Source organism: Pseudomonas sp. Ors-4-3C (genome assembly GCF_055755035.1).
Genome location: NZ_CM146900.1, coordinates 463,475 through 521,145, shown reverse-complemented (window position 1 = coordinate 521,145; position 57,671 = coordinate 463,475). Strand labels below are relative to the sequence as shown.

Genomic DNA, 57,671 nt, shown 5'->3' with positions numbered 1-57,671 from the left:
ACGGCATCGTCCGCCAGTTCAGCCAGCAACTTGTCGAGATCGTCACGACTCAGGTTAGGTCGGGCCGCATCGTGGACCAGCACCCAGTCATCGTCATCGGCACCCTGCGCATGCAAATGCAGCAAGGCATTGAGCACCGACCCGGAACGCTCGGAGCCGCCCTCGACACGCTGAATTCGCGAGTCGCTGGCGCAGGCGAGGTTCGGCCAATAGGGATCATCAACAGCAAGACTGACCACCAGGCCTTTGAGGCTCGGGTGATCGAGGAAACAGCCGAGGCTGTGTTCAAGAATTGTGCGCCCGCCCAGTTGCAGGTATTGCTTGGGACGGTCCGCGGCCATTCGGGCACCGACGCCCGCGGCAGGAATCACGGCCCAGAAGGCCGGCAGAGAATCGATCATTGCGCGAGCTGGTAAAGGGTTTCACCGTCCTTGACCATGCCCAGCTCATGGCGAGCCCGCTCTTCAACGGTCTCCATGCCTTTTTTCAGCTCGCTGACCTCAGCGTCCATCACCCGGTTGCGCTCCAGCAGGGCTTCGTTCTCGGCGTGTTGATCAGCAATCTGCTGATTCAGCTCGGCGACCTGCGCCAGACTGCCATTGCCCACCCACAGGCGGTACTGCAGACCGGCCAGCAGCAAAAGCAAAACGAGAAACAACCAGTAAGGACTGCGCATCGAATATCAGGTATCCAGTGAAAAAAGACAGCCACGCGAAAACTTTGAAACGTCTGATAGCACGAAGCCTGGAAGATCCAGGCTTGTGCATATAAGGCATCAGATTAGTGGCAAATCCATCGCTGTCACGACTTTTCCGACACAATCCGGTGTCTTTTTAACATCTACTGCTTAACCGCGGAACTCGGAGCGACCGTTGTACTTGGCTTTGCCATTCAACTGCTCTTCGATACGCAGCAGTTGGTTGTACTTGGAAACGCGGTCGGAACGGCACAGCGAACCGGTCTTGATCTGGCCAGCCGAAGTGCCCACAGCCAGGTCGGCGATGGTCGAATCTTCGGTTTCGCCCGAACGGTGCGAGATCACAGCGGTGTAACCGGCAGCCTTGGCCATCTGGATGGCTTCCAGGGTTTCGGTCAGGGTGCCGATCTGGTTGAACTTGATCAGGATCGAGTTGGCGATCTTTTTATCGATGCCTTCCTTGAGGATCTTGGTGTTGGTCACGAACAGGTCGTCACCGACCAGTTGGGTCTTCTCGCCGATCTTGTCGGTGAGGATCTTCCAGCCAGCCCAGTCGGACTCGTCCAGACCGTCTTCGATCGAGATGATCGGATAACGTTCGGTCAGGCCTTTCAGATAATCGGCGAAACCTTCAGCAGTGAACACCTGGCCTTCGCCGGACAGGTTGTACTTGCCGTCTTCGTAGAATTCGCTGGCCGCGCAGTCCAGTGCCAGAGTCACGTCGGTGCCCAGCTTGTAACCGGCGTTGGCCACGGCTTCGGAGATCACTTTCAGCGCGTCTTCGTTGGACGCCAGGTTCGGTGCGAAACCTCCTTCGTCGCCAACGGCAGTGCTCAGGCCACGGGCCTTCAGCACAGCTTTGAGGTGATGGAAAATCTCGGTGCCCATGCGCAGACCTTCCGAGAAGGTCTTGGCGCCAACCGGCTGCACCATGAATTCCTGGATGTCGACGTTGTTATCGGCGTGCTCGCCACCGTTGATGATGTTCATCATCGGCACCGGCATCGAGTACACACCCGGGGTGCCGTTCAGGTTGGCGATGTGTGCGTACAGTGGCAGGTCCTGATCCTGTGCAGCCGCCTTGGCCGCAGCCAGGGATACGGCGAGGATGGCGTTGGCGCCCAGGGTTGCCTTGTTTTCGGTACCGTCGAGCTTGATCATCGCGTGGTCGAGGGCTTTCTGGTCGCTTGGGTCAGTGCCCAGCAGCAGATCGCGGATCGGACCGTTGATGTTGGCTACCGCCTTGAGCACGCCCTTGCCCAGGTAACGGCTCTTGTCGCCATCACGCAGCTCGAGCGCTTCACGCGAGCCAGTGGATGCACCGGACGGCGCGCACGCGCTGCCGATGATGCCGTTGTCGAGAAGCACGTCCGCTTCCACGGTGGGATTGCCACGGGAGTCGAGAACTTCACGACCTTTGATGTCGACGATTTTTGCCATTGTTGTAAACACTCCAAAGTTGACGAAAACGACGCAGCTAGAGGAAATCTTTTTACCGTCGGCAAGTGGTGTGCAGCGGGCAGCTTGCAGACGACAACGCACATGCCCGAGGGCATGTGCGACAAATCGTGCGGTACTTTACCGGAGAAATGAGGTTTACGCGGTTTCTACCGTCGGAAAACTCTTCACCAGTTCGTCCAAAGCTTTGAGCTGGGCCAGAAATGGCTCCAGTTTGTCCAGACGCAAGGCGCAAGGGCCGTCGCATTTGGCGTTGTCCGGATCCGGATGCGCTTCGAGGAACAGACCGGCCAGCGCCTGGCTCATGCCGGCCTTGGCCAGATCCAGAACCTGCGCACGGCGACCGCCGGCGGAGTCGGCACGACCGCCAGGCATTTGCAGCGCGTGGGTCACGTCGAAGAATACCGGGTACTCGAACTGCTTCATGATGCCGAAGCCGAGCATGTCGACCACGAGGTTGTTGTAGCCGAAGCTCGAACCACGCTCGCAGAGGATCAATTGATCGTTACCCGCTTCCACGCACTTGTTCAGGATGTGTTTCATCTCCTGAGGCGCGAGGAACTGGGCTTTCTTGATGTTGATCACAGCGTTGGTCTTGGCCATCGCCACGACCAGATCGGTCTGGCGCGACAGGAAGGCCGGCAGCTGGATGATGTCGCAGACTTCAGCGACGACCGCGGCCTGATCAGGCTCGTGGACGTCGGTGATGATCGGCACGCCGAAGGCTTGCTTGATGTCCTGGAAGATGCGCATGCCTTCTTCCAGGCCAGGACCGCGATACGAGGTCACAGAAGATCGGTTGGCCTTGTCGAAACTGGCCTTGAACACATAAGGGATACCGAGTTTCTCGGTGACCTTCACGTACTCTTCGCAAACCTGCATGGCCATGTCACGGCTTTCCAGCACGTTCATGCCGCCGAACAGCACCATGGGCTTGTCGTTGGCGATCTCGATGTTGCCAACGCGGATGATCTTCTGTGCCATCGGGTTACGCCTTCTTCTGGTGTTGTGCCAACGCAGCTTTCACGAAACCGCTGAACAGCGGGTGACCGTCACGTGGCGTCGAGGTGAACTCCGGGTGGAACTGGCAAGCGACGAACCATGGATGATCCGGTGCTTCGACCACTTCAACCAGCGCGGCATCAGCGGAGCGACCGGAGATTTTCAGGCCGGCTTCGATGATTTGTGGCAGCAGGTTGTTGTTCACTTCGTAGCGGTGACGGTGACGTTCAACGATCACGTCCTTGCCGTAGCAATCGTGCACCTTGGAGCCGGCTTCGAGCAGGCATTCCTGAGCGCCGAGGCGCATGGTGCCGCCCAGATCGGACGCTTCGGTACGCACTTCTACGGCGCCGGTGGCGTCTTCCCACTCGGTGATCAGACCCACGACCGGATGGCCGCTGGCGCGATCGAACTCGGTGGAGTTGGCGTCTTTCCAGCCCAGCACGTTACGGGCGAACTCGATGACTGCCACTTGCATGCCCAGGCAGATACCCAGGTATGGAACCTTGTTTTCACGAGCGTACTGAACGGCAGTGATCTTGCCTTCCACGCCGCGCAGACCGAAGCCGCCCGGAACGAGGATCGCGTCGACACCTTCGAGCAGCGCAGTGCCCTGGTTCTCGATGTCTTCGGAATCGATGTAACGCAGATTGACCTTGGTACGGTTGGTGATGCCGGCGTGACTCATCGCTTCGATCAGCGACTTGTAGGCGTCCAACAGCTCCATGTACTTGCCGACCATCGCGATGGTGACTTCGTGCTCTGGGTTGAGCTTGGCATCGACGACCTTTTCCCACTCGGACAGGTCGGCGCCATTGCATTGCAGGCCGAAACGCTCGACGACGAAATCGTCCAGACCCTGAGCGTGCAGCACGGCCGGGATCTTGTAGATGGTGTCGACGTCTTCCAGGGAGATCACCGCACGCTCTTCAACGTTGGTGAACAGCGCGATCTTGCGACGCGACGACACATCCACCGGATGGTCGGAGCGGCAGATCAGCACGTCTGGCTGCAGGCCGATCGAACGCAGTTCCTTAACGGAGTGCTGGGTTGGCTTGGTTTTGGTCTCGCCCGCGGTGGCGATGTACGGAACCAGCGTCAGGTGCATCAGCATCGCGCGCTTGGAACCGACTTCCACACGCAGTTGACGGATGGCTTCGAGGAACGGTTGCGATTCGATGTCGCCAACGGTACCGCCGATTTCCACCAGGGCCACGTCGGCATCGCCGGCACCCTTGATGATGCGACGCTTGATTTCGTCGGTGATGTGCGGAATCACCTGGATGGTTGCACCCAGGTAGTCACCACGGCGCTCTTTGCGCAGCACGTGCTCGTAGACACGACCGGTGGTGAAGTTGTTGTTCTGGGTCATGGTCGTGCGGATGAACCGCTCGTAGTGGCCCAGGTCCAGGTCGGTCTCGGCGCCGTCGTGGGTGACGAACACTTCACCGTGCTGGAACGGGCTCATGGTGCCCGGGTCGACGTTGATGTACGGATCCAGCTTAAGCATGGTGACCTTAAGCCCCCGCGCCTCCAGGATGGCCGCCAATGAAGCCGAGGCAATGCCTTTCCCCAATGAAGAAACAACACCGCCCGTGACGAATATGTAGCGCGTCATGAAAAACCCTAGAAGTCTGCGTTAAAGCGGTACGAGCCGCCGGGGAAAGCGAAGGAAGGCCGAAGCCCCCGATCACCTGCATTAATCACAGTGCACCTTTCAAAAAAACCGCCGCGTTGGGACAGACCGGCAGATGAAACACCGGTACGTTGCTCGCTACACATTTTTTGGAATCGCCCAGCAAAGACTGCTTGGTAATCGGCAACTCCTGCAATTCAGGCGAATCCACAGAAGTTGTATCAAGAAGGGAGCGTAGTCTACCGGAATGCCCCTTTCATCTCAAACCTTGATCTTCGTCTGTTGGCTGCCAATGCAATTTCCAGCCGTCCGGCCCCTGCCCGTCAAGGCCCGGCAGGTTCGCCACGGCGAGCAATTCTGCGCCGCGAAACAGCAGCGGCAATCTGCCACGGACGAAGCTCGGTACCGCGCGCTCATTGAGCAGGCGCTTGAGATCGCGGTGGCCACGCCCCGCCAGATGCATCAGCTCGCCGCCCTGCCGATAGCCAATCCGCAACGGCCCGACCGGAGTCTGCCCGCTGAACATGACACACCCGTTATTCGCCAAGCGTAGCGCTGTCGACGGGTCATGCCATTCACCGCTGACCGCTGGCGCGCGCAGCCAGTCGCCGCTCAGCCACCATAGCCGGCCGGCGCTGCGCTGCAATTCGCCATCGGCCAGACGCCAGACCGGCGATGCATCACTGGCAGCGCCGCAGAGGTTGTCCCAACCCGACCAATGGTCGGTGTCGGGCAGTCGGGTCAGGGGCTCGAGCCAATGGCTGAGCGCATTGCGTTGACGAGCGGCAGATAAACGCGCCAGCGGCGCCAGTTCCAGCGACGGCAGGCCCAGCCATGCAAACTCACTCGGCGTGGCGGCTTGTGCCAGATCGAGCTGCGCCAACTCATCGAGCAAACCTTGCGCCTCGCGCAGATGCGCCGCGCTGCGAGCCATGCTCGCCTGCGCCTGCGGCCAGCGCGCCGTGAGCAACGGCAGCACCTGATGGCGCAGATAGTTGCGCGAGAACTGCCGATCTTCGTTCGAAGGGTCTTCGATCCAGCGCAACTGGTGCGCGCGGGCGTAAGCCTCAAGCTCGGTGCGCGTCACGTCGAGCAATGGGCGCAGCAGCGTGCCCTGCCCCAACGGTCGCTGCGCCGGCATCGCCGACAGTCCGCGCACGCCAGCGCCGCGCATCAGGCGAAACAGCAAGGTCTCCGCCTGATCATCCTGATGCTGACCTGTCAGCAACAAATCCCCGGCCTCGGTCAGCGAAGTGAACGCCGCATACCGCGCCTCCCGCGCTGCTCGCTCCAGGCTGGCGCCGGGTTGCACCGTCACCCGCACCACTTGCAACGGGACGTCCAGTGCGTCGCAGACCGACTGACAATGCTCCGGCCACGCATCGGCCGCAGCCTGGAGGCCGTGGTGGACATGGATGGCGCTGAGCGCCGGCAAGGAGTGGCGTTGTGCGAGATGGGCCAGCAGATGCAGGAGGACGGTGGAATCCAGACCGCCGGAGAAAGCCACGCGCCAAGCCTTGGCATTGCGCCAAGCTGCAAGATTGCGCAGAAGCCGGGAAGGCAGATCATTCACGGACTGACCCATATCTTTCTCTTGGCCCAAATCAAATGTGGGAGCGGGCTTGCTCACGAAGGCGTTTCAACATTCAACACATCTGCCGAATGTTATACCGCTTTCGCGAGCAAGCCCGCTCCCACATTGGGTATTGCGAGACCTGTCAGAGACCGTAGCTCATCAGACGATCGTAACGACGCTTGAGCAGCGCTTCGTTGTCGAACTTCTTCAGCATCGCCAGTTGCGAGCTCAGCTCGGCACGGATCGATGCAGCGGCAGCCGCAGGATCACGGTGGGCGCCGCCCAGTGGCTCGCCGATCACCTTGTCAACGATACCCAGACCTTTCAGGCGCTCGGCAGTGATGCCCATCGCCTCTGCGGCGTCCGGCGCTTTTTCGGCGGTTTTCCACAGAATCGAAGCGCAACCTTCCGGCGAGATCACCGCGTAGGTCGAGTATTGCAGCATGTTCAGCTGATCGCAGACACCGATCGCCAGCGCACCGCCGGAACCACCTTCACCGATAACGGTGGCGATGATCGGGGTCTTCAGGCGCGACATCACGCGCAGGTTCCAGGCGATGGCTTCGCTCTGGTTGCGCTCTTCAGCGTCGATCCCAGGGTAAGCACCCGGGGTGTCGATGAAGGTCAGGATCGGCATCTTGAAGCGCTCGGCCATTTCCATCAGACGGCAGGCCTTGCGGTAGCCTTCCGGACGCGGCATGCCGAAGTTGCGGCGTACCTTCTCGCGCACTTCACGGCCCTTCTGGTGACCGATGATCATCACCGGCTGGTCTTCCAGACGTGCCACGCCACCCACAATGGCGGCGTCGTCGGAGAAGTGACGGTCACCGTGCAGTTCGTCGAACTCGGTGAAGATGTGCTCGATGTAGTCGAGGGTGTACGGGCGTTTCGGGTGACGCGCCAGGCGTGCGATCTGCCAGCTGGTCAGCTTGCCGAAGATGTCTTCGGTCAGCGTCTTGCTCTTGTCCTGCAGGCGGGAGATCTCATCGCCGATATTCAGCGAATTGTCATTACCGACCAAGCGCAACTCTTCGATCTTGGCTTGCAGGTCGGCGATCGGCTGTTCGAAATCTAGAAAATTCGGGTTCATAGGCGTCCGTCTTGGGTCGTGTCCCAAATGAGCTTGGGCCGGCCGGTTGTCTATTCGCGCCTACCTTAAGGGAGAGGCGCGCTGAGGTCGAGATTAAAAATTCAGGTTGTGGGCAAGCGCAATGATGGCACTTGCCGGTCAACGGTATTGGAGGAAGACGTTGTCTCGCCCGAACTGGTCACGCAGGGCTTGAATCAACGCATCCGCCGGGTCGATTCGCCAGGTCTCGCCGAACTGCAGCAAGGTCTTCGCATCGGGACTGGTGTACTCCATGGTGATCGGGCACGCCCCGCGGTGACGCTTGAGCAGTTCACCCAACCAGCGTAGCTGATCGCCTTTCAAGTCCTGAGTGTGCAGCTTCAGGCGCAGGCTCTCGGCCAGATTGGTGCGTGCATCTTCCATGCTCATCACCCGCTTGACCCGCAGACGCAAGCCGCCGGAGAAGTCATCGTTGCTGACTTCACCTTCGACCACCACCATCGCGTCGGTCTGCAACAGCGACTGCGCAGAGTGGAACGCATCGGCGAACAGCGACGCTTCGATCCGCCCCGAACGGTCATCGAGGGTGATGAAGCCCATCTTGTCGCCCTTCTTGTTCTTCATCACCCGCAGGGCAATGATCATCCCGGCCACGGTTTGCGTGTCGCGGGCCGGCTTCAGGTCGATGATGCGCTGCCGGGCGAAACGGCGAATTTCGCCCTCGTACTCGTCGATCGGGTGACCGGTGAGGTACAGGCCCAGAGTGTCTTTCTCACCCTTGAGGCGTTCCTTGAGGGTCAGTTCCTTGGCCTTGCGATGGGTCGCGTAAACGTCGGCATCTTCCTCGACGAACAGCCCGCCGAACAGGTCGGCGTGGCCACTGTCGTGGGTGCGTGCGGTCTGTTCGGCAGACTTGATCGCCTCTTCCATCGCCGCCAGCAGCACGGCGCGGTTGCGGTCGATGTTGGCCTGATAAGCCTTTTGCTCGTCGTGGAAATAAGGCCCGAGACGATCCAGTGCGCCGCTACGGATCAAGCCGTCCAGCGTACGCTTGTTGATGCGCTTGAGGTCGACCCGGGCGCAGAAGTCGAACAGATCCTTGAACGGGCCGGCCTGACGCGCTTCGGTGATCGCTTCCACCGGGCCTTCGCCGACGCCTTTGATCGCGCCCAGGCCATAGACGATGCGGCCGTCGTCGTTCACCGTGAACTTGAACTCGGAAGTGTTCACGTCCGGCGCGTCGAGGCGCAGCTTCATCGTGCGCACTTCCTCGATCAAGGTCACGACCTTGTCGGTGTTGTGCATATCCGCCGAGAGTACCGCGGCCATGAACGGCGCCGGGTAGTGCGCCTTCAACCATGCGGTCTGGTACGACACCAGGCCATAGGCGGCGGAGTGGGATTTGTTGAAGCCGTAACCGGCGAATTTTTCCACCAGGTCGAAAATGTTACCGGCCAGGTCGGCATCGATATTGTTGGTCGCGCAACCCTCAATGAAACCGCCACGTTGCTTGGCCATTTCCTCGGGCTTTTTCTTACCCATGGCTCGCCGCAGCATGTCCGCACCACCGAGGGTGTAACCGGCCATGACCTGGGCGATCTGCATCACCTGTTCCTGATACAGGATGATGCCGTAAGTCGGCGCCAATACCGGCTTGAGGCCTTCGTACTGGTAGTCCGAGTGCGGGTACGCCAGTTCGGCGCGACCGTGCTTACGGTTGATGAAGTCGTCCACCATGCCGGACTGCAGCGGGCCCGGACGGAACAGGGCTACCAGTGCGATCAAGTCTTCCAGGCAGTCGGGCTTGAGCTTTTTGATCAGCTCTTTCATGCCGCGCGATTCAAGCTGGAACACCGCGGTGGTTTCGGCTTTCTGCAACAGGCTGTACGTCGGCTTGTCGTCGAGCGGGATGAACGCGATGTCCAGCGGCTCTTCGCCGACCTTGGCGCGGTCGCGGTTGATCGTTTTCAGTGCCCAGTCGATGATCGTCAGGGTTCGCAGGCCGAGGAAGTCGAACTTCACCAGACCGGCCGCCTCCACGTCGTCCTTGTCGAACTGGGTTACCAGACCGTCACCGGCCTCGTCGCAATAGATCGGCGAGAAGTCGGTCAGCTTGGTCGGGGCGATTACCACACCACCGGCGTGCTTGCCGACGTTACGCACCACGCCCTCGAGCTTGCGCGCCATCTCCCAGATTTCCGCCGCTTCTTCATCGACCTTGATGAAGTCACGCAGGATCTCTTCCTGTTCGTAGGCTTTTTCCAGGGTCATGCCGACTTCGAACGGAATCATCTTCGACAGACGATCCGCCAGACCATAGGACTTGCCCTGCACCCGCGCCACGTCACGCACCACAGCCTTCGCGGCCATGGAACCGAAAGTGATGATCTGGCTCACCGCGTTGCGACCGTACTTCTCGGCCACGTAGTCGATCACCCGGTCACGACCGTCCATGCAGAAGTCGACGTCGAAGTCGGGCATCGAGACCCGTTCCGGGTTAAGGAAACGTTCGAACAGCAGGTCGTATTCCAGCGGGTCGAGGTCAGTAATCTTCTGCACGTAAGCCACCAGCGAGCCGGCACCCGACCCCCGGCCAGGACCTACCGGCACGCCGTTGTTCTTGGCCCACTGGATAAAGTCCATCACGATCAGGAAGTAACCGGGGAAGCCCATCTGGATGATGATATCCAGCTCGAAATTCAAGCGATCGACGTAGACCTGACGCTTGGCTTCGTAGTCTTCGGTGGTGTCCTTGGGCAACAGCACCGCGAGGCGTTCTTCGAGACCTTCGAAGGACACCTTGCGGAAATATTCGTCGATGGTCATGCCATCGGGAATCGGGAAGTTGGGCAGGAAGTGCGTGCCCAGTTTCACTTCGATATTGCAGCGCTTGGCGATTTCGACGGTGTTTTCGATGGCGTCGGGAATGTCGCTGAACAGCTCGGCCATTTCCTCGGCGCTTTTGAGGTATTGCTGGTCGCTGTAATTCTTCGAGCGCCGCGGATCGTCGAGCGCGCGGCCCTCGCCGATGCACACGCGGGTTTCGTGAGCGGCGAAGTCTTCCTGCTTGATGAAGCGCACATCGTTGGTCGCTACCAGCGGCGCGCCGAGCTTGTCGGCCAGGGCCACCGCACCGTGCAGTTGTTCTTCGTCGTTGGGACGGTTGGTGCGCTGGATTTCCAGATAGAAACGATCCGGGAACACCGCCATCCATTCACGCGCCAGCGCTTCGGCCTCGGCCGGGTTGCCGCCGATCAGCGCCATGCCGATCTCGCCTTCTTTGGCGGCGGACAACATGATCAGGCCTTCGTTGGCCTCGGCGACCCATTCGCGCTCGATGATGATCATGCCGTTACGCTGGCCCTCGATGAAACCACGCGAGATCAGCTCGGTGAGATTGCGATAGCCCTTGGCGTTCATCACCAACAGGCTGATCCGGCTCAATGGCGCGTCCGGATCCTTGTTCGACAGCCACAGGTCGGCGCCGCAGATCGGCTTGATGCCCGCGCCCATGGCGTTTTTATAGAATTTGACCAGGGAACACATGTTGTTCTGATCGGTGACTGCCACCGCCGGCATGTTCATGCCGGTCAGCGCCTTGACCAGTGGCTTGATCCGCACCAGCCCGTCGACCAGGGAGTATTCAGTGTGCAGGCGTAGATGAACGAATGAAGCCGGCATAGTGATCCTGTCCAGTTACATAGAGACAACAAGGCCCGGATTGTACCGGGCCTCGAACAAAACATCAGCCTTGCGCCTAAACCTGCGTCAGACCTTCCAGCGCCTCGTAAGCCTGACGCACCGGGGCGAACGAGCGCCGGTGAATCGGCGTCGGGCCAAGCCGCACCAACGCTTCCAGATGAACGGGCGTCGGATAGCCTTTATGACCGCCGATGCCGTAACCCGGGTAGATCAATTCGAACGCCGACATCTCCCGGTCGCGACTGACTTTGGCCAGAATCGATGCGGCGGCAATCGCCGGCACCTTGCTGTCGCCCTTCACCACCGCTTCGGCGCGCATCGGCAGTTTCGGGCAGCGGTTACCGTCGATCATCGCCAGTTTCGGCTGAATATGCAGCCCGGCCACCGCACGCTGCATGGCGAGCATGGTCGCGTGCAGGATGTTCAGCTCGTCGATTTCTTCGACTTCGGCGCGGGCGATGCACCAGCTCAGGGATTTCTCGATGATCTCGTCGTAAAGCTTCTCGCGCCGGGCTTCGGTGAGTTTCTTCGAGTCGTTGAGACCGAGAATCGGCCGGTTCGGATCGAGAATCACCGCCGCCGTCACCACTGCCCCGCACAACGGGCCGCGACCGACCTCGTCGACACCGGCCACCAGTTCTTCGACTTCGGCGACCAGAGTGAAATCCAGGCCCATCTGCATCGTCTTGCTCATTGTTTCTGACCGATCAGGTTGAGGACGGCATCCGCCGCCTGATTGGAAGCGTCCAGCCGCAAGGTGCGGTGGATCTCGTCGAAGCCACGGGTCTGTTCTTCGCCGCCTTCGATCAGCGGCGCCAGGGTCTGGGCCAATGCCTCGACTGTCGCATCATCCTGCAACAATTCCGGTACAAGCAGACGCTGGGCCAGCAGGTTCGGCAGCGACACGTAGGGGCTCTTGACCATGCGCTTGAGAATCCAGAAGGTCAGCGGCGCCAGGCGATAAGCAACGACCATTGGCCGCTTGTACAGCAAGGCTTCAAGTGTCGCCGTGCCGGAGGCGATCAACACCGCGTTGCACGCCGCCAGGGCCAGATGCGATTTGCCGTCGAGCAGGGTTACCGGCAAGTCGCGGCCAACCAGCAACTCTTCGAGCTGAGCGCGGCGCTCGGCATTCGCGCACGGGATGACGAAGCGCAACCCCGGGCGCATGGCCCGCAGACGCTCGGCCGTATCCAGGAACAGCGCACCGAGACGACCGACTTCACCACCGCGACTGCCGGGCATCAACGCCACCAGCGGCCCGTCGGGCAAGCCGAGTTCGGCACGCGCTGCGGCGCGATCGGCTTGCAGCGGAATGGTATCGGCCAGCGTATGACCGACGAACCGCACCGGCACGCCTTTCTCTTCGTAGAATTTTGCTTCGAACGGCAACAGGGTGAGCATCAGATCGCAACCTTCGCGAATCTTCAGCACACGCTTCTGGCGCCACGCCCACACCGAAGGGCTGACGTAATGCACGGTTTTGATCCCGGCCTGACGCAGCTTGAGTTCGATGTTGAGGTTGAAATCGGGAGCGTCGATGCCGATGAACACATCCGGTTTCTCGGCAATCAACGTGGCGATCAGGTCCTTGCGGCGCTTGAGCAACTCGCGCAGCCGCCCAAGGACTTCCACCAGGCCCATGACCGACAGACGCTCCATGGGGAAATAAGACGTCAGACCCTCGGCCTGCATCAACGGACCGCCGACACCGATGAACTCGACTGCCGGGTGTTGAGCCTTGAGGGCGCGCATGAGCCCGGCGCCCAAAATATCACCGGAAGCCTCTCCCGCCACCAGCGCAATACGCAGACTGGCCATGATCAGCGGGTGATGCCGCGAGTCGACGACTGGATCGAGTCACGAAACACCGCGACTTCCGGGAACTGCGCAGCAGGCTCGGCCAACTCGGCCAACGCTTGCTCCACGGTCAGGCCCTGGCGATACACCGTTTTATAGGCGCGGCGCAGCGCATGGATCGCGTCTTCGCTGAAACCACGACGGCGCATGCCTTCGAAGTTCATGCTGCGTGCTTCGGCCGGGTTGCCGAACACAGTCACAAACGCCGGAACGTCCTTGCCGATGGCAGTGCCCATGCCGGAAAAGCTGTGGGCGCCGATGTGGCAGTACTGATGCACCAGGGTGAACCCGGAAAGGATCGCCCAATCGTCGACATGTACATGCCCGGCCAAAGCCGTGTTGTTGACCAGAATGCAGTGGTTACCGATGACGCTGTCATGTCCGATGTGGGCATAGGCCATGATCAGGTTGTGATCGCCAAGGGTGGTTTCCGAACGATCCTGAACGGTGCCACGGTGAATCGTCACGCCTTCGCGAATGACGTTGTGATCACCGATCACCAGACGGGTTTCTTCACCCTTGTACTTCAGGTCGGGAGTGTCCTCACCGACCGAGGAAAACTGGTAGATGCGATTGTGCTTGCCGATGCGGGTCGGGCCTTTGAGGACCACGTGCGGCCCGATCACAGTACCCTCGCCGATTTCCACACCTGCGCCGATGATCGACCACGGGCCGACCTCGACGCCGTCAGCCAGAACGGCCGACGGATCGATGATTGCGCGAGGGTCAATCAAACTCATAGCTTGCGTTCCGCACAGATGATTTCAGCCGAGCAGACCGGTTTGCCGTCGACCGAAGCCTGGCATTCGAATTTCCAGATCTGACGCTTGCAGCTGATGAACTTGGCTTCAAGGATCAATTGATCGCCCGGCAGCACTGGCTGACGGAAACGCAGCTTGTCGGAACCGACGAAGTAGTAAAGCGTGCCATCGGCCGGTTTCACGTCGAGCATTTTAAAACCGAGGATCCCGGCAGCCTGGGCCATCGCCTCGATGATCAGCACGCCTGGCATGATTGGATGCGCAGGGAAGTGACCATTGAAGAATGGCTCATTGATGCTGACATTCTTGTAGGCGCGAATGCGCTTGCCTTCAGTGTCCAGTTCCACCACCCGGTCCACCAGCAGGAACGGGTAACGGTGAGGCAGGTATTCGCGAATCTCGTTGATGTCCATCATTTCGGGGGGAAGCCTATGTAAAGATTGGGAGCGCGACTGACGCGCACTCCTCTAGCAAATCAAGGAGGCAGTCTAGAGGCTGTGCACACTTGATATGGAAATGGTATCAGCCATCAGATGAAGCATTACTGCCGGGGGTCACTTCCCCAACGCGCTTTTCCAACTGCTTCAAACGTCGCGCGATGTCATCGAGCTGACGGATGCGGGCCGCGCTTTTGCGCCATTCGGCCGCCGGCTGCATGGCTGTGCCGGAAGAATAGGCGCCTGGCTCGGTAATCGAGTGGGTCACCATGGTCATCCCGGTCAGGAAAACGTTGTCGCAAATATCGATGTGCCCCACCAGACCGACGCCACCGGCGAGCATGCAGTGCTTACCGATCTTGGTGCTGCCGGAGATACCGACACACGCGGCCATGGCGGTGTGATCACCGACCTGGACGTTGTGCGCGATCTGGATCTGGTTGTCGAGCTTCACGCCATTGCCGATCACGGTATCGGCCAGCGCACCACGGTCGATGGCTGTGTTCACACCGATCTCGACATCATCACCGATGGTCACGCCGCCGATCTGCGCGATCTTCTGCCAGACACCTTTCTCGTTGGCAAAACCGAAGCCTTCGCCACCGAGCACGGCACCGGACTGGATCACCACCCGCTTGCCGATGCGCACGTCGTGATAAAGCGTTACCCGCGGAGCGAGCCAGCCGCCCTCGCCGATTTCACTGCGGGCACCGATGACGCAATGAGCGCCCAGGGTGACCTGTGCACCGATGCGCGCACCGGCCTCGATCACCACGAACGGACCGATGCTGGCGCTTGGATCAACCACCGCATCCGGCGCAATCACCGCCGTGGGATGAACACCCGCAGTGGCTTTCGGTTTGGGATCGAACAGGTGAGAGATACGCGCATAAGCCAGATAAGGATCCGGCACCACCAGCGCATTGCCGGCAAAACCTTCGACATCGGCTTCCTTGAGCAATAGCGCAGCCGCCTGGGAACTTGCCAGGTATTTGCGATATTGAGGATTTGCCAGAAAGCTCAACTGAGCTGGGCCAGCCTCCTGCAAGGTGGCTAGCCCAGTAATTTGCGTCTCGGGGTCGCCACGCAGGGTGGCGCCGAGGAACTCGGCCAACTGGCCGAGCTTGATAGTCACGGTCATGGGTTACTTCAGCTGATTCATGCGCTCGATAACCTGGCGCGTGATGTCGTACTGCGGTTTGACATCGATGACTGCGCCACGCTCGAACACCAGGTCAAAACCACCTTTCTTGATGACTTCTTCCACTGCGCTATCCAGTTTCGGCTTCAGTTGCTTGAGCATTTCGCGGTCGGCAACTGCCTTGGCTTCGTTCAGCTCCTTGGACTGGAACTGGAAGTCACGGGCCTTTTGCTTGAATTCAAGTTCCAGACGCTCACGCTCGCCCTGCTGCATCTTGTCGCCACCGGCCATCAGGCGATCCTGAATGCCCTTGGCGCTGCTTTCCAGCGTCTTGAGCTTGGTCAGTTGCGGACCGAATTTCTTCTCGGCATCCACGGCGTATTTCTTGGCCGCGTCGGATTCCAGCAGTGCCATCTGATAGTTCAGAACGGCGATTTTCATGTCGGCGAACGCCGGGCCTGCCACCAGTACGGAGGCCAGGAGAACCAATTGAGTCAACTTACGCACGATGCACTCCTACAAAATCCATTGTCGTTATCTTGGGTCAGACGCTTAGAACGTCTGGCCGAGGGAGAATTGGAACACTTGAGTTTCAGCGTTATCCGGTTTCTTGACCGGCATCGCCAGAGCAAAACTCAGAGGACCCAGTGCGGTGACCCAGGTCACACCCACACCAACGGAACTGGCCATGTTGGTCAGGCTGATGTCATTGCACTTGGTGTTGGACTTCGAACCGTCGGCGTTCACAGTATCTTTGCACTGCGAGTCAAACACGTTACCCACATCCCAGAATACCGAGGTACGCAGGGAGCGCTGATCCTTGACGAATGGCAGCGGGAACAGAACTTCCACACCGCCCTGGATCAGGACGTTACCACCGAACGGCAGCGGATCCTGGTCCGGGTCTGCCAACGTCCCCGGGTTGGTACCCTTACTCGGAGTACTGCGTGGGCCGAGGGTACTGTCCTTGAAGCCGCGAACCGAGTTGAAACCACCAGCATAGTAGTTTTCATAGAAAGGCAAGCCATCGGTCGAACCGTAACCGTCGCCATAACCCAGTTCGGTGTGCAGACGCAGGGTGTAGTTCTCGGTAATCGGCTGGAACAACTGGCCACGGTAGTCGAGCTTGTAGAACGACAGGTCGCTGCCTGGAATGGTGGTTTCCAGGGTCAGGCTCTGCGAGCGACCACGGGTCGGCAACACGCCTTTGTTCAGGGTCGATTCGGACCAGCCGGCCGACGCCTTGAAGTTCAGGTACTGATCGCCTTCCTTTTTAACGAAGTCGAAAATCTCGTCGACGGTGTAGGTACCGGTCTTGATCTTGTCCTGTTGAGCGGACAGACCGAAGGTCAGACGCGAAGTCTCGCTGATCGGGTAGCCAACGTTGACGCCGGCACCCAGGCTGTCTACCGCATAGCTTGCTACGTCGACGTCGAGGTCTTTGTAGTCGGTGGTGCGATAGAACGCGTTGTAACCCAGGCTCACGCCGTCGGCGGTCCAGTAGGGGTCAACGTAGCCGAAGTTGTAGCGGCTCTGGTATTCGCTGCGGGTCAGGCCCACGCTCACACGGTTACCGGTACCCAGGAAGTTGTTCTGGGTGATCGAACCACCGAGGATCAAACCGGCGCTCTGGGCGAAACCGACGCTGGCGGTGATCGAGCCGGAGGCTTGTTCTTCAACGGCGTAGTTCACGTCAACCTGGTCGTCGACACCCGGAACAGCCGGTGTCTCGACGTTCACTTCCTTAAAGAAGCCCAGACGCTCAAGACGGGTCTTGGACTGGTCGATCAGGTAGGTCGAAGCCCAGCCACCCTCCATCTGACGCATTTCGCGACGCAGCACTTCGTCCTCGGACTTGGTGTTGCCACGGAAGTTGATGCGGTTGACGTAGGCGCGCTTGCCCGGATCGACGGCGAACAGGATGTCCACGGTGTGATCGTCGTCATGCGGCTGAGGTATGCCGTTGACGTTGGCGAAGGTGTAACCCTCGTTACCCAGACGGCGAGTGATCAGTTCGGAGGTGGTGGTCATCAGCTTGCGCGAGAACACCTGGCCTTTCTGCACCAGCAACAACGACTTGACCTGGTCTTCAGGCACCTTCAGGTCACCGCTGAGCTTGACGTCACGAACGGTGTACTTCTCGCCTTCGGTGATGTTGACGGTGATGTAGACGTGCTTCTTGTCCGGGGTGATGGACACCTGGGTCGAAGCGATATCCATGTTGATATAGCCGCGGTCCAGGTAGTAGGAACGCAGACGCTCCAGGTCACCGGAGAGCTTTTCACGGGCGTACTTGTCGTCGTTCTTGAAGAACGACAGCCAGTTGGTGGTTTTCAGCTCGAACAGGTCGATCAGGTCGTCGTCAGGGAAAACCGTGTTGCCCACCACGTTGATGTGCTGGATGGCAGCCACAGTGCCTTCGTTGATCTTCACTTTCAGGGCTACGCGGTTACGCGGCTGCGAGACCACTTCGGTATCAACCGTGGCCGAATAGCGGCCCTGCGCAACGTACTGGCGCTGCAGCTCGTTACGCACACCTTCGAGGGTGGCGCGCTGGAAGATCTCGCCTTCCGAGAGTCCGGACTGCTTGAGGCCTTTCATCAGGTCTTCGGTAGAGATCGCCTTGTTACCTTCGATCTCGATACTCGCGACCGACGGGCGCTCGACGACCGTGATCACCAGAACGTTGCCTTCGCGGCCCAGCTGGATATCTTGAAAGAAACCGGTTTTGAACAACGCACGAGTGGATTCCACCAGGCGACGATCATCCGCCTGCTCGCCGACGTTCAACGGCAAGGCACCAAAGACGCTACCCGCGGAGACCCGCTGGAGGCCATTGACGCGAATATCAGAGATAGTGAAGGACTCGGCGTGAACTTCGGCGATCATCAATACGGTGAGAACCGCAGTTAGCAGCAGACGTTTCATGAAGTCCTTTCTTATTCCAACTGGCAATAAACAAACTGCCGCAAAATGCGGCAGATTCGCAATTCAGCGAAGCTTTACAGACGGCCCAGATCATTGACCAGAGCAAGCAACATCACTCCGACCACCAAACTGATACCGATCTGCACCCCCCAACCTTGCACCCGATCCGACAAGGGGCGACCACGCACCCACTCAATCAGATAAAACAACAAATGCCCCCCATCCAGTACAGGGATGGGCAGCAAATTCAGAACTCCCAGGCTAATACTCAGATAAGCAAGGAAATTCAGGAAATCAGCAACGCCCGACTGGGCAGAAGCGCCCGCCACTTTAGCAATGGTTATCGGCCCACTCAAGTTTTTTACCGAGAGCTCGCCAAACAGCATTTTCTTCAGTGAGTCCAGCGTCAGGATGCTCATGGTCCAGGTACGTCGGGCACCCTCGCCAATCGCGGCCAACGGGCCATAACTGACCTCGCGGATCATTTCCGGCGGCCAGTCCACGGCTTTTACGCCGGCCCCGAGATAACCACTCGGCGCTTTGCTTTCGCCGCGCGCCGCCAGGGTCACCGGGACGTCGATTTGAGCACCGTCACGCTCGACGCGCAGCAAGATTTTGGTATCAGGACGCGTACGAACGGTATCGACCACTTGCTGCCAGTCACCCAGCGCCTGACCATCGAGCGACAGCAGACGGTCGCCGGTTTTCAGACCAGCGGCCTGCGCCGGACCTTTTGGATCGAGCTCGGCCAGCACTGGCGGCAGGGCCGGGCGCCATGGACGAATCCCCAGCGAGCGAATCGGATCGGGCTCGTCCGCCCCTTTAAGCCAATGATCGAGCGCCAGTTCGCGCGGCGTATCCGCTGTAGAGCCCTGCTCACGCACGAGCAATTGCAGGGCCCCGCTTTCCCCAAGACGACGGACCAACTGCAAATTGACCGCCGCCCAGCCAGAAGTGGGCTCGCCATCAATGGCGACGATTTCCTGACCGGCACTCAAGCCAGCCCTGGCCGCAATGCTCCCGGACTCGACAGCACCGATGACCGGACGGATCTGCTCGCTGCCGAGCATGGCCAGCACCCAGAAAAACACCAGGGCCAACAGGAAGTTGGCGATCGGCCCCGCTGCAACAATAGCGATACGCTGGCGAACCGATTTGCGATTGAAGGATTGATGAAGCTGATCGGCCGGGACTTCGCCCTCACGCTCATCGAGCATTTTGACGTAGCCACCCAGCGGAATCGCGGCGACGACAAACTCGGTACCCTGCTTGTCGTGCCAGCGCAGCAAGGGCATGCCGAAGCCCACGGAGAAACGCAAAACCTTGACGCCACAGCGACGCGCGACCCAGAAATGGCCGAATTCGTGAAAGGTGACCAGCACACCCAAAGCGATCAGGGTGCCGGCAATCATATAGAGCGCGCTCATCTACTTTCTCCGCAATCCTGTTCAGTGCCGCGTGAAGCCATGGTCCTGCAACGGCTATCGGCCGTGACGATCAAGCCATTGTTCGGCCAGAATCCGCGCTTTCGCGTCAGCGGTAAACACCGCGTCCAGATCCTCAAGCGCAACCACTGGCTCGAGATTCAGCACATCCTCGATGATACTCGCGATTTCCAGATAACCAACGCGTCCGTCGAGAAACGCCGCGACCGCCACTTCGTTGGCCGCATTGAGCATGGCCGGCGCGCTGTTGCCAGCCTCTGCCGCCTGTCGCGCCAGGCGCAGGCAAGGGAAGCGCTGCTCGTCCGGTGCTTCGAAATCCAGGCGGGCAATGGCAAACAGGTCCAGCGGCGCCACACCCGAGTCGATCCGCTCAGGCCAGGCCAATGCGTTGGCAATCGGCGTGCGCATGTCAGGGTTGCCCAACTGCGCCAATACCGAGCCATCCACATAGTCGACCAGCGAGTGAATCACACTCTGCGGATGAATCACCACCTCGACCTGCGACGGCTTGGCGTCGAACAGCCAGCAAGCCTCGATCAACTCCAGGCCCTTGTTCATCATGCTGGCCGAATCCACCGAGATCTTGCGACCCATGGACCAGTTCGGGTGAGCACATGCCTGATCAGGCGAAACATGCGCCAGTTCGCTCATCGGCGTCTGACGGAAAGGACCGCCCGAAGCCGTCAGCAAAATCCGCCGCACGCCAACAGCGCCCAGACCACGGGAAAAATCCTGCGGCATGCACTGGAAGATCGCGTTGTGTTCGCTGTCGATCGGCAGCAACACCGAACCGCTCTTGTGCACGGCCTGCATGAACAGCGCGCCGGACATCACCAACGCTTCTTTGTTGGCCAGAAGGATTTTCTTCCCGGCCTGCACCGCTGCCAGGGTCGGGCGCAGACCCGCGGCGCCAACGATGGCAGCCATCACGGCATCGACTTCAGGTGCGGAGGCGACCTGGCACAGGCCCTCCTCCCCGACCAATACGCGAGTGGATAAACCGGCAGCACGCAAGTCGTCCTGCAAACCACGCGCCGCCGCCACTTCCGGCACGACTGCGAATTGCGGCACATGGCGCACGCACAAGGCCAGCAACTCGCTCAGGCGCGTGAAGCCGCTCAGTGCGAAAACCTGATAACGCTCAGGATGACGAGCGATGACGTCGAGGGTGCTCAGACCGATCGAGCCGGTAGCCCCCAGAACGGTAATCTGTTGAGGGCGGCTCACGGTGCAGCCATCCACAGCAATACAGCGAAAATCGGGATCGCGGCGGTCAGACTGTCGATGCGATCAAGCACACCGCCATGACCGGGCAGCAGGTTGCTGCTGTCCTTGATGCCGGATTGACGCTTGAACATGCTCTCGGTGAGGTCGCCCACCACCGAAATGAATACGATCAACGCAGCGCCGATCAGGCCCTTGAGCAGCTCGCCAACGGTCCAGTCACGTACCAGGCCGACGATCGCGGTAATCACCAGGCTCAGCGCCAGACCACCGTAAACGCCTTCCCAGCTTTTGCCAGGGCTGACTTGCGGCGCCAGTTTGCGCTTGCCAAAGGCACGGCCGGAGAAATAGGCACCGATATCGGCCCCCCAGACCAGCACCATCACCGCCATGATCAACCAGTTACCCAGCGGGTACTGCTTGATCTGAACCAGCCCTTGCCAGGCCGGCAGCAAGATCAGCAAGCCGATCACCAGTTTGGTGGCCGCCGTGGACCAGTGCTCGCTCGAACGCGGATAGGTCAGCACCAGATAGGTCGCCACCGCCCACCACAACACCGAGGCGCCCAACACCCAAGGGGCAAGGCCCGGCAGGACGTACATGACGAACAGCATCAGCGCGACGACAGCGGCAAAGCCGACACGGAACGACTGCGCGGTAAAGCCAGCCAGACGCGCCCATTCCCAGGCGCCCAGGCTCACGACCAGACCGATGAACAGCGCAAAACCAGACCCTTCGAGCAGGAAAAACCCGCACAGAGCGATCGGCAGCAGGATCAGCGCAGTGATGATTCGTTGTTTAAGCATTAAACCCGGGCTCCAGCTTCGACCTGTTCGCTCGTTTTACCGAAGCGACGCTGGCGCGAAGCGAAATCGGCCAGCGCGGTGCGCATGGCTTCGTGTTTGAAGTCCGGCCAGAACAGGTCGGAGAAGTACAACTCGGCGTACGCCAGTTGCCACAGCAGGAAGTTGCTGATGCGGTGTTCGCCACCGGTGCGGATGCACAGATCCGGCAACGGCAGGTCGCCGGTGGCCAGACAGGTCTGCAGCAGATCCGGAGTGATATCTTCCGGACGCAGATGCCCGGCCTGGACTTCACGCGCCAGACGCTGCGCCGCTTGGGCGATATCCCACTGACCGCCGTAGTTGGCGGCGATCTGCAGGATAAAGCGGTTGGCACCGGCCGTCATGGCTTCCGCCTCGCGCATTGCCGCCTGAAGCTCAGGGTGGAAGCGCGAGCGATCACCGATGATGCGCAAGCTGATGTTGTTGTCGTTGAGGCGCTTGGCCTCACGACGCAACGCCTTGAAGAACAGATCCATCAAGGCACTGACTTCATCGGCCGGGCGCTGCCAGTTTTCACTGGAAAAGGCGAACAGGGTGAGCACTTCGACCTTGGCCTCGGCGCACACCTCGATTACCGCCCGCACAGCATCCACGCCGGCTTTATGCCCGGCAACACCCGGCATAAAGCGTTTTTTCGCCCAGCGATTGTTGCCATCCATGATGATCGCGACATGGCGCGGCACCGCGGACGGCGCAGACTGCTTGGTCTTGTCCATTTGAAACTCGACCCTTATACGGCCATCAGGTCTTTTTCTTTCTCGTCCGTGGCCTTGGTGATCTGGGCCTCGAAGTCTTTGGTCAGCTTGTCGATTTCAGCGGTGGCACGACGCTCTTCGTCTTCGCTGATTTCTTTATCCTTGACCAGTTTTTTCAGCTCACCCAGCGCATCACGGCGGATATTGCGCACAGCAACACGTGCATCTTCAGCGGCAGCACGCGCCTGCTTGGTGAAGCCCTTACGGGTTTCTTCGGTCAGGGCCGGCATGGAGATCAGCAGCAGTTCACCCAGGTTGGTCGGGTTCAGGTTCAGACCGGCGCTCTGGATCGCTTTGTCGACGGCCGCCAGCATGTTGCGCTCGAAAGCGACGACTTGCAGGGTGCGGGAGTCTTTTACAGTGATGTTGGCCACTTGAGTGATGGAAGTGTCTGCGCCGTAGTACGGCACCATCACGCTGCCCAGGATGCTTGGGTGAGCCTTGCCGGTACGAATCTGGCCGAATGCATGGGCCAGAGAGTCCAGGGATTTCTGCATGCGCTCTTGAGCGTCTTTCTTGATTTCGTTGATCATTGTTGACCTTCCTCGATCAGAGTGCCTTCAGCGCCGCCATGCACGATGTTCAGCAGGGCGCCGGGCTTGTTCATGTTGAATACGCGCAGCGGCATTTTGTGGTCGCGGCACAGGCAAATCGCTGTCAGATCCATTACACCCAGCTTGCGATCCAGCACTTCATCATAAGTCAGATGATCGAACTTCTCGGCATGCGGGTCTTTGAACGGGTCAGCGGTATAGACGCCATCGACCTTGGTCGCCTTCAGCACGACGTCAGCGTCGATCTCGATGGCGCGCAGGCAGGCTGCCGAATCCGTGGTGAAGAACGGATTACCGGTACCGGCGGCAAAAATCACCACGTCCTTGGAGTTCAGGTGGCGCATGGCTTTGCGGCGATCATAGTGATCGGTCACGCCAACCATGGAAATGGCCGACATCACGATGGCCGAGATATTGGCACGTTCCAGCGCATCACGCATGGCCAGGGCGTTCATCACAGTGGCCAGCATGCCCATGTGGTCGCCTGTCACCCGATCCATGCCAGCCTTGCTCAAGGCCTCGCCACGGAACAGGTTGCCACCGCCGATCACCAGACCGACCTGTACGCCGATGCCGACCAGTTGGCCGACTTCCAGCGCCATCCGATCCAGCACTTTTGGATCGATCCCGAACTCTTCCGAGCCCATCAGGGCCTCGCCGCTAAGCTTGAGTAGAATGCGTTTATAGCGAGCCTGATAACCACTGCCCTGCTGAGCCATTGCGAATCTCTCCTGCGGCGTATTTAAAAAATTCTGTGCAAGCTGTTTTACAGCTGGCGTTCACTCTAGCTTGGCGCTGCTTCAGCGCCATCGGAACCTGGCTTTGTAAGTCAGTTCCCAGTGGAAACCAATAAAAAATTGGTAACCCCATCTGAAAAGAGGCTGCGCGCGTGAGCGGGCAGCCTCTTTCGGGCGACAGTTGAAAAACCGTCTTATTGCTTGGCGGCAGCCAGCTGGGCAGCAACTTCTTCAGCGAAGTTGTCGACCGGCTTCTCGATGCCTTCGCCTACTTTGAAGTAGGTGAAGGAAACGATTTCTGCGCCGCCTTTCTTGGCCAGCTCGCCAACCTTGATTTCAGGGTTCTTGACGAACGCCTGCTCAACCAGGCTCGCTTCTGCCAGGAACTTGCTGATACGGCCTTTGACCATGTTCTCAACAATGTTTTCTGGCTTGCCTTTGATCTTCTCTTCGTTCAGCTGCAGGAACACAGCTTTTTCACGCTCGATCGCTTCAGCCGAAACTTGCGAAGGCAGCAGGAACTCAGGGTTGCTCGCAGCGACGTGCATCGCGATGTCTTTGGCCAGCTCGACGTCACCGCCTTTCAGAGCCACAACAACACCGATCTTGTTGCCGTGCAGGTAAGAACCTACAACGTCACCTTCGATACGGGCCAGACGACGGATGTTGACGTTCTCGCCTACTTTGGCAACCAGTGCTTCGCGAGCAGCTTCTTGCGAAGCGATCAGCGGAGCAGCGTCGGTCAGCTTGTCAGCGAAAGCTTTTTCAACGCTGGCAGCGACGAAGTTCTTGAAGTCGTCTTGCAGAGCCAGGAAGTCGGTCTGCGAGTTCACTTCCAGGATAACGGCAGCTTTACCGTCGTCCTTGATTGCGATTGCGCCTTCAGCGGCAACGTTGCCAGCCTTTTTCGCAGCCTTGATCGCGCCCGAAGCACGCATGTCATCAATGGCTTTTTCGATGTCGCCGTCAGCCTTTTCCAGGGCTTTCTTGCAGTCCATCATGCCTTCGCCGGTACGCTCGCGCAGTTCTTTAACCAACGCTGCAGTAATTGCTGCCATTTTCAAATTCCTCTTGGATAGGTTTTCAACCATTCCACCCGATCGAACGGGCGTTCAATTCTTCCCGAATCACCTTGTACCCGCCGCACGTTACAGATGCAGGGGCTGCGCCACCAGACACGGGCGCCAACAAACGGTTTTCGAGGTGGCAAAAAGGGGGCCAAGCCCCCTTTTTGCTTACTGAGTCAACGCCAGGGCGTCAATTACTCAGCTGCAGCCTGAGTTTCTTCAGCTGCGAACTCAACAGTGCCGCCAGCAACATTGTTGCGACCACGGATCACTGCGTCAGCCATCGAACCCATGTACAGCTGGATAGCGCGGATTGCGTCATCGTTGCCTGGGATGATGTAGTCAACGCCTTCCGGGCTGCTGTTGGTATCGACAACGCCGATGACCGGGATGCCCAGCTTGTTGGCTTCGGTGATCGCGATGCGCTCGTGGTCAACGTCGATCACGAACAGTGCGTCTGGCAGACCGCCCATGTCCTTGATGCCGCCCAGGGAGCGATCCAGCTTTTCCAGGTCACGGGAGCGCATCAGCGCTTCTTTCTTGGTCAGCTTGGCGAAAGTACCGTCTTCGGCTTGAACTTCAAGGTCACGCAGACGCTTGATGGAAGCACGAATGGTTTTGAAGTTGGTCAGCATGCCGCCCAACCAGCGGTGATCGACGTACGGCGAACCGCAACGTGCTGCTTCTTCAGCAACGATCTTGCCAGCGGAACGCTTGGTGCCGACGAACAGAATCTTGTTTTTGCCCTGGGCCAGACGCTCTACGAAAGTCAGAGCTTCGTTGAACATTGGCAGGGTTTTTTCAAGGTTGATGATGTGAATCTTGTTACGCGCGCCGAAAATGTACTTACCCATTTTCGGATTCCAGTAACGGGTTTGGTGACCGAAGTGCACACCGGCCTTCAGCATATCGCGCATGTTGACTTGGGACATGATAGTTCCTTAATAAGTCGGGTTTGGCCTCCACGTATCCCAATGACCAACCAGTGGCATAAAGCCAAAAGCACCCAGGTCATCGTGTCGACACGTGTGTGGATTTAAGCTTTTCGGGGTATCCCCGGAAAGCGGCGCATTTTATACCACAGGGTGCGCAGAAACGGAACCCGGAATCTGTAATCGCACCAAGGACATGGGCGCAGCCCCCTTGGAATCGCCTTCAGGCGCACCATTGTATAGACAGACGCGATGCACGCAGGCGCGGATTTGCTCCTTCCGTCTGATAGAATCGCGTTTTTCAGGGTCGCAAATCCAACACTTGCCACCCTCTCCGTATCAGTAAGCGCCGCCGAGCGCAGAGAGAGCCTGTATGACCGTCAACCTCAAAACCCCCGAGGACATCGCTGGCATGCGTGTCGCCGGCAAACTGGCCGCCGATGTGCTGGAAATGATTGCCGAACATGTCAAACCGGGTGTTACCACCGATCAACTGAACCAGATCTGCCACGACTACATCGTCAACGTGCAGCAGGCCATCCCTGCCCCGCTCAACTACAAGGGTTTTCCGAAGTCGATCTGCACCTCGATCAATCACGTGGTCTGCCACGGCATCCCGAATGACAAGCCGCTGAAAAATGGCGACACCCTGAACATCGACGTCACCGTGATCAAGGACGGCTACCACGGCGACACCAGCCGCATGTTCCACGTCGGCGAAGTGCCGGTCTGGGCCGAGCGTCTGTCGCAGGTCACCCAGGAATGCATGTACAAGGCCATTGAAATCGTCAAACCTGGCTGCCGCCTTGGCGACATCGGTGAAATCATCCAGAAGCACGCGGAAAAGAACGGCTTCTCGGTGGTTCGCGAGTTCTGCGGCCACGGCATCGGCAAGGTGTTCCACGAAGAACCGCAGATCCTGCACTACGGCCGCGCCGGTACCGGCATGGAACTGAAGGCTGGCATGACCTTCACCATCGAGCCGATGATCAACCAGGGCAAGGCCGACACCAAGGTGCTGGGTGACGGCTGGACCGCGATCACCAAAGACCGCAAGCTCTCGGCACAGTGGGAACACACCCTGCTGGTGACCGACACTGGCTACGAGATCTTCACCCTGCGCGCCGACGACACGATTCCGCGCGTCTCGGCCTGATCCCAAGAACGCTCCCAGCCTTATAGAAGGAAAGCCAATCGATGCCGCAGGTGGATCCCGAACTGTTCGACCGCGGCCAGTTCCAGGCTGAACTGGCCCTGAAAGCGAGTCCCATTGCGGCGTTCAAGAAGGCGATCCGCCAGGCTCGCGAGGTCCTCGACACGCGTTTTCGCAGCGGCCGCGACATCCGCCGGCTGATCGAAGACCGTGCCTGGTTCGTCGACAACATCCTGCAAAAAGCCTGGGAGCAGTTCAACTGGAGCGAAGACGCCGACATCGCGCTGGTCGCGGTCGGCGGCTACGGCCGTGGTGAGTTGCACCCGTATTCCGACATCGACCTGCTGATCCTGCTGGACAGCGCCGACCACGAAGTTTTCCGCGATTCCATCGAGCGTTTTCTGACCCTGCTGTGGGACATCGGTCTGGAGGTCGGGCAGAGCGTGCGTTCGGTCGACGAATGCGCCGAAGAAGCCCGCGCCGACCTGACCGTGGTCACCAACCTCATGGAAAGCCGCACCATTTGCGGCCCCGAGCGTCTGCGCCAGCGCATGCTCGATGTCACCAGCACCGCACACATGTGGCCGGCCAAGGAGTTCTTCCTGGCCAAGCGCGCCGAGCAGAAGGCCCGCCACCACAAGTACAACGACACCGAATACAACCTGGAACCCAACGTCAAAGGTTCGCCCGGCGGCCTGCGGGATATCCAGACGATTCTGTGGGTGGCCCGGCGTCAGTACGGCACCCTGAACCTGCGCGCCCTCGCCGGCGAGGGTTTCCTGGTCGAGAGCGAAAACGCGCTGCTGGCCTCCTCCCAGGAATTCCTCTGGAAAGTCCGTTACGCCCTGCACATGCTCGCCGGCCGTTCGGAAGACCGCCTGCTGTTCGACCATCAACGAACCATTGCCGGCCTGTTGGGCTTTGAAGGTGACGACGCCAAACAGGCCGTCGAAAATTTCATGCAGCAGTACTTCCGCGTGGTCATGAGCATCGCTCAGCTCAGCGACCTGATCATCCAGCACTTCGAGGAAGTGATCCTCGCCCCGGAAGACGAAGCACCGCCGCAGCCGATCAACTCGCGTTTCCAGTTGCACGACGGCTACATCGAAGCACGTAACGACAACGTGTTCCGCCGCACGCCGTTCGCCATGCTCGAGATCTTCGTGCTGATGGCCCAGCAGCCGGAAATCAAAGGCGTGCGCGCCGACACCATTCGTCTGCTGCGGGAAAACCGGCATCTGATCGACGACAATTTCCGCAACGACATCCGCAATACCAGCCTGTTCATCGAGCTGTTCAAGTGCAAGATCGGCATCCATCGCAACCTGCGGCGGATGAACCGTTACGGCATTCTCGGGCGTTACCTGCCGGAGTTCGGCTTTATCGTCGGACAGATGCAGCATGACCTGTTCCACATCTATACGGTCGATGCGCACACCCTGAACCTGATCAAACACCTGCGTAAGTTGCAGTACAGCCAGGTGTCGGAAAAATTCCCGCTGGCGGCCAAACTCATGGCCAAACTGCCCAAGCCCGAACTCATCTACATGGCCGGTCTGTACCACGACATCGGCAAGGGCCGGCATGGCGATCATTCGGACATCGGCGCGGTCGATGCCGAAGCGTTCTGTCAGCGCCATCAGTTGCCGGTGTGGGACAGCCGCCTGATCGTCTGGCTGGTGCAGAACCACCTGGTGATGTCGACCACCGCACAGCGCAAGGATCTGTCCGATCCGCAGGTGATCCACGATTTCGCCCAGATCGTCAGCGACGAAACCCGTCTGGACTATCTGTATGTGCTGACCGTGGCCGACATCAACGCGACCAACCCGACCCTGTGGAACTCATGGCGCGCGAGCCTGTTGCGCCAGCTCTACACCGAGACCAAACGCGCCCTGCGCCGTGGCCTGGAAAACCCGGTGGATCGCGAAGAGCAGATCCGCCAGACCCAGAGCGCGGCACTGGACATTCTGGTGCGCGGCGGCACCGACCCGGACGACGTCGAGCAGTTGTGGGCGCAGTTGGGCGATGACTATTTCCTCCGTCATACCGCCGGCGACGTGGCCTGGCACAGTGACGCGATCCTGCAGCAGCCGGCCGATGGCGGTCCGCTGGTGCTGATCAAGGAAACCACCCAACGCGAATTCGAGGGCGGCACGCAGATCTTCATCTATGCCCCGGATCAGCACGATTTCTTCGCCGTGACCGTGGCCGCGATGGACCAGCTCAACCTGAACATTCACGACGCCCGGGTCATCACCTCGAGCAGCCAGTTCACCCTCGACACCTACATCGTGCTCGACACCGACGGCGACTCGATCGGCGACAACCCGGCGCGGGTCAAACAGATTCGCGACGGTCTGACCGAAGCCCTGCGCAACCCCGACGACTACCCGACGATCATCCAGCGCCGGGTGCCGCGCCAGCTCAAGCACTTCGCCTTCGCGCCGCAGGTGACGATCCACAACGACGCCCAGCGTCCGGTGACGGTGCTGGAACTCACCGCTCCTGACCGCCCGGGCCTGCTGGCGCGGATCGGCGGGATCTTCCTCGAGTTCGACCTGTCGCTGCAGAACGCCAAGATTGCGACCCTGGGCGAACGCGTGGAAGACGTGTTCTTCATCACCGACGCCCACAACCAGCCGCTCTCCGACCCGCTGCTGTGCAGCCGCTTGCAGGACGCAATCGTCGAGCAACTGAGCGTCAATCACGAACCGGATATCAAGCTTTCGCGCATCAGTATTTGATCCAGCAACTTCCCCCCTGTGGGAGCGGGCTTGCTCGCGAAAGCGGTGTGTCAGGCAACACATCATTCAATGACACACCGCTTTCGCGAGCAAGCCCGCTCCCACATTGAACGAGGCCCCCATGAACAAAGCTCTGAACCAGCTCCAGCCCTACCCGTTCGAAAAGCTCCGCGCCCTGCTTGGCACGGTCACGCCGAACCCGGACAAACGCCCGATCGCCCTGTCGATCGGCGAGCCGAAACACCGCTCGCCAAGCTTTGTCGCCGAAGCGCTGGCGAACAATCTGGATCAGATGGCAGTGTATCCGACCACCCTTGGCATCCCGGCCCTGCGCGAAGCCATCGCCGGCTGGTGCGAACGTCGCTTCGGCGTGCCAAGCGGCTGGATTGATCCGGCGCGCAATGTGCTGCCGGTCAACGGTACCCGCGAAGCGCTGTTCGCCTTCACCCAGACCGTGGTCAACCGTGGCGACGATGCGCTGGTGGTCAGCCCGAACCCGTTCTATCAGATCTACGAAGGCGCAGCGTTCCTCGCCGGGGCCAAGCCGCACTACCTGCCATGCCTGGACGAAAACGGCTTCAACCCGGATTTCGATGCGGTCTCGCCGGACATCTGGAAACGCTGCCAGATCCTGTTCCTGTGCTCGCCGGGCAACCCGACCGGCGCACTGATCCCGGTCGACGTGCTGAAAAAACTCATCGCCCTGGCCGACGAATACGACTTCGTGATCGCCGCCGACGAGTGCTACAGCGAACTGTACTTCGACGAACAGACCCCGCCGCCAGGCCTGCTCAGCGCCTGCGTCGAACTGGGCCGCAAGGACTTCAAGCGTTGCGTGGTGTTCCACAGCCTGTCCAAGCGTTCCAACCTGCCGGGCCTGCGCTCCGGTTTCGTCGCCGGTGACGCCGATATCCTCAAGGGCTTCCTGCTGTACCGCACCTACCACGGCTGCGCGATGCCGGTGCAAACCCAACTGGCCAGCGTTGCCGCGTGGAATGATGAAGTGCATGTACGCGCCAACCGTGCGCTGTACCGCGAGAAGTTTGACGCAGTCCTGGCAATTCTCAGCCCGGTGATGGATGTGCAGCGTCCGGACGGCAGCTTCTACCTGTGGCCGAACGTGGCCGGCGACGATGCCGCCTTCTGCCGCGACCTGTTCGAACAGGAACACGTGACCGTGGTGCCGGGCTCGTATTTGTCGCGAGATGTGGACGGCGTCAATCCGGGTGCCGGGCGTGTGCGCATGGCGCTCGTCGCGCCACTGGCCGAGTGTGTCGAGGCCGCAGAGCGGATTCGCGCGTTCGTCGCTCGCCAGTCATAAGCACCTTTACCGTGCCAGTTCTGCTGGCACGGTAACCCGTCATAAAACCGCACACATATTCAATTTACCCACTCAAGTTCAGTCACTAGCATCCCTCATTCAAAGCGACTTGCCGGGAACACCAAGCAACCCGACAAGTTAAACCTGAAGAATGAAAACATGGATGTTCAGTTATGCACTCAACATGGCTTCACCCACGCAGAAAATCTGAAAGCACGCAGATATCCCGGCCTCTGAAACACGCTCGGGAGTTTCAGAAACATGTGGGCTAAAAACAATCCGGCGAAATTCTGGACACCCGGCTGCACACTTCGCATCGCCTTCCTCAATGGCACGCAAGAATTCAAGGACGCAACCATCGCCGCCGCCAGCAACTGGTTGCCGCACATTAACTTGAAGTTTGATTTCGTCGAAGGTGAAGCGGGCGATATCCGCATACTCAGCCAGGAAGGAACGTTTTCTTCATTTATTGGTACCGATGCCCGGTTATTCCCCGATGAGCCGACCATGAGACTCTGGCCCCACCCAGCCGACAGCGCACGTTACTTCGCAGCCAATGTAATGCACGAGTTCGGCCACATGCTTGGCGCAGAGCATGAGCAAACCAACCCCACGGCAAACATCCCCTGGGACATGCCAGCCATTTATGAGGAACATGAATTAACTGCCAACCCGGAAGAAGACGACTACCGGGCCAGCGTGACACGCAAACGCCTGCACGACTGGTACTTTGATCGCGGCAATCCCGACGAAAGCATCTATTCGGCGTACGATCGAACGTCGATCATGCACTACCGCATCAAGCAGTCCTGGACCCTCGGGGACTTCCAGCTCTTCATTAATCTGGATCTCAGCGAACAGGACAAAATCTTCATGTCGAACGCTTATCCTTACCCGGTGTGTGAGTGAACTTACCCCCTCAGGCTATTTGACCTGCCCCAGATTCGCCTCGCTCAAATCAAGTTCGCCCAATACTTCTCTGAGCACGTCATCACCAATCTGGTGATGACGGCTCAGGCTATACAACTCCAGGCGCTGCGCGCGCAGTGCCTTCAAGCGCAAACGGCGTTCCAGCAGATCCATCTGGAACGCCAGCGCCTGGGCTTCAGCCGAATCGTTGAACACCTCAAGCTGATGCCGATATTCGGACATGATCCGCGCCTTGAGTTCAGCCGAGAGCGCCGCCTGCGCGGCATCCTGCGGCGCAACTTCTTCGGTTTCCAACGCATGGATCGCTGCTTCGGCGGTCTTGCGCCAGGCATCGCGCACTTCCTGACGACGCTTGTCGTCCGGACTTTTTTCGATACCGCGCAACAGCAACGGCAAGGCGATGCACGCCACAATCAGCGACAACAGGATCACCCCGGCGGCAATAAAGATCAGCAGATCACGCTCGGGAAACGCCTCAGCCCCCATCAACATCGGCACCGACATCACACCGGCCAGCGTCACCGCGCCGCGCACACCGCCAACGGTCAGCAACCAGCAGGAGCGCGCCGTGGGTACTTGCGTCAGGTCACCCTTGCCGCGCAACCGCCGCAGCAGCACCGACAAACGCCAGATGCTCTGCACCCAGATAAAGCGCAGCAGCACCAGCGCGAGGAAAATCGCCACCACGTCGAGGCCGCGATACAGCAGGGTCGGCCACAACGTCGGTTCGTGGCTGACCACGGCTTTGATGATGTCCGGCAATTGCAGGCCCAGCAGCAGGAAGATCAGACCGTTGAAGGCGAACTCCAGCAATGACCAGACGCTACGGTTGAGCAGACGGGTGCTGGTCTGCCGTGGCAACAGATCGAGCCAGCTCTGCATCATCCCCGCCGCGACGGCCGAAAGAATCCCCGATGCACCCAGTCGCTCGGCCAGTACATAAGCGGCGAACGGCAATAGCAACATGAACACCACATGGGTGGCCGGATCGTCCCAGCCACGGGCAATCATCCATGCGCGCAAACGCCCGACCAGCCAGCTCAGCGCGACACCGACCGCCAGCCCGCCGACCGCCACCAGCACGAAGGTCAGGCTGGCGTTGGCCAGCGAGAACACCCCGGTCACTGCCGCGACGAGGGCAAACTTGAACGTCACCAGACCCGAGGCGTCATTCATCAGCGCCTCGCCCTGCAACATGTGCATCAGCGGCGTCGGCAAACGATTCTGCGAGATCGCCGAGACGGCCACGGCGTCGGTCGGCGACAGCACGGCGGCCAGCGCGAAGGCTACCGGCAGCGGAATGCTCGGCAACAGCCAGTGAATGAAGTACCCGGCGCCGACCACGGTGAACAGCACCAGGCCCACCGCCAGCGTCAGGATCGGCCCACGCAAATGCCAGAATTCGCGTTTGGGCATGCGCCAGCCGTCGGAAAACAGCAGCGGCGGCAGGAACAGAAACAGGAACAGTTCCGGATCCAGCGCCACGTGCAGGCCCAGTGTCGGCCAGGCCAGCAAGGCACCGGCGGCGATTTGCACGAGGGGTAGCGGCAGCGGGATGACCCGTCCGACCAGCCGGGAGACGCTGACCAGCATCAGCAGGATCAGGACGGTATAAGCGGTTTGCATAAAGCGGAAATCTCAGACAATCGACAGCGTTGAACTGCCATATTAGCCGCTTAGGATGCGTCTGACCGTTGCACCTATGTCGCACGCCCGCAACGCCATTCCAATGTGGGAGCGAGCTTGCTCGCGAATACGGTGTGTCATTAACAGAGATTTTGACTGACACGGCCCCTTCGCGAGCAAGCTCGCTCCCACAGGGTTTTGCATTGCCCAATGAAGCCGGGCGCCGCGAAACCGTTTGGTCATGGCATAATCCGACACCATTTTTTTCCAGCACCTGTAAAGGGGGCGATTCCTTGACCGTTTCAAGTAAAACGTTGCACCTTTTCGGCATCAAAGCCTGCGACACCATGAAGAAGGCGCGCACCTGGCTCGATGAACACGCTGTCAGCTACGACTTCCACGATTACAAAACCGCCGGTATCGACCGTGAGCACCTGACCCAATGGTGTGACGAGCACGGCTGGCAAACGGTGTTGAACCGTGCAGGCACGACCTTTCGCAAACTCGACGACGAACGTAAAGCCGATCTCGACCAGTCGAAAGCCATCGAACTGATGCTCGCTCAACCCTCGATGATCAAGCGCCCGGTGCTCGATCTCGGTGACCGAACCCTGATTGGCTTCAAGCCAGACATCTACGCGGCCGCACTCAAGTAAGCAGCCCGTCACTTATTGCTAGAGGTATTCACATGTCCAACTCTCTGTTCAGCATCGCCTTTGGTGTCGGCACTCAGAACCGTCAAGGCGCGTGGCTGGAAGTGTTCTACGCTCAGCCACTGCTCAATCCGTCGGCCGAACTGGTCGCCGCCGTGGCGCCGATTCTCGGTTACACCGAAGGCAACCAGGCCATCACCTTCACCACCGCGCAAGCTGCGCAACTGGCTGAAGCGGTCAAAGGCATCGACGCCGTTCAAGGCAAACTGCTGACCCGTCTGGCCGAGAGCCACAAGCCGCTGGTCGCCACCCTGCTGGCCGAAGACGCACAACTGACCTCGACGCCTGAGGCCTACCTCAAGCTGCACCTGCTGTCGCATCGTCTGGCCAAGCCGCACGGCGTAAGCCTGGCCGGGATTTTCCCGCTGCTGCCGAACGTGGCATGGACCAGCCAGGGCGCAATCGACCTGAGCGAACTGGCCGAAATGCAACTCGAAGCGCGTCTGCGCGGCGAGCTGCTGGAAGTGTTCTCGGTGGACAAGTTCCCGAAAATGACCGACTACGTGGTGCCGGCCGGCGTGCGTATCGCTGACGCGGCACGTCTGCGTCTGGGCGCTTACGTGGGCGAAGGCACCACCGTGATGCACGAAGGCTTCATCAACTTCAACGCCGGCACCGAAGGCCCGGGCATGATCGAAGGCCGCGTGTCCGCTGGCGTGTTCGTCGGCAAGGGTTCGGACCTGGGCGGCGGCTGCTCGACCATGGGCACCCTGTCGGGTGGCGGCAACATCGTGATCAAGGTCGGCGAAGGCTGCCTGATCGGCGCCAACGCCGGTATCGGTATTCCGTTGGGCGACCGCAACACCGTCGAGTCGGGCCTGTACGTGACCGCCGGCACCAAGGTGGCGCTGCTGGACGAGCACAACAACCTGGTCAAGGTGGTGAAGGCGCGTGAACTGGCCGGTCAGACCGACCTGTTGTTCCGTCGCAACTCGGAAACCGGTGCCGTGGAGTGCAAAACCCACAAATCGGCGATCGAGCTGAACGAAGCGCTGCACGCTCACAACTAAGCAGCCACCCAATCCCCCTGTGGGAGCGGGCTTGCTCGCGAAGGCGGTGCGTCAGTCACCATTGATTTCGACTGACACGCCGCTTTCGCGAGCAAGCCCGCTCCCACAAGGTTCGGTGTACACCCCGCCCAAGTTCACAGGGCTGAACCTATGATGATTCCCTCCCCCTGGCGCGCCGATTTTCCGGCCATCGCCGCCCTGCAACGGCAAGACCAGACCTATCTGGACAACGCCGCCACCACGCAAAAACCCCAGGCCCTGCTCGACGCGCTAGCGCACTACTACGCCAACGGCGCAGCCAATGTGCATCGTGCGCAGCATCTGCCCGGCGCCCACGCGACGCAGGCGTTCGAAGACAGTCGGCTGAAAGTTGCCCAGTGGCTGAATGCCGGTGACAGCGGGCAGATCATCTTCACCCACGGCGCCACCAGCGCGCTGAATCTCCTGGCCTATGGCCTTGAGCATCTTTTCCAACCGGGCGATGAAATTGTCATCAGCGCCCTGGAGCATCACGCCAACCTGCTGCCGTGGCAGCAACTGGCACAACGGCGGAACCTGAAACTGGTGATCCTGCCGCTGGACGCCGACGGCGTGATCGACCTCGGCGCCGCTGTGCGTCTGATCAACCCACGTACCCGTTTGCTGGCGGTCAGTCAGCTGTCCAACGTGCTCGGCGTCTGGCAACCGCTGCCGGCGCTGCTGGCGATGGCCAAGGCGCAGAACGCGCTGACCGTGGTCGATGGCGCCCAAGGTGTGGTGCATGGTCGCCACGACGTGCAGGCACTGGGTTGCGACTTCTACGTGTTTTCCAGCCACAAACTGTACGGCCCCGATGGTCTCGGTGTGCTGTTCGGGCGCAACAAGGCGCTTGAGCAACTGCAGCCGTGGCAGTTCGGCGGCGAAATGGTGCTGGAAGCCAATTATCACGATGCGCGCTTCCGCCCTGCCCCGTTGGGTTTCGAGGCTGGTACGCCGCCGATTGCCAGCGTAATCGGCCTCGGCGCAACTCTCGATTATCTGGCAGGGCTGGATCAGGACGCGATGTCGGCCCACGAAGCGGCGCTGCACGCCTATCTGCTGCAAGGCCTGGCCGCGCGCAACGGCATTCGTCTGCTCGGCAAGCCGCAACTGGCGCTGGCGAGTTTTGTCGTCGAGGGTGTGCACAACGCCGATCTGGCGCATCTGCTGACCGAGCAAGGCATCGCCGTGCGCGCCGGGCATCACTGCGCCATGCCGTTGCTGAAAAACTTTGAGCTGGCCGGGGCGATCCGCGTGTCGCTGGCGCTGTACAACGACTCCGAGGATCTGGAGCGTTTCTTCGAAGCGCTGGATCAGGCCCTGGAGTTGCTGCGATGAACCTGCCGCTCGCCGCTGCCGAAGCGCTGCAGACCTTTCAGAATGCTGCCGGCTGGGAACAGCGCGCACGGTTGCTGATGCAGTTTGGCGATCGTCTGCCGCCGCTGGATGACGCGGACAAATGCGAGGCCAACCGCGTGCATGGCTGTGAAAGTCAGATGTGGCTGGTGGGGGAATTGCAGGACGGCCACTGGCAATTCAGCGCTGCCAGCGATGCGCGGATGATTCGCGGGTTGGTGGCGTTGCTGCTGTTGCGGGTCAACGGTTTGAGCGCTGCCGAGTTGCAGCAGGTGGATTTGCCCGACTGGTTCAATCAACTGGGGCTGTCGCGGCAATTGTCGCCGTCGCGCAGTAATGGCTTGAATGCCGTGCTCAAGCGCATGAATGAGTTGGCAGGCTGATCGCCTTCGCGAGCAAGCCCGCTCCCACAGGGGATTTGTGAACGCCACAGATCCAACGTGGGAGCGGGCTTGCTCGCGAAGAGGCCATCACTGACAACCTCAGACCTGAGGTTTGATGCGATCCGCCGGCCGCCGCACACCCGCCACAATCTTGTCCACAGCCTTGGTCGCCGCGACCATGCCGAACGTCGCCGTGACCATCATCACCGCGCCAAACCCGCCGGCGCAGTCGAGCTTCACGCCGTCGCCGACAAAACTCTTCTGCAAGCAGATGCTGCCGTCCGGTTTCGGATAGCGCAGCTGTTCAGTGGAGAACACGCACGGCACGCTGTAATGGCGGGTCACGGTGCGCGAGAAACCGTAGTCGCGGCGCAGGGTCGAGCGCACTTTCGAAGCCAGCGGATCGTTGAAGGTCCGGTTGAGGTCGCAGACCTGAATCAGCGTCGGATCGATCTGCCCACCCGCACCGCCCGTGGTGATGATCTGAATCTTGCGGCGTTTGCACCAGGCGATCAGTGCAGCCTTGGCGTTGACCGCGTCGATGCAGTCGATCACGCAGTCGATGTTCGGCGTGATGTACTCGGCCATGGTGTCGCGCGTCACGAAGTCCGCCACCGCATGCACCGTACAATCCGGATTGATCCCGCGCAGGCGCTCGGCCATCACTTCGACCTTGGGTTTGCCGACGGTGCTGTCCAGCGCATGCAACTGGCGGTTGGCGTTGCTGACGCAGACGTCGTCGAGGTCGAACAGCGAAATCTCACCGACGCCACAGCGGGCCATGGCTTCCGCCGCCCAGGAACCGACGCCACCGACGCCGACAATCGCCACATGGGCCGCACGCAGGCGCTCAAGGCCCTCGATGCCATACAAACGGGCGATGCCTGCAAACCGCGGATCTTCTGTACTCATGACCATTACCCCAAAAACCGGCGCGCATTATAGGGCCGTCGGCGGCCAAGAGCATCTTTGACGCTATGAACGGTGAAAACAGCCGTTTGGCCCAACTCTTGTGGCGAGGGAGCTTGCTCCCGCTGGACTGCGAAGCAGGCCGCTTTTTGAAGGGCCGCTTCGCGACCCAGCGGGAGCAAGCTCCCTCGCCACGGGAATTGCTATAACTGAATAACAAAGTTTTCTCTTACAAGCTGTTACTAAAGAACTTAAATCAGGTTGGACTGCCCAATGTCGGGCATTTTCCTGCCCGGTGTACGAGCAGTGAACTGCCGGTGTAGGATTCGCGCCCTTTTGGCGTAAGCCGATCCGTTCCTTCGTTCCACAGCCTTTGGAACCCGAAATAGCTATGTCATCGCGTAAATTTGGTCTCAACCTGGTGGTGGTTCTGGCAATCGCCGCCCTGTTCACCGGTTTCTGGGCGCTGATCAACCGCCCGGTCTCCGCGCCCAACTGGCCGGAACAGATCTCCGGTTTTTCCTATTCGCCATTCCAGCAGGGCCAATTCCCGCAGAAGGATCAGTATCCGACTGACGACGAAATGCGCCGCGACCTGGAGATCATGAGCAAGCTGACGGACAACATCCGCATCTACTCGGTCGACGGTTCGTTGCAGGACATCCCGAAACTGGCGGAAGAGTTCGGTCTGCGCGTGACCCTCGGGATCTGGATCAGCCCCGATCAGGAACGCAACGAGCGGGAAATCCAGCGCGCCATCGAACTGGCCAACACCTCGCGCAGCGTGGTTCGTGTGGTGGTCGGTAACGAGGCGATTTTCCGCAAGGAAATCACTGCCGAGCAACTGAGCGTGCTGCTGGATCGGGTGCGCGCGGCGGTGAAAGTGCCGGTGACCACCTCCGAGCAGTGGCACGTCTGGGAAGAACACCCGGAACTGGCCAAGCACGTCGACCTGATCGCTGCGCACGTCCTGCCGTACTGGGAATTCATCCCGGTCGACAAGGCCGGGCAGTTCGTCTTCGACCGTGCCCGTGACCTGAAAAAGCTGTTCCCGAAAAAGCCGCTGCTGCTGTCCGAAGTCGGCTGGCCGAGCAACGGTCGCATGCGCGGTGGCGCCGACGCGTCGCCGGCGGATCAGGCGATCTACCTGCGCACGCTGGTCAACAAGCTCAACCGCCAAGGCTTCAACTACTTCGTGATCGAAGCGTTCGACCAGCCGTGGAAGGCCAGTGACGAAGGTTCGGTGGGCGCCTACTGGGGCGTGTTCAACGCCGCGCGCCAGCAGAAATTCAACTTCGAAGGCCCGGTCGTCGCCATCCCGCAATGGCGCGTGCTGGCCATCGGTTCGGTGGTGCTGGCACTGCTGTCGCTGACCCTGCTGATGATCGACGGCTCGGCCCTGCGCCAGCGTGGCCGCACCTTCCTGACCTTTATCGCGTTCCTTTGCGGTTCGGTGCTGGTGTGGATCGGTTACGACTACAGCCAGCAATACAGCACGTGGTTCAGCCTGACGGTGGGTTTCCTGCTGGCGCTGGGTGCGCTCGGGGTGTTTACCGTGTTGCTGACCGAGGCGCATGAACTGGCCGAGGCGGTCTGGACCCACAAGCGCCGGCGTGAATTCCTGCCGGTGGTGGGCGACTCGGACTACAGACCGAAAGTCTCGATCCACGTACCGTGCTACAACGAGCCGCCGGAGATGGTCAAACAGACCCTCGACGCCCTGGCCGCCCTCGATTACCCGGACTATGAAGTCCTGATCATCGACAACAACACCAAAGACCCAGCCGTGTGGGAACCGGTGCGCGACTACTGCGCAACCCTCGGCCCGCGTTTCAAGTTCTTCCACGTTTCGCCCCTGGCCGGTTTCAAGGGCGGCGCGCTGAACTACCTGATTCCGCATACCGCCAAGGACGCCGAAGTGATCGCGGTGATCGACTCCGACTACTGCGTGCATCCGAACTGGCTCAAGCACATGGTGCCGCACTTCGCCGATCCGAAAATCGCCGTGGTGCAGTCGCCGCAGGACTATCGCGACCAGAACGAAAGCACCTTCAAGAAGCTCTGCTACGCCGAATACAAAGGTTTCTTCCACATCGGCATGGTCACCCGCAACGATCGCGACGCGATCATCCAGCACGGCACCATGACCATGACCCGCCGTTCGGTTCTGGAAGAGCTGGGCTGGGCCGACTGGTGCATCTGTGAAGACGCCGAGCTGGGTCTGCGCGTGTTCGAGAAAGGCCTGTCGGCGGCGTATTACCACGACAGTTACGGCAAGGGTCTGATGCCGGACACCTTCATCGACTTCAAGAAGCAGCGTTTCCGCTGGGCCTACGGCGCGATCCAGATCATCAAGCGCCACACCCGCAGCCTGCTGCGCGGCAAGGACACCGAGCTGACCCGTGGCCAGCGTTACCACTTCCTCGCGGGCTGGTTGCCATGGGTCGCGGACGGCATGAACATCTTCTTCACCGTCGGCGCCCTGCTGTGGTCGGCGGCGATGATCATCGTGCCGCAACGGGTCGATCCGCCGCTGCTGATCTTCGCAATCCCGCCACTGGCGCTGTTCGTGTTCAAGGTCGGCAAGATCATCTTCCTCTACCGTCGCGCCGTGGGCGTGAACCTCAAGGATGCGTTCTGCGCCGCACTGGCTGGCCTGGCGTTGTCGCACACCATCGCCAAAGCGGTGCTGTACGGTTTCTTCACCAGCAGCATCCCGTTCTTCCGCACGCCGAAAAATGCCGACAACCATGGCTTCTGGGTGGCGATTTCCGAAGCGCGCGAAGAGCTGTTCATCATGCTGCTGTTGTGGGGCGCGGCGCTGGGGATCTACCTGGTGCAGGGCATTCCGAGCAACGACATGCGCTTCTGGGTGGCGATGCTGCTGGTGCAGTCGCTGCCATACCTGGCCGCGCTGATCATGGCGTTCCTCTCGTCGCTGCCAAAACCTGCGACAGCGCCTGAACCGGCGCCTGTCGTCTAATTCCTCTTTGATCCACTAAACGGCGGCCAATGGTCGCCGTTTTGCTTTAAGATAACCGCCATTTTGCAGGGCTTGGCGGGATACGCGGTGTAACCGACCGAACCCAATCCCTGTGGGAGCGAGCTTGCTCGCGAAGGCTTTGTAACATTCAACCCTTAAGTTGCCTGATACACCGCTTTCGCGAGCAAGCTCGCTCCCACAGTGGCCCCAGCCCACATTCATGACTCCGGAGTTTTCCATGACGGCCCACGCCGACCTTTCGCCGACCCTCCAACTCGCCATCGACCTGATCCGCCGTCCGTCCGTGACGCCGGTCGACGCCGATTGCCAGAAGCAGATGATGCAGCGCCTGGGCGATGCCGGTTTCACCCTGGAGCCGATGCGCATCGAGGACGTGGACAACTTCTGGGCCACCCACGGCAACGACGACGGCCCGGTGCTGTGCTTCGCCGGCCACACCGACGTGGTGCCGACCGGTCCGGTGACTGCCTGGCAGATCGAACCGTTCAACGCCGTGATCGATGAACACGGCATGCTCTGCGGTCGCGGCGCGGCCGACATGAAAGGCAGCCTGGCGTCGATGACCGTCGCCGCCGAGCGCTTTGTCGCCGACTACCCGAACCACAAGGGCAAGGTCGCGTTCCTGATCACCAGCGACGAAGAAGGCCCGGCGCACCACGGCACCAAAGCGGTGGTGGAACGTCTGGTGGCGCGCAAGGAGCGTCTGGACTGGTGCATCGTCGGCGAACCGTCGAGCACCACGCTGGTCGGTGACGTGGTGAAAAACGGCCGTCGCGGCTCGCTCGGCGCCAAGCTCACCGTGCGCGGCGTGCAGGGCCACGTGGCCTACCCGCATCTGGCGAAGAACCCGATCCACCTCGCCGCCCCGGCGCTGGCCGAACTGGCCGCCGAGCACTGGGATCACGGCAACGATTTCTTCCCGCCGACCAGTTTCCAGATTTCCAACCTCAACTCCGGCACCGGCGCGACCAACGTGATCCCGGGTGATCTGGTGGCGGTGTTCAACTTCCGCTTCTCCACCGAATCCACCGTCGAAGGCCTGCAGAAACGCGTGGCCGACATCCTCGACAAACACAACCTGGATTGGCACATCGACTGGGCGCTGTCCGGCCTGCCGTTCCTCACCGAGCCGGGCGCGCTGCTCGACGCGGTGTCGTCGAGCATCAAGGACATCACCGGCCGCGAGACCAAGGCGTCGACCAGCGGCGGTACCTCCGATGGCCGTTTCATCGCGACCATGGGCACGCAAGTGGTTGAGCTGGGCCCGGTCAACGCGACCATTCACCAGGTCAACGAGCGTGTGCTGGCGGCCGATCTCGACGTGCTGACCGAGATCTACTACCAGACCCTGATCAAGTTGCTCGCCTGATGCTCGCGTGCCCGATCTGCAGTGAACCGCTGAACAGCGTCGACAACGGCGTGGTCTGCCCCGCCGGCCACCGCTTCGACCGTGCGCGTCAGGGCTACCTGAACCTGTTGCCGGTGCAGCACAAGAACAGTCGCGACCCTGGCGACAATCAGGCGATGGTCGAGGCGCGCCGCGACTTCCTGAACGCCGGGCATTACGCGCCGGTGGCCAAGCGTCTGGCCGAACTGGCGGCAGGTTATGCGCCGGCACGCTGGGTCGACATCGGTTGCGGCGAGGGTTACTACACCACACAGATCGCCGAGGCCCTGCCGGAAGCCGATGGCTACGCGCTGGACATCTCCCGCGAGGCGGTGAAACGCGCCTGCAAGCGTAATCCGGCAATCACTTGGTTGATCGCCAGTATGGCCCGCGTGCCATTGGTGTCGGGCAGTTGCCAGTTTCTCGCCAGCGTTTTCAGTCCGCTGGACTGGGCAGAAGCCAAGCGCCTGCTCAGCGTCGGCGGCGGCCTGATGAAGGTCGGCCCGACCAGCGGCCACCTGATGGAACTGCGCGAACGCCTGTACGACGAAGTGCGCGAATACACCGACGACAAGCATCTGGCCCTGGTGCCGGAAGGCATGGCGCTGGCGCACAGCGAAACCCTGGAATTCAAACTGACGCTGGACAAGCCCGAGGATCGCGCCAACCTGTTGGCGATGACCCCCCACGGCTGGCGCGCCAGTGCCGAACGCCGCGCCGCAGTGATCGAACAGGCCGAGCCGTTCGTGACCACCGTGTCGATGCGCTACGATTATTTCGTTCTTCAATAACTTTTGGTCTCGGGCAAGTGCCCGGGGCCGGCTAAATCCGCGAATGGATTTTTCAGACCCGCAGTGAGGACATCCATGCGCCAACCGGATATCGAGATTTACCTGAAAGACGCCGACGTCGACCACAAGGCGATTTCCGCCTGGCTCGGCGCAGCCCTGGGCCCGTGCAGCGACTGGGTACAGAAAGGCCAGACCTACAAATGCAAGGCCGGCAATGTGCCGGTGACCTGGCTGCCGAAAGCCGTGGGCAAATGGAACAGCCTGTACCTGGAAAGCGATGCGACCCCATGGGACGACGACATCGCCTGCGCCCGCGCAGCCTTTGTCGCCCTGAACGTCGAAGTACGTTGCGCACCGGGCACGTGGGTCGAGGAAGAAGGCGAAGAGACGGCGGATCGCTGGATTCGCATCAGCGAAGACGGTGAAGAAGAGATCACCTGGAAGACCGCTTAATCGCAGTCAACACAGATCCAAATGTGGGAGCGGGCTTGCTCCGGGCGGCGTTCCGACGAATGCGGTGTATCAGCTACAGATATGCTGAATGACACGACGCATTCGCGAGCAAGCCCGCTCCCACAGTGGTTTTGGGGTGTTTTGGAGCGTTGTATTACAGACCTACCACATCCTCAGCCTGCAACCCCTTCTCCCCCGTCACCACCGCATATTCAACCTGCTGACCTTCAGTCAGCGAGCGATGCCCTTCACCGCGAATCGCGCGGTAGTGCACGAACACGTCCACGCCGTCGTCGCGCTGAATGAAGCCGTAGCCCTTGGCGTCGTTGAACCACTTCACATTGCCGGTTTCACGTGTTGCCATCTGTTCATACTCCTTTTTTATTATTGAACAGGCTTTTCGCAGGAAAGCCTTTGCGGAACGTCAGACTGCGCCCGACGTCCATAAAGGGCCCCGGCGACAGATTGCCGAGTATATGACAGGCACGAAAACTCTCAACAGGAGTTTACTTCGCCGCTTTTTTGCCGATTTTCGGCGAATACGGCAAACTGTCGACCGCCCGAGCAGTTGCTCGGTTTTATTCACTCACGCAGAAGCCGTATGACCCGTTCCCCGTTCCGCCGTCTTGTGTTTGGCACCTTGCGCCGACTGTTGTATCTCTGGGTTCGCTCGGAGACGATCAACCAGTCGTCGTTCACCCTCAACCTCGACCGCAGTCGTCCGGTGTTCTACGTCCTGCAAAATCCCTCGCTCACCGATCTGGCAGTAGTCGACACCGAGTGCACCAAGGCCGGCCTGCCGCGTCCGGTGCTGCCGGTGTCGGTCGGGCCGTTGATCGAACCGGCGGCGTTTTTCTACCTGACGCCGGACCCGGACTGGCTCGGCCGTCAAGACAAGCGCGGCGCACCGCCGACCCTGACCCGCCTGGTCAGCGCCCTGACCCAGAACGCCGCCGAAGACGCGCAGATCATTCCGGTCAGCGTGTTCTGGGGCCAGTCGCCGGACAGCGAAAACAGCCCGTGGAAGCTGCTGTTCGCCGACAGCTGGGCGGTCACCGGGCGTTTGCGCCGGCTGCTGAGCATCATCGTCCTCGGGCGCAAGACTCGCGTGCAGTTCTCAGCGCCAATCCACCTGCGCGAACTGATCGACCACAACAAGGGCCACGAGCGCACCGTGCGCATGGCCCAGCGCATCCTGCGCGTGCATTTCCGCAACCTCAAAGCCGCGGTGATCGGCCCGGACATTTCCCACCGGCGCAATCTGGTCAAGGGCTTGCTCAACCAGCCACTGGTCAAGCAAGCGATCGTTGAAGAGGCCGAGCGCGAGAACATCTCTCTGGAAAAAGCCAAGGCCCAGGCGTTGCGCTACGGCAACGAGATCGCCTCGGACTACACCTACACCGCGATCCGCTTCCTCGAAGTGGTGCTGAGCTGGTTCTGGAACAAGATCTACGACGGGATCAAGGTCAACCACATCGAAGGCGTGCAGCAGGTCGCTCAGGGTCACGAAGTGATCTACGTGCCGTGCCACCGCAGCCACATCGACTACCTGCTGCTTTCGTACCTGCTGTTCCGCAACGGCCTGACCCCGCCGCACATCGCCGCCGGGATCAACCTCAACATGCCAGTGATCGGCAGCCTGCTGCGGCGTGGCGGCGCGTTCTTCATGCGCCGGACGTTCAAGGGCAATCCGCTGTACACCTCGGTGTTCAACGAATACCTGCACACCCTGTTCACCAAAGGCTTCCCGGTCGAATACTTCGTCGAGGGCGGCCGCTCGCGCACCGGGCGCATGCTGCAACCGAAAACCGGGATGCTCGCGATCACGATGCGCAGCTTCCTGCGCTCGTCGCGCATGCCGATCGTCTTCGTGCCGGTGTACATCGGTTACGAGCGCGTACTTGAAGGTCGTACTTACCTTGGCGAACTGCGCGGCGCGAGCAAGAAGAAAGAGTCGATCTTCGACATCTTCAAAGTCATCGGCGCGCTCAAGCAGCGCTTCGGTCAGGTCGCGGTGAACTTCGGCGAGCCGATCAAACTCGCGGAGTTCCTCGACAGCGAACAGCCGGATTGGCGCCAACAGGAACTCGGGCCGCAGTACAAACCGGCGTGGCTCAACGAAGCCACCAATCGCCTCGGCGAGAAAGTCGCACAGCACCTGAACGAAGCGGCGGCGATCAACCCGGTCAATCTGGTGGCGCTGGCACTGCTCTCGACCACTCGCCTGGCGCTGGACGATCGGGCGATGGCGCGGGTGCTGGATCTGTATCTGGCGCTGCTGCGCAAAGTCCCGTACTCGCCACACACGACCCTGCCGGAAGGCGATGGGCGTGCGCTGATCGAACACGTGAAGGATATGGATCTGCTGTCCGAGCAGAACGATGCGCTGGGCAAGATTCTCTATCTGGACGAGCAGAACGCCGTCCTGATGACCTACTACCGCAACAACGTGCTGCACATCTTCGCCCTGCCGGCGCTGCTGGCGAGCTTCTTCCAGAGCACCTCGCGCATGAGCCGCGAACAGATCCTGCGCTACACCCGCGCGTTGTATCCGTACTTGCAGGCGGAGCTGTTCATTCGCTGGAGCCTGGACGAACTCGACGCCGTGGTCGATCAATGGCTGGAAGCGTTCGTGGAGCAAGGCCTGCTGCGCTTCGAGAAGGACGTGTATATGCGTCCGGCGCCAAGTTCACGGCACTTTGTGCTGCTGACCCTGCTGTCGAAAAGCATCGCCCAGACCCTGCAGCGCTTCTACATGACCGTGTCCTTGCTGCTCAACAGCGGCCAGCACAGCATCAGCGCCGAAGAGCTGGAAGACCTCTGCACCGTGATGGCTCAGCGCCTGTCGATCCTCCACGGTTTGAACGCCCCGGAGTTCTTCGACAAGAGCCTGTTCCGTCACTTCATCCAGACCCTGCTCGACCTCGACGTACTGCGGCGCGACGAAGCCGGCAAGCTGAGCTACCACGAACTGCTCGGCGAACTGGCCGAAGGCGCGGCCAAACGCGTATTGCCGGCGGAGATTCGTTTGTCGATTCGTCAGGTAGCCCTGCATCGCAGTGAAGATGCCGCCGAAACAGCGGATGCACCGCAAGTCTGAAACTTGCCGACAACTAACGGGGACGCACTGCAATGGCCCCGTTAGTTGATTCATGAATTAATAGGCGCCATCAACCAATCACGATACGGATATCGAGATGAGCCTGTTAAATCAGCCCCCCCCCAGCGTCACTTTGAACTTCAGTCTGCCAGCGGACTTTGTTGCCCCACAGGGCGGCATCAGCGAAACGCGGGTCAGCGTCAAACGCCTCAACTCTGCTGCGCCCGTCACGATCAAGGACTGGCGCCATGCTTCGCTCTATGACGCCGGATGGAAGTTTGACTTTCCCCACCCTTACAGCGATGTGGGCGTGAAGTATCAGGTCAATGTCCAGATGCTCCACAACCGCCAACCGTTGCTGATCGAGCTGGACTACTTCGTCACCGTCAACAAGGCGCCGCATCGCCAGACCTTGCACTTGAGCCCGATCGGGCAACTTTATGTCGAAGTACAGGAACCCACGACGGTCCCGGCTGAAGAAGCCGTGACCATCAGATTGCATGAACTCGAGCAGCCGCAAGTTGAACTGGTAAGCGTCAACCATGACGAACAGACCGCCACTTCGTTTTATCTGAAATACGATCCCGACAGTGTCATCCCTGGCAAACGTTATGTGCTGAGCGCCGTTGAAAACCGCTACCACCAAGCGGTTCCGGTTTCGCCGGGATCGATCGAACTGTCCCCTGTCACACGCGAACAACAGGCGTGGTCATTTCAGGCCCTGATGCATTGGCTGGAAAAACCCTTACGTTTGTTCACTGACGCTGACGCCAAAATCCGCTAGATTTCCTTCGGCGCCGGGATTCTTCCGGCGCAAACGTCTCAGAGGTCCCCAATGAAAAAACTCACCCTCCTCGCCGCAGCCACCCTGTTGAGCGCCTGCCAGTCGACCACCCCCGCCGGCAAGGTCGGCCTCGATGGCGAAGTGTTCTACCTGCAACGCATCGCCCTGCCACCGAGCGCGACCCTGAGCGTGAGCCTGCAGGACGTATCGCTGGCCGACGCCCCGGCGGTGGTCCTCGACGAACAGAAAGGCCCGGTCAAAGGCCAGGTGCCACTGCCGTTCCACTTGAGTTACGATCCGGCCCAGGTCAAACCCGGCCACCGCTACTCGGTCAGCGCGCGCATCGAAGTCAACGGCGAGCTGATGTTCATCACCACCGAGAACCACGCCGTGCAACTGGACGGCAACGATCCGCAGCCGCTGAAAATCCGCGTCGACGCCATTCGCTAATTGTCTTTCAAGGAAGCTGCCATGCTCCGCCCTACCCTTCGCTTCGCCGGCCTGTGCGCGGGCCTGATGATCTCTGCCAGCGCCCTGGCACTGTCGCTCAGCGACCTCTCGCAACAAGACGCCACCGGCGGCCTCAAGGATGCCCTGACCCAAGGCGCGCAAATCGCCGTCAAACAACTCGGCACCCCGGGCGGCTTCAGCAACAACCCGGAAGTGAAAATCGAACTGCCGGGCAAACTCAGCAAAGTCGCCGGCAAAATGAAAGCCTTCGGCATGGGCGCCCAGGTCGAAGAACTCGAAACCGCGATGAACAAGGCTGCGGAAACCGCTGTGACCCAGGCCCAGCCGATCCTCGTCGACGCCGTGAAGAAAATGACCGTGGCCGACGCCAAGGGCATCCTCAGCGGCGGCAACGACTCGGCCACCCAATACCTGGACAAAACCAGCCGCGAACAAATCCGCGCCAAGTTCCTGCCCATCGTCAAACAAGCCACCGACAAAGTCGGCGTAGCACAAAAGTACAACGCCTTCGCCGGCCAGGCCGCGACCCTGGGCGTAGTGGATGCGAAAAGCGCCAACGTCGAAAACTACGTCACCGAACAAGCGCTGAACGGCCTGTTCGAAATGATCGGCAAACAGGAAGAAACCATCCGCAAGAATCCCGCCGCTGCAGCGACGGGTCTGGCGAAGAAAGTGTTCGGCACCTTGTAATTTTTGCCGCGGCACGAAAAAGCCCGCTGAACCTGTGAAGGTCAGCGGGCTTTTTATTGTGGGTCAGCCTTGCGGATCGACCTGATCGAGGACGCGGTTAACCGAGAGCTCAGCGAGCGATTTTTAAACAGACCAAAGAGGTAGGGGGGCTGAGGGGGCCTCTTCGCGAGCAAGCCCGCTCCCACAGTTGGATTGGGTGCAGGCAGTTGGAGATTGGTCGGCTGTCAGGCCGCCATCGCGAGCAGGCTCACTCCAACAATGGGATTGGGTGCAGGCAGTTGGAGATTGATCGGCTCATAGGCCGCCATCGCTGGCAAGCCAGCTCCCACATTTTGGATTGGGTGCAGGCAGTTGGAGATTGGTCGGCTCGTAGGCCGCTATCGCTGGCAAGCCAGCTCCCACATTTGGATTGGGTGCAGGTAGTTGGAGATTGGTCGGCTGTCAGGCCGCCATCGCGAGCAGGCTCACTCCTACAGAAAAGCAAAAGCCGACCACATGCTTTTCACCACTCAACAGGATGAGCGCAAGCTCGGCTGCAGCTCTTGATCTTGCCGTGCCGGCCCCTTCGGCAGGCTGAGTGGAGGGGTTTATCCGGGGGTGGGAGCGCAGCGACCGTTTGGCGAAGCCAAATGCATCGAGAGGAGGTGCAGCGAAGCAAACCGGAGGCGATGCCCCCGGATGAACCCCGCAACGAAGGAACCCGAGCCTAAGCGAGGGCCGGACGCCGGGGCCAAGCCTTTTGGTTACTTTTCGGCGTCTGGAAAAGTGACTCGCCGTAAGGGCGAAACCGCCAGCCGCCACACCCCAAAAAACGGATAACCCCCCAAAACCCCAGGAACATGGTCGGCCCAAAGGCCGCCACGTCCAAAACCATCAAGCGTCGCGACGAACCCTGAACCAAGCCGCATACAAAGCAGGCAAAAACAAAAGCGTCAAAGCCGTAGCCACAATCAACCCCCCCATAATCGCCACCGCCATCGGCCCAAAAAACACACTGCGCGACAAAGGAATCATCGCCAACACCGCCGCCAAAGCCGTCAAAACGATCGGCCGAAACCGCCGCACCGTCGCCTCGATAATCGCCTGCCAAGGCTTAAGACCAGAGGCAATATCCTGCTCGATCTGATCCACCAGAATCACCGAGTTACGCATGATCATCCCCGACAGTGCGATCGTCCCCAGCATCGCCACAAACCCGAACGGCTGGCGGAACACCATCAGAAACAACACCACCCCGATCAACCCCAGCGGCGCCGTCAGAAACACCATCGCCGTGCGCGAAAAACTGCGCAGTTGCACCATCAGCAACGTCAGCACCACCACAATGAACATTGGCACCCCGGCATTCACCGACTTCTGCCCACGCTCCGAGTCCTCCACCGTACCGCCAACATCCAGCAGATACCCGTCAGGCAATTCGGCGCGAATCGGATCCAGCGTCGGCTGAATCTGCTGCACCAGCGTCGCCGGCTGCTCCTTGCCGTAAATGTCCGCGCGCACCGTCACCGTTGGCAACCGATTGCGATGCCAGATGACGCCTTCCTCAAACCCATATTCCAGCGTGGCAATCTGCGACAACGCCACACTGCGCCCGTTATCGGTCGGCACCGCCAGGCTCGGCAACAGCGACAACTCGGTGCGCTCATGCACGGTGCCGCGCAGCAGAATCTCGATCAGTTCGTTGTCCTCGCGGTACTGGCTGACACTCGAACCCGTCAGCGAACTCTGGAGGAATTTCGCCAGATTGGCCGTGCTCACACCGAGCGCCCGGGCACGGTCCTGATCGATGTTCAGGTACACCACCTTGCTCGGTTCTTCCCAATCCAGGTGCACGTTGACCACGTGCGGGTTCTCGCGCACCTTGGCCGCCACTTTGCGCGCCAAGGCGCGGACCTCTTCGATGTGCTCACCGGTGATGCGGAACTGCACCGGATAGCCAACCGGCGGGCCGTTTTCCAGACGCGTGACCCGCGAACGCAAGGCCGGGAATTGCTCGTTCAACGTGTCGATCAACCAGGTGCGCAGGGTCTCGCGCTCCTCGATGTTTTTCGCCAACACCACAAACTGGGCGAAGCTCGCCGCCGGCAGTTGTTGATCCAGCGGCAGGTAGAAACGCGGCGAACCGGTACCGACATACGCCACATAGTTGTCGATGCCGGCGTGATCCTTGAGCATCGCTTCCAGGCGTTTGACCTCGGCCGTGGTGTTGGCCAGCGACGCCCCTTCAGCGAGTTTCAGATCGACCATCAATTCCAGTCGATTGGAGGCCGGGAAGAACTGCTGCGGGACGAAACGGAACAGCATCACCGACGCAATAAACAGCCCCACTGTCAGCACAATCACGGTTTTGCGGTGCGCCACGCACCACTCCACCAGACGTCGAACCCGTTGATAGAACGGCGTGCCATACGGGTCGGCCTGGCCGTCAGTCGTGCCGTGTTTGGCCGCATGAATCTTCGCCAGATCCGGCAAGAGTTTTTCCCCCAGATACGGCACGAACATCACCGCCGCCACCCATGAGGCGAGCAACGCGATGGTCACCACCTGGAAGATCGAACGGGTGTATTCGCCAGTGCCGGACTGCGCGGTGGCAATCGGCAGGAAGCCGGCGGCGGTGATCAGCGTGCCGGTGAGCATCGGGAACGCGGTACTGGTCCAGGCGTAACTGGCGGCCTTGATCCGGTCGAAGCCCTGCTCCATTTTGATCGCCATCATTTCCACGGCGATGATCGCGTCGTCCACCAGCAAGCCCAACGCCAGCACCAGCGCGCCGAGAGAGATCTTGTGCAGACCGATGCCGAGGTAATACATGCAGGCGAACGTCATCGCCAGCACCAGTGGAATGGTCAGCGCGACCACCATGCCGGTGCGCACACCGAGGGAGAAGAAGCTCACCAGCAACACGATCGCCAGCGCCTCGACCAACACCTGGACGAATTCGCCGACACCGGTTTTCACCGCTGCCGGTTGGTCGGACACCTTGCGCAGCTGCATGCCGGCCGGGAGGTTCTTTTGCAGGCGCGAGAATTCGCCCTCCAGCGCTTTACCCAGCACCAGAATGTCGCCGCCGTCCTTCATCGCCACCGCAAGACCGATGGCGTCTTCGCCCATGAAGCGCATGCGGGGCGCCGGTGGATCGTTGAAACCGCGACGCACGTCAGCGACATCGGAGATGCGGAACGTCCGATCACCGACCCGGATCGGGAAATTCTTGATCTCGTCGACCGTCTGAAAATTCCCCGAGACCCTTAGCTGCACACGCTCGCTGCCGGTCTCGAAAAAGCCGGCGGTGGACACCGCGTTCTGCTCTTCCAGCGCCTGCTGTACCGCCGCCAGTGGCAAGCCAAGGGTGGCGAGTTTGACGTTGGACAGCTCGACCCAGATTTTCTCGTCCTGCAAGCCAAGCAGATCGACCTTGCCGACATCCTTGACCCGTTGCAGTTGGATCTGGATACGGTCGGCGTAATCCTTGAGCACCGCGTAGTCGAAACCGTCGCCGGTCAGCGCGTAGATATTGCCGAAGGTGGTGCCGAATTCATCGTTGAAAAACGGCCCTTGAATCCCCGGCGGCAAGGTCTGGCGAATGTCACTGACCTTCTTGCGCACCTGATACCAGAGGTCGGGAATGTCCACAGAATGCATGGAGTCGCGGGCAATAAAGGTGACCTGCGACTCGCCCGGGCGGGAGAACGACACGATGCGTTCGTATTCGCCGGTTTCCATCAGTTTCTTTTCGATGCGTTCAGTGACCTGACGCGAGACTTCCTGCGCGGTCGCCCCCGGCCAACGGGTCTGGATGACCATGGCCTTGAAGGTGAACGGCGGGTCTTCGCTCTGGCCGAGTTTGGTGTAAGACAACGCGCCGACGATGGCCAGCAAAAGCATCAGGAACAGTACGATCTGGCGATTACGCAGCGCCCATTCAGAAAGGTTGAAGCGCATCGGGACTTACTCCTTGTCCGCCAAATTGACCACACGGTTGGAGCGATCCACAGGCCGCACCTGCTGACCTTCGAGCAATACGTGAACGCCGGCGGCGACTACCCAGTCGCTGGCGTTGAGGCCTTCGAGCACCGGCACGCTTTTCTCGCCGAACGGGCCGATGCGCACCGGGGTCTTTTTCAGGGTGTTATTGGCGCTGACGACCCAGACGTAGGTCGCGCCGTTTTCCGCGGTGAGCGCCGAGAGCGGCACCGACAGCGGCACGGCATCCGCCGATTGCACAAACACCCGGGCGCTCTGGCCGAGTTCCGCCGGGACTTTGCCACTGGTGAACGAGATGCGTGCAGCGAAGGTGCGGGATTTCGGATCGGCTGCCGGCGACAGTTCACGAATCTGCCCGGCGAAGCGCTGGTTCTGCTGGGTCCACAGTTCAACGGTCACTGACTGGCCGACCTTGAACCGTCCGAAGCTCTGCTCCGGCAGGCTGATCGACACTTCGCGCTCGCCATCAGTGGCGAGGGTGAACACGGTTTGCCCGGCGGCAACCACTTGCCCGACTTCCACCGAACGCTTGGCCACCACGCCGTCCTGCGGTGCGCGCAGCACGGCGTAACTGGCCTGGTTGGTCGAGACGTTGAATTCGGCTTTGATCTGCTTGAGACGGGCTTCGCCGGAGCGGTAGAGGTTTTCCGCATTGTCATAGGCGGAACGGCTGACCATCTGCCGCTCCATCAGGGTCTTGTAGCGGTCACGCTCGGCGCGCACCAGATTCAGATTGGCTTCAGCGGCGGCGACCTGTGCGCGGGTGGCTTCCAGCTGCAGGCGCACATCCTGCGGATCGAGTTCAGCCAGTGGCTGATCGGCCTTGACGCGCTGGCCTTCCTCGACCAGTCGTCGGCTGACTTTGCCGCCAATGCGGAACGCCAGATCGGGTTCGTAGCGAGCGCGCACTTCGCCCGGATAACTTTCCATCGCCTGCGCCGAAGGCTCTGGCTGCACCACCATGGCCGGTCGAACGCTGACTTGCGTCGCCTCTTCCTGACCGCACGCGGACAATAAAAAAGCCAGGCTGACTGGCACGGCAAACGACAACGCATGGCGGAACATGGTGACGGACCTTTCGCTAATGGTGCTTGGAATATTTATACTGGCCGGTATGGTATTAATAGCAAACTCACCAGTCCAGTATTAAAAGCGAAGAATGTCGAACAATCTTTCAGCTCCAAACGGCCCGGGCCGTCCGAAGGACCCGGCCAAGCGCCGGGCGATCCTCGATGCGGCGAAAACCCTGTTTCTGAGTCACGGCTACGCCAACACCAGCATGGACGCGGTCGCCGCCGAGGCTGGCGTGTCGAAACTGACGGTTTACAGCCATTTCAACGACAAGGAGACGCTGTTCTCCTCCGCCGTGATGGCCAAATGCGAGGAGCAACTACCGCCGCTGTTCTTCGAATTGCCCGCCGGAATCCCCGTGGAAAAAGTGTTGCTGAACATTGCCCGGGGCTTTCATCAGCTGATCAACAGCGACGAGTCGGTGAATCTGCACCGCTTGATGATGGCGCTGGGTACGCAAGATCCGAAGCTGTCGCAGATTTTCTTCGAAGCCGGTCCCGAGCGCATGGTGCAAGGGATGGAGCGGCTGCTGAAACGCATCGACGAAACCGGCGCGCTGCGCATCGATCAGTCGCGTAATGCGGCCGAGCATTTCTTCTGCCTGATCAAGGGCGCGGGGAATTTTCGCTTGCTGTATTGCTGCGGTGAGCCGCTGAGCGAAGAGGCTTCAGAGAGTCATGTGCAGGAAGTGGTGGGGTTGTTCATGCGGGCGTATCGGCCCTGATTCTGCGGTGTTTTTGCGGACGCCTTCGCGAGCAAGCTCGCTCCCACATTGGATTGCATTTCAAATGTGGGAGCGAGCTTGCTCGCGAATGGACGCAACTCGGTCTCAGGGTTTCAACGCTTTCTTCGGGTAGATGTCATACCGACTGGATTTGCCATCCAGCGCATGGCTCGGTTTCGGCCCCTCGATGCACGGCGCCTTGCGCGGACGCTTGACCACCACCCGATGCGTCGCCAGTGCCAATGCCGCTTCGAGCAGCGCCGGTGCATCCGGATCATCCCCGACCAGTGGCCGGAACAGGCGCATTTCCTTCTTCACCAGCGCGGTTTTCTCGCGGTGCGGGAACATCGGGTCGAGGTAGATCACCTGCGGCGGCTCGCCCTCCCAGTTGCGCATGACTTCGATGGAGTTGCCCTTGAGCAGCTTCATCCGCGCGACAATCGGCGCCACGTCGAAATCTTCCGCCGCCCGCGCCAGACCATCCTCCAGCAACGCGCCGATCAACGGCTGACGCTCGATCAGGCTCATCTCGCAGCCCAGACTGGCCAGCACGAACGCGTCCTTGCCCAGCCCCGCCGTGGCATCCAGCACCCGTGGGCGCACGCCCTGGGCGATGCCGACCGCCTTGGCGATCATCTGCCCGCTGCCGCCACCGTACAGACGCCGATGCGCCGCGCCACCCTCGACGAAGTCCACGCGCACCGGCCCCGGTGCATCCGGGCCGAGCTGTTGCAGCTGCAAACCCTGCTCGCCGACCTGCAAGGCGAACTCGCCGTCGGCCACCTGCAGCGGCAGGCCCAGCCGCTCGGCCCACTGCTCGGCCTGCGCTTCAAACGTCGGGGCAAGGGCCTGGACATGGATGCGGCAGGCCGCGGGTTGCTCAATCATGAAAACACGCTCAAAAAAGTTAAGGATCGGCAAAAAGTGGCCGATAAACCAATCAACGCGCATTTTGCCAGAGCTGAGCGTCAACCGAAAAAAATGTCAGGCATTCTTCCCACATCGATTGGCTACATTTCGCCCAAGGGCGACTTCAGCCGTCATAACACTCAAGCATTGGGCGGCGTCAGTCACCTGTGGCAGGATTTCTTTGCCCAGGCTCTGGCCGAACAGACGAGTGATGTGGTGCCGGCCTGTGGCACCTTTCCACCGGTTGACCTGAACAGCCCGGAAGAACCGACCCTGGGCAGCGAGCTGCACGCGCACATCGTCGAGCAGCGTCAGTGCGACGTGGTCGACACCGAAGTGCGTCCGCCGGAGCCGCTGTTCCTGCCGATCGCCGAGTTCGAAACCGACCTGCTGGACAAGCCGTTCCCACCGTTCCCGCCAGAAGAACTCAAGGCTCAGCAAGAGCAGCAGGATTTCGACAGCAGTTGGGTCCGGCCGATCGTGATCAACAACGGTCAGCCTGTGCCAGAGCCTGGCCCGGCGCCGCAGAAAAAGCCGCTGTACCTGCCGATTGCCGAATTCGATCTCGATCTGCTGCAAAAACCTTATCCGCCGTTCCCGCCGGAAGAAATTGCCGAGCAACAGAAGGCACTGAACTTCGATAACGGCTGGGCGCGCCCGATCGTCCTGCAGAACCTGCGCCTCGCCGCCTGACACCTCAGCGACACACGCTCCAGCGCCCGACATCGACATGGAAGTGATTGCGATGGGCGGCGTTGTAATCCGGACTCAACACCACACTGAACGCCTCGCAGGCGCCGTCGCGCACCTGCCGCAGAAACCGTGCGTCCTGATTCTGCTTCGGCCAGTCCTTGAGCACGCTGATGCTGCGCCCGTCCGCCAGACGAAAACCGGCAATGTCCAGCGCATCGGCACTGGCATGCCGGCTGAGCGCCCCGCTCTCGCGGTTATAGACATTGCGACAGGCAAAGCTGCCGAGGTGATCAAGCCGCGCCACCCTCTGCCCGTAAACAGATTGCGCGGCGGGTTGCAGGGTATGCCGCTCAAACATCGCGTAAGCCACCGCCAGCGGGCAACTGGCGAGGAAGCTGCTGCTCAGCGCCACCTCGCCGCCCTGCACGCGCACGGCGTCAACCAAAGGACACTTGGCGTCGGGGCTGTCGGCTTGCGCTGTGACGCGCAGACCCGAGCTGCTCAGGACTTGTGCGCATAACTCGGGATTGCCGCGCAGGCGCATCAGTTTGAAACCGGTCAGCCAGTTCGGCGCGGCCTTCACGTCCAGCGGCGCCCACGGATTCCACTCGGCCGGTACGTCGAGCCAGCCGCGCCAGACGCTGACCACGGCGCCAGCAATCACCAACAGTACCGACAGCGCGATCCAGCGGCCCATGCTCAGCCTTTGAAAAATTGATTGGCCTTGGCGTACGGCATCGATTGCGACGTGAAGCCGAACGTGCCGTGCTGCTGGATTTCTTCTGCCGCGCGGAAGAACTCACCGAACGCCGCCAGGGCCAGTGCCGAACCGGTACTGATGCGCCGCACGCCCATTTCTTCGAGCTCCTTCACGGTCAGTTTCAAACCGCCGGACATCAACACATTGACCGGCTTCGGCGCCACTGCGCGCACCACCGCCAGCACTTCTTCGGCGTTACGCAAACCTGGCGCGTATAGCACGTCGGCGCCGGCCTCGGCGAAGGCTTGCAGGCGGCGAATGGTGTCGTGGATATCGGGATTGCCGTGCAGGTAGTTTTCCGCGCGGGCGGTCAGGGTGAAGGGAAATGGCAGTGTGCGCACGGCGGCGACGGCGGCTTCGATACGTGCCACGGCATGTTCAAAGCAGTAAATCGGTGCGTCGGCACGGCCCGTGGCGTCCTCGATCGAACCGCCCACCGCGCCGGCCTCGGCGGCACGCAGCAAGCTTTTGGCGCACTCGGCCGGGTCATCGGCGAAACCGTTTTCCAGGTCCACCGCCACCGGCAGATCGGTGGCCGCGACAATTGCCCGGACATTGGCCAGGGTGTCATCGAGACTCAAGGCGCCGTCGGCCTTGCCTTGAGAAAACGCGTAACCGGCACTGGTGGTCGCCAGCGCCTGATAGCCCAGACTGGCGAGCATCTTCGCCGAGCCGGCATCCCACGGGTTGGGAATCACGAAAATCCCCACACCTTCATGCAGGGCTTTGAAGGCTTGGGCTTTGCGGGCTTGTTCGTTACGGGCGTGGGCATCCATCGGCAGGCTCCTGAGCAGGGAAAATCCGCCTCAGAGCAAGCCGAGTTGCTCGGCGGCGGGTTCTCTGTATAGCTCAGGCAGG

At 60.5% G+C, this 57,671-nt stretch carries 50 protein-coding genes (2 of these 50 running past the window's edge); 18 read left to right on the top strand and 32 right to left on the bottom strand.

The features are described 5' to 3' along the window. The 23 genes from ispD to rpsB all read right to left on the bottom strand — a co-directional run. Window positions 1-401, bottom strand: the 5' portion of a protein-coding gene (gene ispD / locus ACVHNU_RS02325) for a 2-C-methyl-D-erythritol 4-phosphate cytidylyltransferase (protein ID WP_003222160.1). The gene continues 307 nt to the left of window position 1, outside the view; 401 of the gene's 708 nt are visible here — the first part of the coding sequence; it begins with the start codon at window positions 399-401; its stop codon lies off the left edge, out of view. Beyond that, window positions 398-676, bottom strand: coding sequence for a cell division protein FtsB (gene ftsB / locus ACVHNU_RS02320; protein ID WP_003222158.1), 279 nt, complete (start codon window positions 674-676; stop codon window positions 398-400). Before ftsB ends, ispD begins: the two co-directional genes overlap by 4 nt. Before the next feature lie 171 nt (window positions 677-847). Then, on the bottom strand, window positions 848-2,137 hold the full coding sequence (gene eno / locus ACVHNU_RS02315) for a phosphopyruvate hydratase (protein ID WP_003222156.1): 1,290 nt from the start codon (window positions 2,135-2,137) through the stop codon (window positions 848-850). A gap of 156 nt (window positions 2,138-2,293) precedes the next feature. Beyond that, a complete protein-coding gene (gene kdsA, locus ACVHNU_RS02310; protein ID WP_003222154.1) occupies window positions 2,294-3,139 on the bottom strand; it encodes a 3-deoxy-8-phosphooctulonate synthase in 846 nt (281 codons plus the stop codon). A gap of 4 nt (window positions 3,140-3,143) precedes the next feature. Beyond that, window positions 3,144-4,775 (bottom strand): CTP synthase, encoded by a 1,632-nt coding sequence (locus tag ACVHNU_RS02305; protein WP_003222153.1) that lies wholly within the window; start codon window positions 4,773-4,775, stop codon window positions 3,144-3,146. A gap of 274 nt (window positions 4,776-5,049) precedes the next feature. Then, the gene (gene tilS, locus ACVHNU_RS02300; protein ID WP_473018922.1) at window positions 5,050-6,378 is read right to left on the bottom strand and encodes a tRNA lysidine(34) synthetase TilS; all 1,329 of its coding nucleotides are present in this window, start codon (window positions 6,376-6,378) and stop codon (window positions 5,050-5,052) included. A 133-nt stretch (window positions 6,379-6,511) separates the two neighbouring features. Continuing rightward, entirely contained in the window at window positions 6,512-7,459 is a 948-nt protein-coding gene (locus tag ACVHNU_RS02295; RefSeq protein ID WP_045122315.1) for an acetyl-CoA carboxylase carboxyltransferase subunit alpha, read from the bottom strand. 138 nt (window positions 7,460-7,597) lie between these two features. After that, window positions 7,598-11,119, bottom strand: coding sequence for a DNA polymerase III subunit alpha (gene dnaE / locus ACVHNU_RS02290; RefSeq protein WP_003222149.1), 3,522 nt, complete (start codon window positions 11,117-11,119; stop codon window positions 7,598-7,600). A 76-nt stretch (window positions 11,120-11,195) separates the two neighbouring features. Continuing rightward, window positions 11,196-11,822 (bottom strand): ribonuclease HII, encoded by a 627-nt coding sequence (gene rnhB / locus ACVHNU_RS02285; RefSeq protein ID WP_003222148.1) that lies wholly within the window; start codon window positions 11,820-11,822, stop codon window positions 11,196-11,198. 8 nt (window positions 11,823-11,830) lie between these two features. Further along, window positions 11,831-12,961, bottom strand: a complete 1,131-nt coding sequence (lpxB, locus tag ACVHNU_RS02280; protein WP_237403037.1) for a lipid-A-disaccharide synthase — start codon at window positions 12,959-12,961, stop codon at window positions 11,831-11,833. 2 nt (window positions 12,962-12,963) lie between these two features. Then, window positions 12,964-13,740 carry an acyl-ACP--UDP-N-acetylglucosamine O-acyltransferase gene (gene lpxA, locus ACVHNU_RS02275; protein WP_103486496.1) on the bottom strand — a complete coding sequence of 259 codons (777 nt, stop codon included), beginning with the start codon at window positions 13,738-13,740 and terminating at the stop codon, window positions 12,964-12,966. Next, on the bottom strand, window positions 13,737-14,177 hold the full coding sequence (gene fabZ, locus ACVHNU_RS02270; protein ID WP_003222142.1) for a 3-hydroxyacyl-ACP dehydratase FabZ: 441 nt from the start codon (window positions 14,175-14,177) through the stop codon (window positions 13,737-13,739). The genes lpxA and fabZ overlap by 4 nt, the downstream gene beginning before the upstream one ends. 106 nt (window positions 14,178-14,283) lie before the next feature. Next, window positions 14,284-15,339 (bottom strand): UDP-3-O-(3-hydroxymyristoyl)glucosamine N-acyltransferase, encoded by a 1,056-nt coding sequence (lpxD, locus tag ACVHNU_RS02265; RefSeq protein WP_045122314.1) that lies wholly within the window; start codon window positions 15,337-15,339, stop codon window positions 14,284-14,286. Between the two features lie 3 nt (window positions 15,340-15,342). Next, complete coding sequence (locus tag ACVHNU_RS02260; protein WP_003222140.1) at window positions 15,343-15,846, bottom strand: OmpH/Skp family outer membrane protein; 504 nt, start codon at window positions 15,844-15,846, stop codon at window positions 15,343-15,345. Between the two features lie 45 nt (window positions 15,847-15,891). Continuing rightward, entirely contained in the window at window positions 15,892-18,267 is a 2,376-nt protein-coding gene (bamA, locus tag ACVHNU_RS02255; protein ID WP_262142718.1) for an outer membrane protein assembly factor BamA, read from the bottom strand. Between the two features lie 74 nt (window positions 18,268-18,341). Continuing rightward, on the bottom strand, window positions 18,342-19,694 hold the full coding sequence (rseP, locus tag ACVHNU_RS02250) for a sigma E protease regulator RseP (protein WP_003222134.1): 1,353 nt from the start codon (window positions 19,692-19,694) through the stop codon (window positions 18,342-18,344). A 54-nt stretch (window positions 19,695-19,748) separates the two neighbouring features. Next, a complete protein-coding gene (ispC, locus tag ACVHNU_RS02245) occupies window positions 19,749-20,939 on the bottom strand; it encodes a 1-deoxy-D-xylulose-5-phosphate reductoisomerase (protein WP_262142717.1) in 1,191 nt (396 codons plus the stop codon). Then, entirely contained in the window at window positions 20,936-21,742 is an 807-nt protein-coding gene (locus tag ACVHNU_RS02240) for a phosphatidate cytidylyltransferase (protein ID WP_003222130.1), read from the bottom strand. The genes ispC and ACVHNU_RS02240 overlap by 4 nt, the downstream gene beginning before the upstream one ends. Further along, window positions 21,742-22,497, bottom strand: a complete 756-nt coding sequence (gene uppS / locus ACVHNU_RS02235) for a polyprenyl diphosphate synthase (RefSeq protein ID WP_003222128.1) — start codon at window positions 22,495-22,497, stop codon at window positions 21,742-21,744. The genes ACVHNU_RS02240 and uppS overlap by 1 nt, the downstream gene beginning before the upstream one ends. 14 nt (window positions 22,498-22,511) lie before the next feature. Then, window positions 22,512-23,069: a ribosome recycling factor gene (gene frr / locus ACVHNU_RS02230; RefSeq protein ID WP_103520496.1), complete on the bottom strand. Its 558-nt coding sequence runs from the start codon at window positions 23,067-23,069 to the stop codon at window positions 22,512-22,514. Further along, window positions 23,066-23,809, bottom strand: coding sequence for a UMP kinase (pyrH, locus tag ACVHNU_RS02225; protein WP_003222124.1), 744 nt, complete (start codon window positions 23,807-23,809; stop codon window positions 23,066-23,068). The genes frr and pyrH overlap by 4 nt, the downstream gene beginning before the upstream one ends. A 212-nt stretch (window positions 23,810-24,021) precedes the next feature. Further along, a complete protein-coding gene (gene tsf, locus ACVHNU_RS02220) occupies window positions 24,022-24,885 on the bottom strand; it encodes a translation elongation factor Ts (protein ID WP_027611027.1) in 864 nt (287 codons plus the stop codon). A gap of 203 nt (window positions 24,886-25,088) precedes the next feature. Then, window positions 25,089-25,826: a 30S ribosomal protein S2 gene (gene rpsB, locus ACVHNU_RS02215; protein WP_003222119.1), complete on the bottom strand. Its 738-nt coding sequence runs from the start codon at window positions 25,824-25,826 to the stop codon at window positions 25,089-25,091. A 373-nt stretch (window positions 25,827-26,199) separates the two neighbouring features. Here rpsB and map point away from each other — a divergent pair, with 373 nt between their 5' ends. The 4 genes from map (at window position 26,200) to ACVHNU_RS02195 (ending at window position 31,956) form a co-directional block, all read left to right on the top strand. Next, window positions 26,200-26,982 carry a type I methionyl aminopeptidase gene (map, locus tag ACVHNU_RS02210; protein WP_103486500.1) on the top strand — a complete coding sequence of 261 codons (783 nt, stop codon included), beginning with the start codon at window positions 26,200-26,202 and terminating at the stop codon, window positions 26,980-26,982. Window positions 26,983-27,023: 41 nt separating this feature from the next. Then, window positions 27,024-29,726, top strand: coding sequence for a [protein-PII] uridylyltransferase (locus tag ACVHNU_RS02205; RefSeq protein ID WP_473018921.1), 2,703 nt, complete (start codon window positions 27,024-27,026; stop codon window positions 29,724-29,726). 121 nt (window positions 29,727-29,847) lie between these two features. Next, window positions 29,848-31,047 carry a succinyldiaminopimelate transaminase gene (gene dapC / locus ACVHNU_RS02200; RefSeq protein ID WP_473018920.1) on the top strand — a complete coding sequence of 400 codons (1,200 nt, stop codon included), beginning with the start codon at window positions 29,848-29,850 and terminating at the stop codon, window positions 31,045-31,047. Window positions 31,048-31,308: 261 nt separating this feature from the next. Beyond that, window positions 31,309-31,956 carry a zinc metalloprotease gene (locus ACVHNU_RS02195; RefSeq protein WP_473018919.1) on the top strand — a complete coding sequence of 216 codons (648 nt, stop codon included), beginning with the start codon at window positions 31,309-31,311 and terminating at the stop codon, window positions 31,954-31,956. A 15-nt stretch (window positions 31,957-31,971) separates the two neighbouring features. Here ACVHNU_RS02195 and ACVHNU_RS02190 read toward each other — a convergent pair whose 3' ends face one another. After that, complete coding sequence (locus ACVHNU_RS02190) at window positions 31,972-33,603, bottom strand: Na+/H+ antiporter (RefSeq protein ID WP_201135694.1); 1,632 nt, start codon at window positions 33,601-33,603, stop codon at window positions 31,972-31,974. 293 nt (window positions 33,604-33,896) lie between these two features. Here ACVHNU_RS02190 and ACVHNU_RS02185 point away from each other — a divergent pair, with 293 nt between their 5' ends. From ACVHNU_RS02185 to ACVHNU_RS02170, 4 genes are all read left to right on the top strand, one after another. Then, window positions 33,897-34,259 (top strand): ArsC family reductase, encoded by a 363-nt coding sequence (locus tag ACVHNU_RS02185; RefSeq protein ID WP_003222107.1) that lies wholly within the window; start codon window positions 33,897-33,899, stop codon window positions 34,257-34,259. 32 nt (window positions 34,260-34,291) lie between these two features. Beyond that, complete coding sequence (dapD, locus tag ACVHNU_RS02180; protein WP_473018918.1) at window positions 34,292-35,326, top strand: 2,3,4,5-tetrahydropyridine-2,6-dicarboxylate N-succinyltransferase; 1,035 nt, start codon at window positions 34,292-34,294, stop codon at window positions 35,324-35,326. A 150-nt stretch (window positions 35,327-35,476) separates the two neighbouring features. Continuing rightward, a complete protein-coding gene (locus ACVHNU_RS02175) occupies window positions 35,477-36,682 on the top strand; it encodes an aminotransferase class V-fold PLP-dependent enzyme (protein ID WP_473018917.1) in 1,206 nt (401 codons plus the stop codon). Further along, on the top strand, window positions 36,679-37,083 hold the full coding sequence (locus ACVHNU_RS02170) for a SufE family protein (protein WP_473018916.1): 405 nt from the start codon (window positions 36,679-36,681) through the stop codon (window positions 37,081-37,083). The genes ACVHNU_RS02175 and ACVHNU_RS02170 overlap by 4 nt, the downstream gene beginning before the upstream one ends. Window positions 37,084-37,182: 99 nt before the next feature. On the opposite strand, the gene tcdA is transcribed toward ACVHNU_RS02170, so the two are convergent. Next, window positions 37,183-38,001 (bottom strand): tRNA cyclic N6-threonylcarbamoyladenosine(37) synthase TcdA, encoded by an 819-nt coding sequence (tcdA, locus tag ACVHNU_RS02165; RefSeq protein WP_102355646.1) that lies wholly within the window; start codon window positions 37,999-38,001, stop codon window positions 37,183-37,185. A gap of 382 nt (window positions 38,002-38,383) precedes the next feature. Between tcdA and ACVHNU_RS02160 the strand changes: the two genes are divergently transcribed. The 4 genes from ACVHNU_RS02160 to ACVHNU_RS02145 all read left to right on the top strand — a co-directional run bounded on the left by ACVHNU_RS02160 (window position 38,384) and on the right by ACVHNU_RS02145 (window position 43,627). Then, on the top strand, window positions 38,384-40,975 hold the full coding sequence (locus tag ACVHNU_RS02160) for a glycosyltransferase (protein WP_473018915.1): 2,592 nt from the start codon (window positions 38,384-38,386) through the stop codon (window positions 40,973-40,975). A gap of 238 nt (window positions 40,976-41,213) precedes the next feature. Beyond that, window positions 41,214-42,365, top strand: a complete 1,152-nt coding sequence (gene dapE, locus ACVHNU_RS02155) for a succinyl-diaminopimelate desuccinylase (protein ID WP_225137696.1) — start codon at window positions 41,214-41,216, stop codon at window positions 42,363-42,365. Continuing rightward, window positions 42,365-43,174: a putative RNA methyltransferase gene (locus tag ACVHNU_RS02150; protein ID WP_473018914.1), complete on the top strand. Its 810-nt coding sequence runs from the start codon at window positions 42,365-42,367 to the stop codon at window positions 43,172-43,174. The genes dapE and ACVHNU_RS02150 overlap by 1 nt, the downstream gene beginning before the upstream one ends. 75 nt (window positions 43,175-43,249) lie before the next feature. Next, complete coding sequence (locus tag ACVHNU_RS02145; protein WP_473018913.1) at window positions 43,250-43,627, top strand: hypothetical protein; 378 nt, start codon at window positions 43,250-43,252, stop codon at window positions 43,625-43,627. Between the two features lie 154 nt (window positions 43,628-43,781). Here ACVHNU_RS02145 and ACVHNU_RS02140 read toward each other — a convergent pair whose 3' ends face one another. Then, window positions 43,782-43,991, bottom strand: a complete 210-nt coding sequence (locus ACVHNU_RS02140) for a cold-shock protein (protein WP_003222087.1) — start codon at window positions 43,989-43,991, stop codon at window positions 43,782-43,784. Window positions 43,992-44,228: 237 nt separating this feature from the next. Here ACVHNU_RS02140 and plsB point away from each other — a divergent pair, with 237 nt between their 5' ends. The 4 genes from plsB to ACVHNU_RS02120 all read left to right on the top strand — a co-directional run bounded on the left by plsB (window position 44,229) and on the right by ACVHNU_RS02120 (window position 48,672). Then, the gene (plsB, locus tag ACVHNU_RS02135; protein WP_473018912.1) at window positions 44,229-46,727 is read left to right on the top strand and encodes a glycerol-3-phosphate 1-O-acyltransferase PlsB; all 2,499 of its coding nucleotides are present in this window, start codon (window positions 44,229-44,231) and stop codon (window positions 46,725-46,727) included. A 97-nt stretch (window positions 46,728-46,824) separates the two neighbouring features. Then, entirely contained in the window at window positions 46,825-47,511 is a 687-nt protein-coding gene (locus ACVHNU_RS02130; protein WP_473018911.1) for a hypothetical protein, read from the top strand. A gap of 51 nt (window positions 47,512-47,562) precedes the next feature. Next, on the top strand, window positions 47,563-47,961 hold the full coding sequence (locus tag ACVHNU_RS02125) for a YbaY family lipoprotein (RefSeq protein WP_003222082.1): 399 nt from the start codon (window positions 47,563-47,565) through the stop codon (window positions 47,959-47,961). 21 nt (window positions 47,962-47,982) lie between these two features. Continuing rightward, window positions 47,983-48,672 (top strand): DUF4197 domain-containing protein, encoded by a 690-nt coding sequence (locus ACVHNU_RS02120; protein ID WP_473018910.1) that lies wholly within the window; start codon window positions 47,983-47,985, stop codon window positions 48,670-48,672. 873 nt (window positions 48,673-49,545) lie between these two features. Here the strand turns inward: ACVHNU_RS02120 and ACVHNU_RS02115 are convergent. Then, on the bottom strand, window positions 49,546-52,614 hold the full coding sequence (locus ACVHNU_RS02115) for an efflux RND transporter permease subunit (RefSeq protein WP_473018909.1): 3,069 nt from the start codon (window positions 52,612-52,614) through the stop codon (window positions 49,546-49,548). A 6-nt stretch (window positions 52,615-52,620) separates the two neighbouring features. Continuing rightward, the gene (locus tag ACVHNU_RS02110; protein ID WP_473018908.1) at window positions 52,621-53,721 is read right to left on the bottom strand and encodes an efflux RND transporter periplasmic adaptor subunit; all 1,101 of its coding nucleotides are present in this window, start codon (window positions 53,719-53,721) and stop codon (window positions 52,621-52,623) included. 94 nt (window positions 53,722-53,815) lie between these two features. On the opposite strand from ACVHNU_RS02110, the gene ACVHNU_RS02105 reads away from it, so the two are divergent. After that, the gene (locus ACVHNU_RS02105) at window positions 53,816-54,451 is read left to right on the top strand and encodes a TetR/AcrR family transcriptional regulator C-terminal domain-containing protein (RefSeq protein ID WP_473018907.1); all 636 of its coding nucleotides are present in this window, start codon (window positions 53,816-53,818) and stop codon (window positions 54,449-54,451) included. A 105-nt stretch (window positions 54,452-54,556) separates the two neighbouring features. On the opposite strand, the gene ACVHNU_RS02100 is transcribed toward ACVHNU_RS02105, so the two are convergent. Further along, complete coding sequence (locus ACVHNU_RS02100) at window positions 54,557-55,339, bottom strand: class I SAM-dependent methyltransferase (protein WP_103485395.1); 783 nt, start codon at window positions 55,337-55,339, stop codon at window positions 54,557-54,559. Window positions 55,340-55,432: 93 nt separating this feature from the next. Between ACVHNU_RS02100 and ACVHNU_RS02095 the strand changes: the two genes are divergently transcribed. Then, on the top strand, window positions 55,433-56,053 hold the full coding sequence (locus ACVHNU_RS02095) for an energy transducer TonB (RefSeq protein WP_473020048.1): 621 nt from the start codon (window positions 55,433-55,435) through the stop codon (window positions 56,051-56,053). A 4-nt stretch (window positions 56,054-56,057) separates the two neighbouring features. Here the strand turns inward: ACVHNU_RS02095 and ACVHNU_RS02090 are convergent, their stop codons facing one another. The 3 genes in view from ACVHNU_RS02090 to ACVHNU_RS02080 are tightly spaced (at most 30 nt apart) and all read right to left on the bottom strand, a layout consistent with a single transcriptional unit that may run on beyond the window. After that, window positions 56,058-56,750: an extensin-like domain-containing protein gene (locus ACVHNU_RS02090; protein WP_473018906.1), complete on the bottom strand. Its 693-nt coding sequence runs from the start codon at window positions 56,748-56,750 to the stop codon at window positions 56,058-56,060. 2 nt (window positions 56,751-56,752) lie between these two features. After that, a complete protein-coding gene (locus ACVHNU_RS02085; protein ID WP_003222073.1) occupies window positions 56,753-57,589 on the bottom strand; it encodes an isocitrate lyase/PEP mutase family protein in 837 nt (278 codons plus the stop codon). Between the two features lie 30 nt (window positions 57,590-57,619). After that, window positions 57,620-57,671, bottom strand: the 3' portion of a protein-coding gene (locus tag ACVHNU_RS02080) for a DUF72 domain-containing protein (protein WP_103368432.1). The gene runs 809 nt beyond the window's last position; the window shows 52 of its 861 coding nt (coding positions 810-861); its start codon lies beyond the right edge, outside the window; its stop codon occupies window positions 57,620-57,622.

Excerpts from the sequence above, each read along its gene's own strand:
- ftsB (WP_003222158.1), bottom strand. The coding sequence starts at position 676 with ATGCGCAGTCCTTACTGGTTGTTTCTCGTTTTGCTTTTGCTGCTGGCC.
- eno (WP_003222156.1), bottom strand. The coding sequence starts at position 2,137 with ATGGCAAAAATCGTCGACATCAAAGGTCGTGAAGTTCTCGACTCCCGT.
- kdsA (WP_003222154.1), bottom strand. The coding sequence starts at position 3,139 with ATGGCACAGAAGATCATCCGCGTTGGCAACATCGAGATCGCCAACGAC.
- ACVHNU_RS02305 (WP_003222153.1), bottom strand. The coding sequence starts at position 4,775 with ATGACGCGCTACATATTCGTCACGGGCGGTGTTGTTTCTTCATTGGGG.
- tilS (WP_473018922.1), bottom strand. The coding sequence starts at position 6,378 with ATGGGTCAGTCCGTGAATGATCTGCCTTCCCGGCTTCTGCGCAATCTT.
- ACVHNU_RS02295 (WP_045122315.1), bottom strand. The coding sequence starts at position 7,459 with ATGAACCCGAATTTTCTAGATTTCGAACAGCCGATCGCCGACCTGCAA.
- dnaE (WP_003222149.1), bottom strand. The coding sequence starts at position 11,119 with ATGCCGGCTTCATTCGTTCATCTACGCCTGCACACTGAATACTCCCTG.
- rnhB (WP_003222148.1), bottom strand. The coding sequence starts at position 11,822 with ATGCAGATGGGCCTGGATTTCACTCTGGTCGCCGAAGTCGAAGAACTG.
- lpxB (WP_237403037.1), bottom strand. The coding sequence starts at position 12,961 with ATGGCCAGTCTGCGTATTGCGCTGGTGGCGGGAGAGGCTTCCGGTGAT.
- lpxA (WP_103486496.1), bottom strand. The coding sequence starts at position 13,740 with ATGAGTTTGATTGACCCTCGCGCAATCATCGATCCGTCGGCCGTTCTG.
- fabZ (WP_003222142.1), bottom strand. The coding sequence starts at position 14,177 with ATGATGGACATCAACGAGATTCGCGAATACCTGCCTCACCGTTACCCG.
- lpxD (WP_045122314.1), bottom strand. The coding sequence starts at position 15,339 with ATGACCGTGACTATCAAGCTCGGCCAGTTGGCCGAGTTCCTCGGCGCC.
- bamA (WP_262142718.1), bottom strand. The coding sequence starts at position 18,267 with ATGAAACGTCTGCTGCTAACTGCGGTTCTCACCGTATTGATGATCGCC.
- rseP (WP_003222134.1), bottom strand. The coding sequence starts at position 19,694 with ATGAGCGCGCTCTATATGATTGCCGGCACCCTGATCGCTTTGGGTGTG.
- ACVHNU_RS02240 (WP_003222130.1), bottom strand. The coding sequence starts at position 21,742 with ATGCTTAAACAACGAATCATCACTGCGCTGATCCTGCTGCCGATCGCT.
- uppS (WP_003222128.1), bottom strand. The coding sequence starts at position 22,497 with ATGGACAAGACCAAGCAGTCTGCGCCGTCCGCGGTGCCGCGCCATGTC.
- frr (WP_103520496.1), bottom strand. The coding sequence starts at position 23,069 with ATGATCAACGAAATCAAGAAAGACGCTCAAGAGCGCATGCAGAAATCC.
- pyrH (WP_003222124.1), bottom strand. The coding sequence starts at position 23,809 with ATGGCTCAGCAGGGCAGTGGTTATCAGGCTCGCTATAAACGCATTCTA.
- tsf (WP_027611027.1), bottom strand. The coding sequence starts at position 24,885 with ATGGCAGCAATTACTGCAGCGTTGGTTAAAGAACTGCGCGAGCGTACC.
- rpsB (WP_003222119.1), bottom strand. The coding sequence starts at position 25,826 with ATGTCCCAAGTCAACATGCGCGATATGCTGAAGGCCGGTGTGCACTTC.
- map (WP_103486500.1), top strand. The coding sequence starts at position 26,200 with ATGACCGTCAACCTCAAAACCCCCGAGGACATCGCTGGCATGCGTGTC.
- ACVHNU_RS02205 (WP_473018921.1), top strand. The coding sequence starts at position 27,024 with ATGCCGCAGGTGGATCCCGAACTGTTCGACCGCGGCCAGTTCCAGGCT.
- dapC (WP_473018920.1), top strand. The coding sequence starts at position 29,848 with ATGAACAAAGCTCTGAACCAGCTCCAGCCCTACCCGTTCGAAAAGCTC.
- ACVHNU_RS02195 (WP_473018919.1), top strand. The coding sequence starts at position 31,309 with ATGTGGGCTAAAAACAATCCGGCGAAATTCTGGACACCCGGCTGCACA.
- ACVHNU_RS02190 (WP_201135694.1), bottom strand. The coding sequence starts at position 33,603 with ATGCAAACCGCTTATACCGTCCTGATCCTGCTGATGCTGGTCAGCGTC.
- dapD (WP_473018918.1), top strand. The coding sequence starts at position 34,292 with ATGTCCAACTCTCTGTTCAGCATCGCCTTTGGTGTCGGCACTCAGAAC.
- ACVHNU_RS02175 (WP_473018917.1), top strand. The coding sequence starts at position 35,477 with ATGATGATTCCCTCCCCCTGGCGCGCCGATTTTCCGGCCATCGCCGCC.
- ACVHNU_RS02170 (WP_473018916.1), top strand. The coding sequence starts at position 36,679 with ATGAACCTGCCGCTCGCCGCTGCCGAAGCGCTGCAGACCTTTCAGAAT.
- tcdA (WP_102355646.1), bottom strand. The coding sequence starts at position 38,001 with ATGGTCATGAGTACAGAAGATCCGCGGTTTGCAGGCATCGCCCGTTTG.
- ACVHNU_RS02160 (WP_473018915.1), top strand. The coding sequence starts at position 38,384 with ATGTCATCGCGTAAATTTGGTCTCAACCTGGTGGTGGTTCTGGCAATC.
- dapE (WP_225137696.1), top strand. The coding sequence starts at position 41,214 with ATGACGGCCCACGCCGACCTTTCGCCGACCCTCCAACTCGCCATCGAC.
- ACVHNU_RS02150 (WP_473018914.1), top strand. The coding sequence starts at position 42,365 with ATGCTCGCGTGCCCGATCTGCAGTGAACCGCTGAACAGCGTCGACAAC.
- ACVHNU_RS02145 (WP_473018913.1), top strand. The coding sequence starts at position 43,250 with ATGCGCCAACCGGATATCGAGATTTACCTGAAAGACGCCGACGTCGAC.
- ACVHNU_RS02140 (WP_003222087.1), bottom strand. The coding sequence starts at position 43,991 with ATGGCAACACGTGAAACCGGCAATGTGAAGTGGTTCAACGACGCCAAG.
- plsB (WP_473018912.1), top strand. The coding sequence starts at position 44,229 with ATGACCCGTTCCCCGTTCCGCCGTCTTGTGTTTGGCACCTTGCGCCGA.
- ACVHNU_RS02130 (WP_473018911.1), top strand. The coding sequence starts at position 46,825 with ATGAGCCTGTTAAATCAGCCCCCCCCCAGCGTCACTTTGAACTTCAGT.
- ACVHNU_RS02125 (WP_003222082.1), top strand. The coding sequence starts at position 47,563 with ATGAAAAAACTCACCCTCCTCGCCGCAGCCACCCTGTTGAGCGCCTGC.
- ACVHNU_RS02120 (WP_473018910.1), top strand. The coding sequence starts at position 47,983 with ATGCTCCGCCCTACCCTTCGCTTCGCCGGCCTGTGCGCGGGCCTGATG.
- ACVHNU_RS02115 (WP_473018909.1), bottom strand. The coding sequence starts at position 52,614 with ATGCGCTTCAACCTTTCTGAATGGGCGCTGCGTAATCGCCAGATCGTA.
- ACVHNU_RS02110 (WP_473018908.1), bottom strand. The coding sequence starts at position 53,721 with ATGTTCCGCCATGCGTTGTCGTTTGCCGTGCCAGTCAGCCTGGCTTTT.
- ACVHNU_RS02105 (WP_473018907.1), top strand. The coding sequence starts at position 53,816 with ATGTCGAACAATCTTTCAGCTCCAAACGGCCCGGGCCGTCCGAAGGAC.
- ACVHNU_RS02100 (WP_103485395.1), bottom strand. The coding sequence starts at position 55,339 with ATGATTGAGCAACCCGCGGCCTGCCGCATCCATGTCCAGGCCCTTGCC.
- ACVHNU_RS02095 (WP_473020048.1), top strand. The coding sequence starts at position 55,433 with ATGTCAGGCATTCTTCCCACATCGATTGGCTACATTTCGCCCAAGGGC.
- ACVHNU_RS02090 (WP_473018906.1), bottom strand. The coding sequence starts at position 56,750 with ATGGGCCGCTGGATCGCGCTGTCGGTACTGTTGGTGATTGCTGGCGCC.
- ACVHNU_RS02085 (WP_003222073.1), bottom strand. The coding sequence starts at position 57,589 with ATGGATGCCCACGCCCGTAACGAACAAGCCCGCAAAGCCCAAGCCTTC.